Raw genomic sequence first — 55215 nt, 5'->3', positions numbered from 1 at the left:
GCGTGGCCGACGGCTACCGGCCCGGCGACACGGTCATGGCCGTCACCGTCTCCGGCGGCGAGATCGGCTTCATCGCCCCGGACAAGGGACGCACCCTGGGCCCGCTGTTCGAGATCTTCGGCTTCGAGCCGGCGCTCGAGGTCGACGGCGCCAGCGACGACCACCAGGGCGACGACATCTCGGTCGAGGCGATCGCCGACTCGGACCCCGACTGGATCCTCGTGCTGGACCGGGACGCCGCGATCAGCGCCGACGACCCCGAGTTCACCCCGGCGCAGGAGGTCATCGAGGGCGCCGAGGCCCTGCGGAACGTCACCGCGGTGCAGGAGGGCAACGTCGTCTACATGCCCCGCGACACCTACACCAACGAGGGCATCCAGACCTACACGGAGTTCTTCAACACCCTGGCCGACGCCATGGGCGAGCAGAACTGACCTGTCGGACGGACGGCGGGAGCGGGGCCCTCCGCGACGGGCCCCGCTCCCCTGCCGCCGGACACGAGGCCGAAGGAAGGGCCGATCCATGACAACCATCTCGTCCGGACCCCGCACCGGGGGCAGGACCAGGAGCCCGGGGGCGCTGTTCGACCCCAAGCTCCTCCTCGGGGTGCTCGGGGTCCTGGCCCTGCTGGCCGTCTCCCTGCTCACCGGCGTCTACGACGTCTTCGGCGCCGCCGACGGCGACGAGATGTTCGCCATCACGCGGATCCCCCGCACCATCGCCCTGGTGCTCGCCGGCGCGGCCATGGCCATGTCCGGGCTGGTGATGCAGCTGCTCACGCAGAACCGCTTCGTGGAGCCCACCACGACGGGCACCACCGAGTGGGCGGGGCTGGGGCTGCTGCTCGTCATGCTCCTCGTGCCCGGCGCCACGATCCTCACCCGGATGCTCGGCGCCGTGACCGCGGCCTTCCTCGGGACCATGATCTTCTTCCTCTTCCTGCGCCGCGTCTCCCTGCGCTCCTCCCTCGTCGTCCCCATCGTCGGCATCATGCTGGGCGCGGTGGTCGGCTCCGTCTCGACGTTCCTGGTGCTGCAGACGGACATGCTGCAGAACCTGGGGGTCTGGTTCGCCGGCAGCTTCACCTCGGTCCTGCGCGGCCAGTACGAGGTGCTGTGGCTCGTCCTGCTGGTCGGGATCGCGGTGTTCCTCGTGGCGGACCGGCTCACCGTCGCCGGGCTCGGCGAGGACGTCGCCACCAACGTCGGCCTGGACTACCACCGGACCGTCCTGCTCGGGACGGGCCTGATCGCGGTGGCCACCGGGGTCGTCACCGTCGTCGTCGGCAACCTGCCGTTCCTGGGCCTGATCGTGCCCAACATCGTCTCGATGGTCCGCGGCGACGACCTGCGCAGCAACCTGCCCTGGGTGTGCCTGCTCGGCGTCGCCATCGTGACGGTGTGCGACCTGATCGGGAGGATCGTCATCATGCCGTTCGAGATCCCGGTGTCCGTGATCCTCGGGATCGTCGGCGCCGTGGTGTTCGTCCACCTGCTCCTCAGGCAGCGTCGACGTGTCTGAGGCCGTGCTCGGGACACCCGCGACGACACCGGCACCGGCCGCGACCCCGGCGGCGGGGGCCCGCCCCGCGCGGGGCGGCACCGGCGCGTTCCCCACGCCGCGGGCCCGGCGGCGGTACTGGACGGTCGTCGCCGTGCTGGCCCTCGCCTCGGCCGGCTTCGCCTTCGGCCTGCTGGCGTGGGACAACCCGATGCCGGTCGGCTCGGACGGGTTCTGGCGGATCGCGGACCGGCGGGTGACGGGCGTCGTCATCATGGCGGTCGTGGCCTTCTGCCAGGCCGTGGCCACGGTGAGCTTCCAGACGGCCACGAACAACCGCATCATCACCCCGTCGATCATGGGCTTCGAGTCCCTCTACGTGGCGATCCAGACGTCCACGGTCTACTTCCTGGGCGCCGCGGGGATCCTCGTCCTCCAGGGCGTGCCGCAGTTCCTCCTGCAGGTCGCGCTCATGGTGGCCCTCTCCCTCGCCCTCTACGGCTGGCTGCTCTCCGGCCGGTACGGGAACCTGCAGGTGATGCTGCTCGTGGGCATCGTCATCGGCGGGGGGCTGGGCTCCGTCTCCACCTTCATGCAGCGCCTGCTGTCCCCCAGCGAGTTCGACGTGCTCTCCGCCCGGCTGTTCGGCTCCGTGACGAACGCGCACGCCGACTACCTCCCCGTGGCCGTCCCCCTGTGCGTGCTGGCCGGGGGTGCGCTGTGGCTGCGCTCCGCCCGCCTGAACGTGGTCGCCCTCGGGCGGGACGTGAGCGTGAACCTCGGCGTGCGGCACCGGGCCGAGATCATGCGCACGCTCTTCTTCGTCTCCGTGCTCATGGCCGTCTCCACCGCCCTGGTGGGCCCGATGACGTTCCTCGGCTTCCTGGTCGCGACGCTCGCGTACCAGTTCGCCGGCACGCACGACCACCGCTGTGTCTTCCCCGTCGCGGTGCTCACCGGCTTCCTCGTCCTCACGGGCGCCTACTTCGTGCTGAACCACGTCTTCTACGCCCAGGGCGTCGTCTCGATCATCATCGAGCTCGTCGGCGGCTCCGTCTTCCTGTACGTCATCCTCCGAAAGGGCCGGCTGTGATCACCCTCACCAACGTGCGCAAGGACTACGGCGGGGAGGTGACGATCGGGCCCGTCGACCTCGAGATCCCGTCGGGCGGGATGACCGCCCTGGTCGGCCCCAACGGGGCGGGCAAGTCCACGCTCCTGACGATGATCGGCCGGCTGCTGGGCCTCGACGACGGCAGCATCGACATCGCCGGCTACGACGTGGCCACGACGCGGTCCAAGGACCTGGCCCGGATCGTGTCCGTCCTGCGCCAGGAGAACCACTACGTCACCCGGCTCACGGTGCGGCAGCTGGTCGGCTTCGGCCGCTTCCCGCACAGCCGCGGCCGGCTCAACGCCGCGGACGAGGAGATCATCGGCCGGTACATCGACTTCCTCGGGCTGCGACCGCTGGAGCACCGCTACCTCGACCAGCTCTCGGGCGGGCAGCGCCAGCGCGCGTACGTGGCCATGGTGCTGGCCCAGGAGACCGACCACGTGCTCCTGGACGAGCCCCTCAACAACCTGGACATGCGCCACGCCGTGTCGATGATGCAGCACCTGCGGCGGGCGTGCGACGAGATGGGCCGCACCATCGTCATCGTGCTCCACGACATCAACTTCGCCAGCCACTACGCGGACCGGATCTGCGCCGTGAAGGACGGCCGGATCGCCGAGTTCGGCGTTCCGCACGAGATCATGGACGGCGCGGTCCTCACCCGGGTCTTCGAGACGCCGGTGCAGGTCATCGACGGCCCCCGGGGCCGTCTGGCCGCCTTCTACTGACCGGCGCCCGCCCCGGCGGGCGGACCCGGATAGGGTGGACCGATGCAGAACGAGGCGGCCGACATCGCACCCCTGCTCACGGCCGAGGGGCAGCGCCTGCTCGAGGCGGTCGGCCCCTACGACGCCGAGGACGCGCTGGGCACGGCGACCCGCCTGCGCGCCGAGGGGCACGAGGCGCAGCTCGTCGCCGCGGTGCTCACCCAGGCCAGGCTCCGCGCCCGGGCCCGGGAGAAGTTCGGCGGATTCGCCGACCGCATGCTCTTCACCCGGGCCGGTCTCGAGCAGGCCACCCGGCTGCGGGTGGCCGCCCTGCACGCGCGGCGCTTCGCCGGCGCGGGCGCCGAGCACGTGGCCGACCTCGGCTGCGGCATCGGCGCGGACGCGCTCGCGCTGGCCTCCCTCGACCGCAGGGTCACCGCCGTGGAGCTCGACGAGACCACGGCCGCGGTCGCCACCCTCAACCTCCTGCCGTTCCCCGAGGTCACGGTCCTGCACGCCGACGCCGAGTCGCTGGACCTCGCCGGCCTGCCCGCCGGGCCGCCGGACGGGGTGTGGCTGGACCCCGCGCGGCGCACGACGTCGTCGTCGGGCACCCGGCGGATCTTCGACCCCGAGGCGTTCTCCCCGCCCCTGTCCTTCGTGGCGGCGCTGGCCGGGCGCGGCCTGCCCGTCGGGGTGAAGCTGGGGCCGGGGATCCCGCACGAGGCCGTCCCCGCCGGGTGCGAGGCGCAGTGGGTCTCCGACCGGGGCGACGTGGTCGAGGCCGTGCTGTGGTTCAACGCGGTGGCCCGCCCCGGCGTGCGGCGGGCGGCGCTCGTGCTCTCCGAGCACGGGTCCGCGGAGATCGTCAGCCCGGAGGACCACGACCCCGCCCACGCCGACGCGGTGGTCGGGCCCGTGGGCGCCTACCTCTACGAACCGGACGGCGCGGTGATCCGCGCGGGCCTCGTCACGGACCTCGCCCGGCAGCTGGGGGCGCGGCTGATCCACCCCCGGATCGCCTACCTCACCTCCGACGAGCTCGTGCGCACCCCGCTGGCCCGCGCGTACCGCGTGCGGGAGGTGCTGCCGCACACCGTCAAGGTGCTCAGGCGGTGGGTGCGGGAGCACGAGGTCGGCACGCTCGAGATCAAGAAGCGCGGCACGGACGTGACCCCGGAGGAGCTGCGCCGCCGGCTCGCGCCGAAGGGCCCCGGACGGGCCACGCTCGTGGTCACCAGGACGGCCGCGGACCCCGCCCCGGGCGGCCCCGGACGGACCGGGGCGGGCCCCGCGGAGAAGCGCGTCGTGATCGTCGTGGAAACCGTAGACTGAGGGCTCCGCGGGCCGTCCGGCCCGCCCCCGACCGGGCGCCCGCCCTCAAGAGCACGGAGGACCTGCCGCGTGGAGATCTCGTTCGCCCGCTCCCAGCAGTCGACGCTCGGCGTCGAGTGGGAGATCGCCCTCGTGGACGGCAGCACGGGGGATCTCGTGCCCCGCGGCCGGGAGACGTTCGAGGCCGTCCTGGACGCCCATCCCGACTGGGGCACCGACGGCGACCACCCTCACCTCACCGGGGAGTTCCTGCTCAACACCATCGAGCTGGTCACCGGGGTGTGCCGGGACGTGGCCCACTCCACCGAGCAGCTGTCCACCATGATGGACGAGATCCGCCGGGTCACCGACCCGCAGGGCCTCGAGGTCTTCGCCGCGGGCACCCACCCCTTCGCGCGCTGGCAGGACCAGCAGGTCACCGACAAGCAGCGCTACCACAAGCTCGTGGACCGCGCCCAGTACTGGGGCCGGCAGATGGTCATCTACGGGGTGCACGTCCACGTGGGCCTCGACTCGCGGGCGAAGGCCCTCCCGGTGCTCGACGGGCTGCTGACCTACTACCCCCACCTGCTCGCGCTGTCCGCGAACTCGCCCTTCTGGGCCGGTGAGGACACCGGCTACGCGTCGCAGCGCTCCATGATCTTCCAGCAGCTCTCCACGGCGGGGCTGCCGTACCACTTCCCGTCCTGGACGGCGTACGAGCAGTGCATCACCGACATGATCGCCACCGGCATCATCGAGGAGATGAGCGAGGCCCGCTGGGACGTGCGCCCCGTGCCCCGGCTGGGCACCGACGAGGTCCGCTTCTGCGACGGGCTCTCGACCCTCTGGGAGGTCGGGGCGCTCACGGCGCTGACCCAGTGCCTCGCGGAGTCCCTCTCCCGGGACGTGGAGGCGGGACGCGCTCCGGTGCGGCTCAAGCCGTGGCACATCCAGGAGAACAAGTGGCGGGCGGCCCGCTACGGCCTGGACGCCGAGGTCATCACCGACCCCCGCAACGTCGAGCGGGACCTGCGCGAGGACCTGAGCGCGCTGCTCGACCGGCTGGAGCCCGTGGCCGCGGAGCTCGGCTGCTCGCGGGAGCTCGCCGACGTGGAGCGGATCATGCAGGAGGGCGCCGGCTACCAGCGCCAGCGCGCGGTCGCCCGGGCCCACGACGGGGACCTGCACGCGGTCGCCCTCGACATCGTCCGCCGCACCCGCGAGAACGACTGACCGGGCGGGTGCGCCCGCCCGGCGCGCCCGCTCACACGGACACGGTGGTGACCGGCAGGGACGAGTCCGCGGCGAAGTCCAGCCCGGAGGGCGCCCGGCCGTCGGCCACGACCCGGGCGGCGAGCGCCGCGACCATGACCCCGTTGTCGGTGCACAGCGGGAGCCGGGGGATCACCAGCTCGATCCCGTGCTCGGCGCAGCGCTCGGCCGTGAGCTCCCGCAGCCGGGAGTTCGCGGCCACTCCCCCGCCCAGCAGCAGCGTCCCGAGCCCCTGCTCGGTGCAGGCGAGCACGGCCTTGCGGGTGACGACGTCGGCCACCGACTCCTGGAAGGACGCCGCGACGTCGGCCACCGGCACCGTCTCGCCCCGGGCCTCGCAGCCCTCCACGACCCGGGCGACGGCGGTCTTGAGCCCGGAGAAGGAGAAGTCGTAGCGGTGCGGCCCGGGCCGCTCGGCGGAGCCCATGTACTTGCCCGCGGTGAGCCCGCGCGGCAGGCGGAAGGCGGTGGGGTCCCCGTCCCGGGCGGCGGCGTCGATGGCCGGGCCGCCGGGGTAGTCCAGGCCCAGGACCCGGGCCACCTTGTCGTAGGCCTCGCCGGCCGCGTCGTCGATCGTGGCCCCGAGCAGGCGCACGTCCCGGCCGAGGTCCTCGACGGCGAGGATCTCGGTGTGCCCGCCGGAGACCAGCAGCGCCCCGAGGTCGCGGGGCAGGCCGTCGTCGAAGGCGCCCTGGAAGCCCTCGACCCCGGCGTCCTCGAGCAGGCCCACGCTGACGTGCGCCACGAGGTGGTTGACGGCGTAGAGGGGCTTGCCCGTGGCCACGGCGAGGGCCTTGGCGGCGGCCACGCCCACCATGAGGGCCCCGGCCAGTCCGGGGCCGGAGGTCACCGCGAGGGCGTCGAGGTCCTCGAGGTCCACGCCCGCCCGGTCCAGGGCCTCGCGGAGGGCGGGCACGATCGCGTCGAGGTGGGCGCGGGAGGCGATCTCGGGGATCACGCCGCCGAAGCGCGCGTGCTCGTCCATGGAGGAGGACACGACGTTGGCGAGCAGGGTGCGCCCCCGCACGATCCCCACGCCGGTCTCGTCGCACGAGGACTCGATGCCCAGCACGAGCGGTCCGTCGGTCATGGGGTCTCCTCCGTGGGGGTGTCCGGTTCCGTGGGGGCGTCCGGTGCGCCCGGGGTGCCGGGGGCGCTCGGCGCGGCGAGGTCGAGCCGCATGATCAGCGCGTCGGCGCCGTCCCGGTAGTAGCGGGGGCGGACGTGGATCTGCTCGTAGCCGAAGCGGCGGTAGAGCCGCTGGGCGCGCGGGTTGTCGGCGCGGACCTCGAGCAGCACCTCGGTGGCGCCGAGCTCCCGGGCCTGCGCGTGCAGGGTGCGCAGCAGGGCGGAGCCGATCCCGCGGCCCTCGTGCTCGGGGACCACGGCGATGGTCTGCACGTCGCCCACGGGGCGGATGCACATCAGTCCTGCGTAGCCGACGATCTCGCCGTCCTGCTCCGCCACCCAGTACCAGCACACGGGTTGGGCCAGCTCCGCGGAGAACATCTCCAGCGGCCAGGCGTCCACGGGGAAGAGCCGCCGCTCGAGCGCGTGCACCGCCGCGAGGTCCGCGGGCACCATTCGGCGCAGCGTCCAGGGGCCGCGCCCGGGCGCGGCGCTCACGCGCCCGCCCGCTTCCGGGGGCCGGGCACCTTCGCGTCGGACTCGCGCAGGTACAGCGGGGTCGTGTCCGGGGACGGCGCCTCCCCGCGGGCCGCGCGGCGCGCGGCGGCGAGGCCCAGGGACGACGCCGTGGGCTGCGCCGCGGCGAACTCCGGGACGGGACGGGCCAGGCGGTCCGCGTAGATCCCCGCGCCGCGGCCGTAGGCGGGCAGCGCGGGCAGCTGCTCGGCGGCGGCCACGCCGGGGCCCCCGGCCGGCCGCGGTCCGTCCTCGGCCAGGGCGTAGCGCGCCCAGTAGACCTCCTTGCGCCGGGCGTCGGTGAGCACGAGGAACTCCTCGTGCCCGGCCGTCCGGGCGTGCGCGGCCGCGTCCTGGGCGAGGGCCTCGAGGCTCATGAGCCCGTGCAGCGGGACGTCCCAGGCGAAGGCGAGGGCCCGCGCCGTCGCGATCCCCGCACGCAGGCCGGTGAACGGCCCGGGACCGGTGCCCACGAGGATCCCGTCGAGGTCGCCGCCCGGAACGCCGTGGCCGGCCAGCAGGTCCCGGACCGCGGGGGCCAGGACCTCGGCGTGGGAGCGGGTGTCCGGGCTCGCGAAGGAGCCGAGCACCTCGCCCGCACCGGTCACGAGGGCGGCGGAGGCGACGGCGGAGGAGTCCAGGCACAGGAGGAGCACCCGACCAGTGTAGTGCCCGCCCCGCCCTGCCCCGCCCGGCCCGCCCGGTCCGCCGCCGGGCCGGACGGGCCGGCCGGGGCGATCAGTCGAGCCGCGGCGGCCCGCCCGCCCAGCGCGGGCCGATCCCGGTGAGCGTGATGCGGCGGGGCTCATCGCCCGGGTCCCCGTCCGGGTCGCCCGGGTCCCCGTCCGGGTCGCTCGGGCCCTCGTCCGGGTCGCTCGGGTCCCCGTCCGGGTCGCTCGGGTCCTCGTCCGTGCGGCCCGGGTCCTCCGGGCCCGCCCCCGTCCCGGACGGGGCGCCGGGGCCGAGCGGGTCGGCGCCCACGGCGCGCTCCAGCACGATCTCGAGGCGGGACTCCGCCAGGTGCTCCACCTTCCCGGCGCCCCACTCGACCACGGTGACGGCCGTGTCCACGGTGTCCTCCAGGTCGATGTCGTCGACCTCCGCCGCGGAGCCCAGCCGGTAGGCGTCGACGTGCACCAGGTCCGGGCCGCCGGGCCGGGGCCCGTCCGGGACGCTGGGGTGGCGGCGCACCAGCACGAACGTGGGCGAGATGATCCCCTCGCGCACCCCCAGGCCCCGTCCCAGGCCCTGGGTGAACGTGGTCTTGCCCGCGCCGAGCTCGCCGGTGAGGACCAGCAGGTCCCCGGCGCGCAGCTGCCCGCCCAGCCGCTCGGCCAGGGCCTGGGTCCGCCCGGGCCCGTCCACCGTCACGGTCCGCGTCCACTCGCTCATGCCTGTTCTCCCTCCGGGCCCGCGCCGCCCCGGTCCTCCGCGGCGTGCAGGTGCACCCGCGGCACGCGGGGCGAGACGCGGGTGACGATCTCGTAGTTGATGGTGCCGGCGGCGTCCGCCCACGCGCTCGCCGAGGGGTTCTCCCCCGCCCCGAACAGCACGGCCTCCGCCCCGAGCAGTCCGTGCTCGGGGGCGGACAGGCCCGGCGCGCCGAGGTCCACGACGATCTGGTCCATCGCGACCCGGCCGACCTCCGGGTAGGTGCGGCCCTGGATCCGCACCGGCCCGCCGGTGCCGGAGCGCGGGACGCCGTCGGCGTAGCCCAGCGGGACGAGCGCCAGGGTGGTGGGCCGGTCGGTGACGTAGCTCAGCCCGTAGGACACGCCCTGTCCCGCCGGGACCTCCTTGACCGCGCTGACCGTGCTGCGCAGGGTCATGGCGGGCACGAGGCCGAGCTGCTCCGGGGTGCGGTCGGCGAACGGGGAGAGCCCGTAGAGGCAGACGCCCACCCGGACCATGTCCAGGAGCATGTCCCCGGGGCGTTCGAGCCCGGGGGCGCCGAACAGGCCGGGCGAGTTCGCCGCGTGCCGCAGGGCGGGCCGGAGCCCGGCGGCACGGGCCGTGGCCACGGCCGCGCGGAAGCGCTCGAGCTGCTCCCGGGTCTCGGGCCGGGCGGGCTCGTCGGCGACGGCCAGGTGGGTGAAGACGCCCACGACCTGCACGAGGCCCTCGGCCTCGGCCTGCGCGGCGGCCCGCACGAGCGCGGGCCAGAGGGCCTCCGGCGCGCCGTTGCGGCCCAGGCCCGTGTCGATCTTGAGGTGGATGCGGGCGGTGCCGCCGCGCGCGCGGGCGGCCTCCGTGATCGGGGCGAGCTCCCACCCGCTGACGCCCAGCTCGACGTCGGCGGCGAGCGCCGCCGCGAAGTCCGTGTCCACGGTGTGCAGCCACGCGAGCACGGGAGCGCCGATCCCCGCGGCCCGCAGCGCGAGGGCCTCGCCGACGTGGGCGACGCCCAGGGCGTCCGCGCCGGCCTCGAGCGCCGCGCGGGCCACGGGGACCGCGCCGTGGCCGTAGGCGTCCGCCTTGACCACGGCCATCAGCCGGGCGGGAGCGGCGAGGGCCCGCAGCCGGCGCACGTTGGCGCGGACCGCGGCGAGGTCGACCACGGCGCTGCGCTCGGGGCGGGGCGGGGGGCGGAGGACGCCGCCGGACGGGTCGGCCGGGACGGGTTCAGCACGGTTCACGGGTCCCATTCTCGCACCGGCGCCGTCGCGCCCGGCGCAGGGACGGGCCGATGCAGGGGCGGACCGGTGCAGGGGCGGGCCCGGTGCAGGGGCGGACCCGGTCCGGGGCCGGGCCGCCGGTGTCCCGGCGGCCGGACGCTAGAGTTGAGCCGTGTCCGCCGCGCCCCGCCACGTCCTGCTGATCAGCCTGCACACCTGTCCCCTCGAGCAACCGGGGTCGGGGGATGCGGGCGGGATGAACGTCTACGTCCGCCACCTCGCCGATGCCCTCGTGGACGCCGGCCACACCGTGGACATGGCCACCCTCGACCGCGGCGCCGGCGCCCCCGCCGCCGCGGGCGTGCGCACCACCCCCATCCGCCGCGGGCTGCGGCTGCTCACCGTGGCCCTGCCCGGGGCCGCCGGGGCGAGCAAGGAGGACCTGCCGGGGTTCACCTCCGCCTTCGCGGACGTGCTCCGCGCGGAGGCCGACCGGCCCGACGTGGTGCACGCCCACTACTGGCTCTCCGGCGCCGCGGGCCGGGAGCTCGCCGACGGGTGGGGGGTCCCGCTCGTGCTGACCCTGCACACCACGGCGCTCGGGAAGAACCTGCGCACCCGGACCGGGGAGGGCCTCGAGCCCGCCTCCCGGGCCGAGGCCGAGGCCGGGCTGATCGCCCGGGCCGAGGCCACGGTGGTGAACACCCGGACCGAGGCGCTGCAGATGATCGAGCTCTACGACGCCGACCCGGCACGCCTGACCGTGATCACCCCGGGCGTCGACCTCTCGGCCTTCACCCCGGACGCCGCTCCCGGGGAGCCCCGCCGCACCGGCGGGGCGCCCCCCGGTGCGCCCGGACGCCCGCTGCGGATCCTGTTCGCCGGCCGCCTGCAGGCGCTCAAGGGCCCGCACGTGCTCGTCGACGCGCTCGCACGGATCCGGCAGACCGCCCCGGACGTGGCCGTGGAGCTGGAGGTCGTGGGGGTCGGCACCCGGGGCTTCACGGCCGCGCTGCGGGAGCGCGTGCGGGAGCTGGGCCTGGCGGACGCCGTGCGCTTCGGGCCCGCCCTGCCCGCCCCGCAGCTCGCGGCCCGGATGCGCCGGGCCGACGTCGTGGCCGTCCCGTCCTCGTCCGAGACGTTCGGGCTCGTGGCGCTGGAGGCCCAGGCGTGCGGCACGCCGGTGCTCGCCACGGACGTCGACGGTCTGCGCACCGCGGTGCTCGACGGGCTCACCGGCCGGCTCGTGCCCGACCGAGACCCCGGTTCGTGGGCCCGCGCCGTGCTGGCGCTCGCCGCCGACCCCGCCGCGCTGGAGCGCATGGGTGCGGCGGCCGCCCGGCGCGCCCAGGGCCACTCCTGGGAGCGCACCGCCCGGTCCACGGCGGAGGTCTACGCCCGCACGCGGGCCCGGGCGGGGGTACGCCACGGTAGGGGCCGGCGGCTGAATACACTCGAACGGTGACGACTCCCCCCCTCTCCCCCGCAGACCTCGCCCGCCACCTCGATCACCACCGCATCACCGGAGCGGTGGCCACGCCCCGTGAGGCGAACCTGCGCAACATCCAGGGCTTCCTCGACGGCGACCAGCACCAGCACATGGGGGTGCTGCGCACCCGGGAGTGGACCTTCGAGGACGTGTTCGCGCTCATGCGGGACCGGGTCGGCATCTCCCCCGACCGGGCGCACCGCGAGGGCCAGGACACGATCTCCGCGGAGCTCTGCGTCGCCGCGCTGGAGCGCTACGCGGCGGTCCTGGGCGAGGTGGTCGCCGGCGGGGGCCGCGTGCTCTTCGCCACCGGGCACCCGGCCGGCCTGTTCCCGGTCTACGCGCAGCTGGCCCGGGTGGTCCGCCGCGCGGGCGCGCACGTGGTGCACGTCCCGGACGGCTTCCCCTTCGAGGACGGCGACGTCCGGCAGATCGAGAGCGTGGTGATGGTGGAGCAGTACGGCGGGCTGCGGCACACCCACTTCCCCGGTCCCATGTCCCTGACCCTCGAGAAGCTGCGCCGCGACGGGCAGAACCCGCCCGACCTCGTGGTCGCCGACCACGGCCTCGCCGGGGCGGCCGGCTCGCGGGGGCTGCGGACCGTCGCGGTCGCGGACTGCAACGACCCCGGAGTGTTCGTGGCGGAGGCGCAGGGCCAGGTCGAGGTCGCCGTGCCGCTCGACGACAACCTCCCGCCGCGCGTCTACGAGCCCGTCACCGCGTTCGTGCTCCACCGCGCCGGCCTGGCGGACTACGTCTGAGGGCCCCGGACGGCGCCGGCCCCCGCACCGGGGACGGTGCGAGGGCCGACGACGGGCGGCCGGGGTTCAGCGTTCGCGCTCGCCGCGGATGAAGGCCTCCAGGTCCGCCCGCGCCACGTCGTCGGGCAGCTGCACGTGCGGGGACTTCATGAAGTACGCCGAGGCCGAGGTCAACGGACCCCCGACCCCGCGATCGGCCCCGATCTTCGCCGCCCGGATCGCGTCGATGATCACCCCGGCCGAGTTCGGCGAGTCCCACACCTCCAGCTTGTACTCCAGGCTGATCGGCGCGTTGCCGAAGCCGTGGCCCTCCAGGCGCACGAAGGCGAACTTCCGGTCCTCCAACCACGGCACGTGATCCGAGGGCCCGATGTGCACGTCCTTCGTGCCGAACTCCCGCTCCACGTTGGAGGTCACCGCCTGGGTCTTGGAGATCTTCTTCGACTCCAGCCGGGTCCGCTCCAGCATGTTCATGAAGTCCATGTTCCCGCCCACGTTGAGCTGGTACGTCCGGTCCAGCACGTAGCCGCGGTCCTCCATGAGCTTCGCCAGCACCCGGTGGGTGATCGTCGCCCCGATCTGGGACTTGATGTCGTCCCCGACGATCGGCACCCCCGCCTCGGTGAACTTCTGCGCCCACCCCGGGTCGGAGGCGATGAACACCGGCAGCGCGTTGACGAAGGCCACCCCGGCCTCCAGGGCCGCCTGGGCGTAGTACCGGTCGGCCTCCTCCGAGCCCACCGGCAGATAGGACACCAGCACGTCCACCTGCGCCTGGCGCAGGGCGGCGGCCACGTCCACCGGGGGCTCCGCCGACTCCTGGACCGCCTCCCGGTAGTAGGCCCCCAGCCCGTCCAGGGTGGGCCCGCGCTGCACCGTCACCCCGGTGTGCGGGACGGTCGCGAAGACCAGGGTGTTGTTCTCGCCGGCGCCGATCGCCTCGCACAGGTCGGTCCCGACCTTGGCGGCGTCGACGTCGAAGGCGGCCACGAACTCGATGTCGGACACATGGTAGTCACCGAAGACCACGTGCATCAGACCCGGCACGGAAGCCGTGGGATCGGCGTCGGCGTAGAAGTGCACGCCCTGGATCAGCGAGGAGGCGCAGTTGCCGACACCGGCGACGGCCACGCGAATGGGATGGTGGGACACGGGACTCCTTTGTCTGGTCGTCTGGGTTCCGCCCCCGGCACGGGCCGGGCGAACACCCGCACGGGCTCCCGGCACGTCGCCGGGCAGGACCCAGCGGTCCAGTCTAGTGCCCGCCGGGGGCCGGGACGGCCGGGCTGCGGGCCGGGCCCGCCGCCGGGCTCACACCGCGCTGAGGAGCAGGCCGAGGGCGAGCACCAGGAACAGCACGCCGGCGGCGAGCTCCACGGCGGCGCCGTGCCGCCGGAAGCCCGCGGCCAGCCGCTGGACCGAGCCGACCCACGCGACCGCGGTGAACCACGCGAGGCCCACCGCCACGAGCAGCGCGAAGACCAGGGCCGTCTCCCACCACAGCGCGCCCGCCGGGACCACGTTGGCGAAGAGCGCCACAAAGAAGATGATGGCCTTCGCGTTCGAGAGGTTCGTGACGAGACCGAGCACGAAGCCCCGCCCCGGGGTGACGGTGCGGCCCGGCGGCACCTGCGGCTCCTCCGGGACCGTCCCGCGTCCGCCGGCCCCGGCGCTCGGCACCCGCTCGGGAACGGCCCGCGCGGCGAGCCCCGCCCGGATCCCGCTCACGCCCAGCCAGCCGAGGAACAGCGCCCCGGCCACCTGGATGATCCGCTGGACGGTGTCCGCCTGGCCGATCAGGACGGTCACCCCGGTGAGGGAGAGCGTGATCCACACGAGGTTGCCGGTCATCACCCCCACGGCGGTGAGCACCCCGGCCGCCCGGGAGCCCAGGGACGCGTTGCGCAGGATGACCAGGACGTCCGGGCCGGGGGCGACGATCCCGGCGATCCACAGCCCGAGGAGGGCGAGGTACTGCGAGGCCTCCACGGCTACCGCGCCCTGCCGCTCACGCGGTCTTGGAGTCGCGGGCGCCCGCCCAGATGTTGATGTCGGAGTCCGTGGCCAGCCGGTCGATGGCCTCCAGCTCCTCCGGCGTGAACGAGAGCCGGTGCACGGCGCCCACGCTGTCCTCGAGCTGCTGCGGCGAGGAGGCCCCCACGAGCGCGGTGCTGACCTGACCGTCCGCCTGCTCCCGCAGCACCCACGCGATCGCCATCTGGGCCAGGCTCTGCCCGCGCGCCTCGGCGATCTCGTGCAGGCCCCGGACCTTCTCGAGGGTCGTGCCGGTCAGCCACTCCGGGTCCAGGGACTTCTCCGCCGCGGCCCGGGAGCCCTCCGGGATGCCCTGGAGGTACCGGTCCGTGAGCATGCCCTGGGCCAGGGGGGAGAACACGATCGAGCCCATCCCCGTCTCCGTCAGGGCGCCCAGCAGGGAGGTCCCGGACGGGCCGGGCGACTCGATCCACCGGTTGAGCATCGAGTAGGACGGCTGGTGGATGAGCAGCGGCGTGCCGAGCTCCCGCATGATCTGCTGGGCGCGCAGGGTCAGCTCGGCGTTGTAGGAGGAGATCCCCACGTACAGGGCCCGCCCCGAGCGCACGATATGGTCGAGGGCCCGCATGGTCTCCTCGAGCGGGGTGTCCGGGTCGGGGCGGTGGTGGTAGAAGATGTCCACGTGGTCCAGGCCCATCCGCTGCAGGGACTGGTCGAGGGAGGACACCAGGTACTTCCGGGAGCCGCCGAAGCCGTACGGGCCCGGGCCCATGGTCCACCCGGCCTTCGAGGAGATGATGAGCTCGTCCCGGTACGGGGCGAGGTCCTGCGCCAGGATCCTGCCGAAGTTCAGCTCCGCGGCGCCGGCCGGCGGGCCGTAGTTGTTGGCGAGGTCGAAGTGGGTCACGCCCAGGTCGAAGGCCCGGCGCAGCGTGGCGCGCTGGGTGCCGAGCGGCTTGTCGTCGCCGAAGTTGTGCCACAGCCCCAGCGAGATGACGGGCAGCTTGAGCCCGGACTCGCCCACGCGGCGGTACGGCATGGTCTCGTAGCGGTCCTCGGCGGGGAGGTAGGGGACATCGGGTCCGTAGGTGCGCACGGTGGCCTTTCGGGATTGGGGGGCGTCGTGGGGTGGGAGGCCGCGGTGGCTCAGTGGCGGACCACGGCGGCGCCGTGGGCGGGCAGCTCGGCGACGCCGTCGTCCGTCAGCGACACGTCCCCGGAGCGGAAGAGCAGCTCCGCGCCCCGGCGGCCGGGGAACGGGACCCGGGCGGGCTCGTCGCCGAAGTTCAGCAGCACCGCGACCCCGTGGCCGGAGCCGGGAGCCGTGGCCCGGCGCAGCACGAACCAGCGGGCGTCCTCGTCGAGGTCGGTGCCGATCGTGTCGAAGCGCGGGTCGGTGAGCTCGGGCACCCGGCGCCGCAGGGCGATGAGCTCGCGGTAGGCGGCCAGCACCCGGGCGTGGTCCTCCCGGCCGGGCTCGTCCCAGTCGAGCTTCGAGTCCGTGAACGTGCTGGGCGCCTGCGGGTCCGGGACCGTGGCCTCGTCCCAGCCCATGGACGCGAACTCCGCCTTGCGGCCCTTCGCCACGGCCTCGCCGAGCTCGCGCTCGGGGTGGGCGGTGAAGAACTGCCACGGGGTGGACGCACCCCACTCCTCCCCCATGAACAGCATGGGGGTGAACGGCTGGGTGAGCAGCAGGACGGCGCCCAGCACCAGCTGGTCGGGTGTGAGGCTCGCGCTGATCCGGTCCCCCGCGGCGCGGTTGCCGATCTGGTCGTGGTTCTGGATGCACGTGACGAACTGCCACGGGCGCACCCGCTGCTTGTCGACCGGCCGGCCGTGGTGGCGGCCGCGGAACACGGACATGGTGCCGTCGTGGTAGAACGCGTCCCGCATCACCTTGTCGAGGGTCCCGAGGGCGGCGAAGTCGGCGTAGTAGCCCTGCGTCTCCCCGGTCAGCGCCACGTGCGCCGCGTGGTGGAAGTCGTCGAGCCACTGTGCGGTCATGCCGAGGCCGTGGGCCGTGGTCGGCGTGATCATCCGGTGGTCGTTGAGGTCGGACTCCGCGACGGTGAACAGGGGCTTGCCGGTCTCCACGCCCACGCGCTCCACGAGCTCGGCGATCTCCTCGAGGATGTGCACGGCCCGGTGGTCCTGCAGCGCGTGCACGGCGTCGAGGCGGAACCCGTCCACGTGGTAGTCGCGCAGCCACATCTCCACGTTGTCCAGGATGTAGTCCCGGACGCCGTCGGAGCCCCAGCCGTCGAGGTTGATGAGGTCCCCCCACGTGCTGGAGCCGGGCTTGAAGTAGTCGGCGAACAGGGGCAGGTAGTTCCCGGACGGGCCCAGGTGGTTGTAGACCACGTCCTGGATGACGCCGATCCCCTTCTGGTGGCACGCGTCCACGAAGCGCTGGTAGGCCGCGGGCCCGCCGTAGGACTCGTCCACGGTGTACCAGAGGACGCCGTCGTAGCCCCAGTTGTGCTCGCCGTTGAAGCCGTTGACGGGCAGCAGCTCCACGAAGTCCACGCCGAGGTCCACGAGGTGGTCGAGCCGCTCGACCGCGGAGTCGAGGGTGCCCTCCGGGGTGAACGTGCCCACGTGCAGCTCGTAGACCACCGAGCCGGCCAGGGTGCGCCCGGTCCACGCGGTGTCGCCCCACCGGTGCGCGGAGGGCTCGAAGGTGCAGGAGAGGTCGTGCACCCCCTGGGGCTGGCGGCGGGAGCGGGGGTCCGGCAGGACCTCGGAGACCTGGGAGCGCTCCTCCGCCGTGCCCTCGTCGAAGGTCTTGCCCAGGAGGTAGCCGTAGCGCACGGTGCCCTCGGGGACGTCCGCGCCGTCGGGCAGGGTCCACCAGCCGTCGCGGCGTGCCGCGGTGCCGGCGGGCGAGTCCTCGGGCAGGGCCGCGGCGGGCAGCATCTCGTGGTCCTCGCCCTCGATCCGCACGGTCACCGCCTTGGCGTGCGGGGCCCAGACGTCGAAGCGGTTGAGGTGGTCGCGGGTGTTCATGGAGGTTCAGGAGTCCTTCCGGCGCAGCAGCGCCACGGGGTAGTCGGCCAGCAGCCGGGACACCGGCACGGTGCCCGTGTGCCGGCGGCGGGTGAGCACGTCCTCGAAGTCGCCCGCGGGCAGCTCGAGGGTCTCGGCGTCGAAGCCGCCGGCGGACGCGAGGCCCAGGGGCAGGCGGGTGGCCACGGTCACGGCGCCGCCGCGGTCGAACGCGAAGACGTGCCCGGCCCGGGGGCCGGACGCGGTGAGCGGGGTGTAGCCGGTGAACAGCTCGGGGTGGTCCCGGCGCAGCCGCAGGGCGCGGCTGGTGACGAGCAGCTTGGCGGCGGCGTCCGGTCCCACGGCCGGGATCCCGTCCGCGGTGCCGCCCACGGGCACGTCGAGGCGGGCGAGCTTGGCGGCCCGCTCCCGGAAGTCGACGGGGCGGCGGTTGTCGGGGTCCACGAGGGACTCGGCCCACAGCTCGGACCCCTGGTAGACGTCCGGGACGCCGGGCATCGTCAGCTGCACGAGCTTGGCGGCGAGCCCGTTCGCCCAGCCGGCCGGGGTGACGTGCTGGGCGAAGCCCTCGACCACGGCCCGCATCTGCGGGTCGTGGAAGACCAGCTCGACGAACCGGGTGAGCCGCTCCTCGAAGCCGGCGTCCCCGTCGACCCACGCGGTGGAGTTGCCGGCCTCGCGGGCGGCCTTGAGCGCGTAGTCCAGCACCCGCTCCTGCGAGACGGGCCAGGCGCCCACCACGGCCTGGAGCACGAGGTTCACGAGCGGGCCGTCGCCCACCAGGGCCCCCGCCTCCCCGGCGAGCTTCTTGACGGTGCCGACCACGCCGGCCCACTGCTCCCCGGACTCGGCGAGCACGGTGATCCGCGCCCGCACCGCCTCGGAGCGCTTGGTGTCGTGCGTGGACAGCGCCGTCATGGCCAGGGGCTCCTCGGCCGCGCGACGGGCGAGCTCGGCGTGGGCCTCCTCGGGCGTCAGCGCGAAGTGCGACGGGTCGCCGCCCACCTCGGTCAGGGAGGTCAGCCGGGTGAAGCGGTAGAACGCGGTGTCCTCGACGCCCTTGGCCATCACCATCCCGGAGGTCTGCTGGAAGCGGCGGGCGAGCTCCCCGAGCTCGGCCTCGTCCGTCGCGTCGACCCCGAGCAGCCCGCCCAGGGTCCCGATCGCGTCGGAGAGGTCCGGGCGCTGCTCCCGGGCCGCCTCGAGGGCCGCCCGCAGGTGCTCGGCGCCCTGGGGCAGGTAGCTGCGGTAGACGGGGAAGTTCGCGAGGATCTCCGCCAGCGCGTCCTCGGCCGCGGTCCGACCGAGGCCGGCGTCCTCGGGCACGAGGCGGGCGAGGCGCCGGACCTCGGCCAGCAGCGCGCCGTCGGCCATGGCGCGCTTGGTGCCGTGGATCATCTCGTCCCAGTGCACGGGCTCGCCGTCCCGGAGCCGGGCGTCCAGGCTCGTGAGGGCGTACTCCCCGGCCGGGTCGGTCAGCAGCCGGTCGATCGTGCCCAGGGCGTCGTAGCCGGTGGTGCCCGCGGTGGCCCAGTCGCGGGGCAGCCGCTCGCCGGGCTCGAGGATCTTCTCGACGACGACGTAGGCGCCGCCGGTGAGCTCCCGCAGCCGCTCGAGGTACTGCCGCGGGTCCCGCAGCCCGTCGGGGTGGTCAATGCGCAGCCCGTCGACGAGGCCCTCGTCGATCCACCGCTTGATCTCGGCGTGCGACTCGGCGAAGACCTCCGGGTCCTCGACGCGCACGCCCGCGAGCGTGGCGACGGTGAAGAACCGGCGGTAGTTGAGCTCGGCGTCGCCGCGGCGCCAGTGCACCAGCTCGTAGTGCTGCCGGTCGTGGACGTCCCGCGGGTCGTCGCCCTCCGCCCACGTGCCCTCGGCCAGCGGGTAGACGTTGTCGTAGTAGCGCAGCGTGCCGTCCTCGACCTGCAGCTGCGCGAGCTCGTCGTCGCCGTCGCCCAGCACGGGGATCAGCACCCTGCCGCCGCCGGCCGCCCACTCGACGTCGAAGGCCCTGGCGTACGGCGAGTCCTGTCCCTGCGCCAGCAGCGACCACCACCAGGGGTTCTGCTCCGGGGCGGCGACGCCCTGGTGGTTGGGGACGATGTCCACCAGCACCCCCATGCCGCGGGCGTGGGCGGCGTCGGCGAGCGCCTTCAGCCCGGCGACGCCGCCCCGGACCGGGTCCACCTCGGCGGGGGACGCGACGTCGTAGCCGTGGTCGGAGCCGTCGACGGCCCGCAGGATCGGCGAGAGGTAGACCCAGTCGGCGCCGAGGTCGTGGAGGTAGTCCACGAGCCCCGCCGCGCGGTCGAGCGTCAGGTCGGAGGTGATCTGGAGTCGGTAGGTCGATGTCGGTGTGCGCACCGCTCCAGTCTGTCGGCCCGGCCCCGGAAACACCAGCAGGCTGTCGACCCGTGTCCGGGTCGACAGCCTGCCGGGGCCGTCAGGTCACTGGTCCTGCGGCGTCTTCGCGTACGCGGCCACGGACGCGGCGACGGACGCGTCGGGCTCCTCCTCGGGGGCCTCGTAGGCGCGCAGCACGACCATGGACTTGCCCTCGAGGACGATCGAGGAGCGGGCCTTGCGGATCTGTCCGTCGGCGTACTTGCCCGCGGTGTCGATGACCTCCTCCCACAGCCGGCCGTAGCGCACCGGCGGGAGCTTGCACTTCACGGCCTCCGGGTTGGAGTTGAAGTACACGATGAAGTTCACGTCCGTGATGGGCCGCCCGCGCATGTCCACGCCGGCGATGCCGTTGCCGTTGAGCCACATCCCGAAGGACCGGGACAGGGGCTCGTCCCAGTCGGCGGGCTTGAGCGGCGCACCGTCCGTGGTCAGCCACGCGATGTCGGGCATCGGGCGGCCGGTGTCGTCCGCGTCCATCTCGACCGGCCGGCCGTCGAAGAACTCCGAGCGCCGGAACGACGGGTGGTCGTGGCGCAGGTGGGTCACGGCGGCCACGAACTCGGTGAGCGGGCCGTCCATGGTCTCCCAGTTGATCCACGACAGCTCGTTGTCCTGGCAGTACGTGTTGTTGTTGCCGTCCTGGGTGCGTCCCAGCTCGTCGCCGTGCAGCACCATGGGCGTGCCCTGGGACAGCAGCAGCGTCGCGAGGTAGTTGCGCTGCTGGCGGGAGCGCAGGGCGAGCACCTCCGGGTCGTCGGTGGGGCCCTCCACACCGCAGTTCCAGGAGCGGTTGTGGGACTCGCCGTCGTTGTTGCCCTCGCCGTTGGCCTCGTTGTGCTTCTCGTTGTAGGAGACGAGGTCCCGCAGCGTGAAGCCGTCGTGGGCGGTGACGAAGTTGATCGAGGCGAACGGACGGCGGCCGCTGTGCTCGTAGAGGTCCGCCGAGCCCGTGATCCGGGAGGCGAACTCGCCGAGGGTCGCGGGCTCCCCGCGCCAGAAGTCGCGCACCGTGTCCCGGTACTTCCCGTTCCACTCCGTCCACTGGGGCGGGAAGTTGCCGACCTGGTAGCCGCCGGGGCCCACGTCCCACGGCTCGGCGATGAGCTTCACCTGGGAGACGACCGGGTCCTGCTGGACGAGCTCGAAGAAGGTCGCCAGCTTGTCCACGTCGTAGAACTCGCGCGCCAGGGCGGAGGCGAGGTCGAAGCGGAAGCCGTCCACGTGCATCTCGGTCACCCAGTAGCGCAGGGAGTCCATGATGAGCTGCAGGGAGTGCGGGTGGCGGACGTTGAGGGTGTTGCCGGTGCCCGTGTAGTCCATGTAGTACTTCTGGTCGCCCTCCACCGTCCGGTAGTAGGCCTGGTTGTCGATGCCCTTCATGGACAGGGTGGGGCCCATGTGGTTGCCCTCGGCCGTGTGGTTGTACACCACGTCGAGGATGACCTCGATGTCGGCCTGGTGCAGGGCGCGCACCATGGCCTTGAACTCCTGGACCTGGCCGCCGAGGTCGTTGGTGGAGTGGTACTCGTTGTGGGGGGCGAAGAAGCCGATGGTGTTGTAGCCCCAGTAGTTGCGCAGTCCCTGCTCCAGCAGGGTGCTGTCCTGCACGAACTGGTGCACGGGCATGAGCTCGATGGCGGTGACGCCGAGCTTCTGCAGGTGGGCGATCACCGAGGGGTGGGCCACGCCGGCGTAGGTGCCGCGCTGCTCCTCCGGGACGTCGGGGTGCTGCTGGGTGAGGCCCTTGACGTGGGCCTCGTAGATCACCGACTTGTGGTACGGCGTGCGCGGGGTGCGGTCGCCCTCCCAGTTGAAGAACGGGTTGATCACCACGCCCATCATCATGTGGGGGGCGGAGTCCTCGTCGTTGAACGAGTCCTCGTCGCCGAAGTCGTACGAGAACAGCGCCTGGTCCCAGTCGATCTGGCCGGAGACGGCCTTGGCGTAGGGGTCGAGCAGCAGCTTGGCCGCGTTGAAGCGCTGGCCCTCGGCGGGGTTCCACGGTCCGTGCACCCGGTAGCCGTAGCGCTGCCCGGGCTGGACGGCCGGGAGGTAGCAGTGCCAGACGTAGCTGTCCTGGGCCGTGACCTCGATGCGGGTCTCCGTGCCGTCCTCCTCGAACAAGCACAGCTCGACCTTCTCGGCGGCCTCGCTGAAGAGGGCGAAGTTCGTGCCGGTCCCGTCGAAGGTGGCTCCGAGGGGATAGGGCTGACCTGGCCAGACTTCCATAGGGGATCTCCTGTCGTACCGCCGGGCAGGGGTCACCGTCAGCGGGCTGGGTATGGGGCAAGTGGGTACAACCTTAGCGGGGCCGGGAGCCGTCCGGGTCCCGCGGGCGGTCCGCCGGGGCCGGGACCCGCCCTCAGGGGCCCAGGCGCAGGACCGTGCGCACGTTCGCGGACAGCGCCGTGGGCGGGACCGGGCCGAGCCCCTCGAGCCGGGACGCCCGGCCGTGCACGGCGACCGCGAGGGCGGCGGCCACCGCGAGCCGGGTCTCCCCGCGCGCCCACTCCCCCGCGGCGGCGAAGGCGTCCGGGTCCTCCGCGCAGCCCGCGAGCGCTGCGCCCATGATCCCCGCGAGGGTGTCCCCGCTGCCGGCGGTGGCCAGCCACGGGCTGCCGTCGGCCTGGGAGAGCAGCGTCCCGTCCGGGGCCGCGACGAGGGTGGTGGCGCCCTTGAGGACGACGACGGCGCCGGTGGCCTCCGCGGCCGCGCGCGCCCACCGGGCGGGCTCGGCCTCGATCGCCGCCCGGTCGGGGGCCTCCCCGCCGCCGCCCAGGGCGGCGAGCCAGGCGAGCACCTGTTCGAGCTCCCCGGCGTGCGGGGTCAGGACCTTCCCGGGGCCGAGGATCCCGTCGGCGGCGGCCCGGGCCGCCGCGTCGAGCGCGCCGGCGTCGACGACCGCCGGCAGCCCGCCCGCGAGCACGGCGCCGATCCGCGACTCCTGGGCGGCGTCGCCCACGGCGCCGGGGCCGACGACCCACGCCTGGACGTGGACGTCGTCGGGGTGGTCCTCGGAGGCCACGACCTCGGGGCTGGTGAGGGTCACGAGGGAGCGGATCGCGGCGTCGCCGAGGTGGCGGACCATGCCGGCGCCGGCGTCCACGGCGGCGCGCGTGCACATCAGCGCCGCCCCGGGATAGGTCGGGGATCCGGCGACGACGCCCACCACGCCCCGGGAGTACTTGTGGGAGGCGGCTCCCGGCCGCGGCCACAGGGCCGCGACGTCGTCGGGCTCCAGGCGGCGCAGGGCGGGGGCGGGCAGGGCGTCCTCGATCCCGAGGGGCACGGTCCGCACCTGCCCGCACCAGCGGTCCCCGGGGGGCAGGAACAGCCCGGCCTTGGCCCCGGCGAACGTCACGGTGAGGTCCGCGGGCAGGACCGGCCCGGCCACCGCCCCCGTGTCGGCGGAGACGCCCGAGGGGACGTCGCACGCCACGACCGCCGGTCCCCCCTCGCGGGGCCACCGCTCCAGGACCGTGCGGACGAGCTCCGCCGCCGGCCCGCGCAGCCCGCCCCGGGCGCCGGTGCCCAGCACGGCGTCGAGCACGAGGTCGGCGCCGAGCACGTGCTCGGCCGCCGGCCCGAGGGCGGGGCCGCCGTCCCCGGCGCGCAGCACCCGGCCCCCCGCGGCCGCCAGGGCCGCGGCGCCCTCGGGGTGCAGCCGGTCGCCGACCGCCACGGCGAGCACGGAGGCGCCGCGGCGGGCGAGCTCCGCCCCGGCCCACAGCCCGTCCCCGCCGTTGTTGCCGGTCCCGGCGAGCACGAGCACGCGGGCCCCGGCGACCCGTCCCCGGCGCCCGCGCAGATGCTGCGCGCAGGCCAGGGCCAGGCCGTGGGCGGCCCGCCGCATCAGGGCGGGGCCGTGCCCCCGGTCGAGGAAGGGCGTCTCGGCCGCCCGCACCTGCTCCCCGGTCCACGCCGCGATCACGCCGGTCCCCCGCCCCCGGCGCGCTCGGCGATGACCATGGCCATCGCGATCCCGCCGTCGTGCGTCATGGTGAGGTGCCACCGGTCGATGCCCTGCCGGCGGGCCTCCTCGGCCACCGTCCCCTCGGTGCACAGCACCGGGGCGCCGGAGGGGTCCTTCTCGATCCAGCAGTGCTGCCAGATCATGCCGGGCGGGGCCTTGAGCGCCTTGGCCGCCGCCTCCTTGGCCGCGAAGCGCGCCGCGAGCGACCGGACGTGCAGGTCCCGCTCGAGCGGGGTGAACAGCCGGGCCACGAGGCCGGGGGTGCGGGCGATCTGCTCCTCGAAGCGGGCGATGTCCACCACGTCGATGCCGGTGCCGATGATCATGGTCCCAGCCTAACGACCGCCGGCCCGCCGCCCGGGAGGATCCGGGGCGGCGGGCCGGCGGCGGAACGGTCGCGGACCGCTCGAGGGGCGCGGACTACTCGACGGTCACGGACTTCGCGAGGTTGCGGGGCTGGTCCACGTCGTAGCCCTTGGCCGAGGCCAGCTCGCACGCGAAGATCTGCAGCGGGACGGTGGTCAGCAGCGGCTGGAGCAGCACCGGGGACTGCGGCACGCGGAAGATGTGGTTGGCGTAGTCGGCGACGGCCTCGTCCCCCTCCTCCGCGATGACGATCGTCACGGCCCCGCGGGCGCGGATCTCCTGGATGTTGGAGACGACCTTCGCGTGCAGGGAGTCCCGCCCGCGCGGGGAGGGGACGATGACGAACACGGGCTGCCCCTCCTCGATGAGGGCGATCGGCCCGTGCTTGAGCTCGCCGGCGGCGAAGCCCTCGGCGTGGATGTACGCGATCTCCTTGAGCTTGAGCGCTCCCTCGAGGGCGACCGGGAAGCCGACGTGGCGGCCCAGGAAGAGCACCGACGCGGCGTCCTTCATCGACTGGGCGAGCGCCTTGATCCCGGCCTGGGTGTCGATGACCTGCTGGATCTTGGCCGGCATGGCCTCGAGCTCGGCGAGGATCTGCCCGATCTCGTCCTTGTACTTGTTGCCGCGCAGCTGGGCCAGGTACAGGCCCAGCAGGTAGGCGGCGGTGATCTGGGCCAGGAACGCCTTGGTCGAGGCCACCGCGATCTCGGGGCCGGCGTGGGTGTAGAGCGCGGCGTCGGCCTCGCGCGGGATCGTGGAGCCGTTGGTGTTGCAGATGGCCACGACCTTGGCCCCCTGCTCCTGGGCGTGCCGGACCGCCATGAGGGTGTCCATGGTCTCGCCCGACTGGGAGAGGGCGACCACCAGGGTCCGCTCGTTGACGATCGGGTCCCGGTAGCGGAACTCGTGCGCGAGCTCGACCTCGGTGGGGATCCGGCACCAGTGCTCGATCGCGTAGCGGGCGACCTGCCCCGCGTAGGCGGCGGTCCCGCAGGCGACGACGACGATCTTGTCCACGGCGCGGAGCACCGCCTCGTCGATCTTCAGCTCGTCGAGGACCAGGTTGCCGTCGGGGTCGGTGCGGCCCATGAGCGTCTGCTCCACGGCGGAGGGCTGCTCGTTGATCTCCTTCTCCATGAAGGACGGGAAGCCGCCCTTCTCGGCGGCGGCCGCGTCCCACAGCACCCGGAACGGCTTGCCGTCGGCGCGGTTGCCGTGGAAGTCGGTGATCTCGTAGTCGTCGGCCGTGATGGACACGACCTGGTCCTGGCCCAGCTCCACGGCATCGCGCGTGTAGTCGATGAACCCGGAGACGTCGGAGCCGAGGAAGTTCTCGCCCTCGCCGAGCCCGAGCACCAGCGGGGAGTTGCGCCGGGCCGCGACGACGCGCCCGGGGTGGTCGACGTGCACGGCCAGGAGCGTGAACGCCCCCTCCAGCCGGCGGCACGCGACCTGCATGGCGGCGGTGAGGTCCTGGTCGCCGAGGTCGTTGTAGGTGTCGGCCAGGAGCACGGCCGCGACCTCGGTGTCGGTCTCCGAGACGAACGCGTGGCCCTTCTCGACCAGCTCGCGCTTGATCTCGGCGAAGTTCTCGATGATGCCGTTGTGGATCACGGCGAGCCGGCCGCCGTCCACGACGTGCGGGTGGGCGTTGACGTCCGAGGGCCCGCCGTGGGTGGCCCAGCGGGTGTGCCCGATGCCGGTCGTGGCGCGGGGCAGCGGGCTGTCGAGCAGCTCCTGCTCGAGGTTCAGCAGCTTGCCGGCCTTCTTGCGGAAGCCGACGGTGCCGTCCGAGACCACGGCCACTCCCGCGGAGTCGTAGCCGCGGTACTCGAGGCGCCGCAGGCCCTCCACGAGCACGTCCAGGGCGTCGTGCCCGGAGCCGGTGCCGCGCTCGTCCGTCCGCTGGGAGGAGGGGCCCACATATCCAACAATTCCACACATGCGCTTCACAGTACCGCATGGATTCCGCCCGGCCGGGCGTGCGGGACCGGGCGGGCCGCGCCGTGTTCCCGTCTCTTCTGGGGACAGGGCCCGGCCCGCCTGTGGGCCCTTCCGTGGGGCTCGGTCAGCCCCGGCGCTCCCGGGCCGCGTCGGCCACCAGGTCCTCGAGCGGCGGGAAGAGCGGGTGCCCGGGATCCAGCCCCGTGATCTCCCGGACGGCGTCGGCCGGGGCCAGCGTGCCGAGGATCTCGCCGAGCCGGACGGCCTCCGGGTCGTCGGCCGGGTCGAAGCGCAGGGCGGCGGCCACGGCCGCGCGCAGCCCGTCGGTGCCCAGGCCGCGTTCGGCCAGCTCGGCGGCCGGGCCCACGAAGCGCTCGTGCCGGCCGAGCTTGCGCAGCGGGGCGCGGCCCACGCGCTCGACGGTGTCCGGGAGGTGCTCGTTGGCGAAGCGGTCGAGGATCTTCGCGACGTACCGGGCGTGCTCCTGCTCGTCGAACCCGTGCTTGGCGACGAGCAGTGCCTGCGTCTCCGCGAGCGCCGCGGCGACCCGTTCCCGGATCCCGGGGTCGGCGATCGCCTCCGCGATGCGGTGCCGGCCGGCGCGGTAGCCGAAGTACGCGCACGCGGCGTGGCCGGTGTTGACGGTGAACAGCTTGCGCTCGATGTAGGGCACGAGGTCGTCGACGTACGTCGCCCCCTCGATGACCGGTTCCCGCCCCGCGAAGGGGGTGCGGTCGATGACCCACTCGTGGAACTGCTCCACCACCACGTCGAGCCCGCCGCCGTCCTGCTGGGGCACGATCCGGTCCACGGCGGTGTTCGCGAACACCGCCCGCCGGTCGAGGTCCTCGCCGTCGTACTCGGCGCGGACGGCCTCCGCGAGCAGGTCCGTGGCGGACAGGGCGTTCTCGCACGCCATGACCGCCACGGGCGCGGCGCCGTCCGGGCGCGCGGCGATGCCGCGCGCCACGAGGGGCGCCACGAACCTCAGGATGTGCGCGCCCACCGCGGTGGTGACCACGTCCGCCGTGGCGATCTCCGCGACCACGGCCTCCGGGTCGTCCGCCGAGTTGACCGCCCGGTACCCCTCGACGACCGTGTCGCGGGAGCCGGCGCCGACCTCGTGCACCGTGTAGCTGGGGGTCGACGCCAGCGCGTCGATCAGGGGGGCCGCCACGTCGGCGAACACGACCTCGTAGCCCGAACGATGCATGAGCAGGCCGACGAAGCCCCGGCCGATGTTGCCGGCCCCGAAGTGCACGCACTTCATCAGTCGTTCACCTTCCCCAGCAGGTCGAGCACTTCGTCGGAGGTCCTCGCCTCGTCGAGCTGCCGCACCTTCTCCTTGTTGCCGAAGATCTTCGCGACCCGGGACAGGATCGCGAGGTGCTCGTTGTCCTTGCCGGCGATGCCGATCACCCAGGTGACGGGCTTGCCGTTCCAGTCCAGCCCCTCGGGGTACTTCACGACCGACAGGGCCGAGGCGCGGATGCTGTCCTTCGCCTGGTTGGTGCCGTGCGGGATGGCGAGGCCGTTGCCCATGAACGTGGACACCGACTCCTCGCGCTCGTGCATGGAGGTCACGTACTCGTCGGTCACGGCGCCGGCGGCCACGAGCAGGCCTCCGGCCTCGTCGATGGCCTGCCCGGCGTTCTGCGCGCCGCCGTCCATCACGATCCGGTCCTTGGTGAGGATCGGGGCCCCGGACGCGCCGGCGTCCTCGTCCGGCTCCGCCACGGCGTCACCGCCGGCGGGCTCGCTCCCGGCGGCGGCCGGCGCCGCCGCGCCGCCCGCTCCCGCCGGGACGGTGGCGCCGTTGCGCTGCTGCACGGCCTCGACGATCTCGTCGTAGCGGGGGCTGCCCATGAAGTTGTCGACGGTCACCACCGAGGCGCTGGGCACCTTGGGCCGGGCGCGGGTGGCCAGGTCCTGGTGGGTGACCACGATGTCGAAGTCGTCGGTGAGGTTGGCGATCGCCGCGTTGGTGACCTTGACGTCGCCGAAGCCGGCCGCCTTGACCTTGTTCCGCAGCACCGAGGCGCCCATCGCGGAGGAGCCCATGCCGGCGTCGCACGCGAACACGATGCGCTGCACCGGTCCGCCCTCGGCCAGCTCGCGGGCACTGTCCCCGCCGGTGTCCGCGCCGCCGCTGGTGCCGACCACCGAGGAGGCCACGGAGGACTTCTTGCCCTTCATGGTCTCCATCCGGGAGGTGGCCTCCGTGAGGTCCCCCTCGCCCTTGTCCTTGGAGGCCTTGAGGATGATCGAGGCCACGAAGAAGGACACCGCGGTGGCGGCCGTCACCGCGATCGCCACCCCCACGTAGCTGTCGGTGGTGGCCTGTGCGAAGACGGCGATGATCGAGCCCGGGGCGGCCGGGGCGCGCAGGCCGGCGTCGAAGAGGGTCAGGGTGAAGACCCCGGTCATGCCGCCGGCGATCGCCGCCAGGATCAGCGCCGGCTTCATCAGCACGTACGGGAAGTAGATCTCGTGGATCCCGCCCACGAAGTGGATCAGCGCCGCGCCGGGGGCCGAGGCCCGCGCCGCGCCGCGGCCGAAGACCGTGTAGGCCAGCAGGATGCCCAGACCGGGACCGGGGTTGGCCTCGAGCAGGAAGAGGATGGACTTGCCCTGCTCCAGGGCCTGGGCGGTGCCGAGCGGGGTGAGGATGCCGTGGTTAATGGCGTTGTTCAGGAACAGGACCTTCGCGGGCTCGATCAGGATCGAGGTCAGCGGCAGCAGCCCCCGGGTCACCAGGAAGTCCACCGCGGCCGCGGCCGCGTTGGAGAAGGCCAGCACGGCGGGGCCCACCAGGAAGAAGCCGAAGATGGCCATGAGCGCGGCCAGGATGCCGGCCGAGAAGTTGTTCACCAGCATCTCGAAGCCGGGCTTGATCTTGCCGTCCCAGATGCTGTCGACCTTCTTCATCAGCCACGCGGTGAGCGGGCCCATGAGCATCGCGCCGATGAACATGGGGATGTCGGTGCCCACGATCACGCCCATCGTGGCGATCGCCCCGACCACGCCGCCGCGGACGTCGTAGACCATCCGCCCGCCCGTGTAGGCGATGAGCAGCGGCAGCAGGTAGGTGATCATCGGGCCCACCAGGCCCGTGTACGGCTCGCCCTCGGCGTTCTCGCCGAACCCGCCCAGCGGGCCGAACGGGGTGAAGCCCGCCTCGATGAAGAACGCGGTGATCAGGCCCCAGGCGATGAACGCCCCGATGTTGGGCATGATCATCCCCGACAGGAACGTGCCGAACCGCTGGACGTGCGCGCGGGCGGCCGTCGACCGCCCTCCCGCCGGTGCTGTGGTGTCTGAGGTCGTTGCCGTCGCCATGGTGCTGTCCTGACTCTCGAACGAGGTGGTGCTCCTCCGGCGGAGCGCCCGCACAGCGTGCCACTGTGAGGCAGATCACAGCCGGTGCCCGGTCGAGACCAAATCTACACCCGGGTACCGCGCCTGTCTGCCGTTCGCCGCACGCGTCCGGGCTCGGTCTAGACTGTGGTCGATGACCGCATCTACGCTGAGCGACCGCACCTCGCCCTTCGTGGAGCTCGACCGGCAGACCTGGTCGCGGCTCTCCCACGAGATCGACGTCCCGCTCACCTCCCGGGAGATCGAGAACCTGCGCGGCCTCGGCGACCGGCTCGACGTCGAGGAGGTGCGCGAGGTGTACCTCCCCCTCTCGCGGCTGCTGACCCTCTACGACGAGTCCTCGAACCGGCTCAACGCCTCGACCAACGCCTTCCTGGGCGAGGAGCACGCCCGGACGCCGTTCGTGATCGGCATCGCCGGGTCCGTGGCCGCCGGCAAGTCCACCACCGCCCGGCTCCTGCGCGAGCTGCTGTCCCGGTGGCCGTCCACCCCCAACGTGCAGCTCATCACCACGGACGGGTTCCTGTACCCCAACGCGGAGCTCCAGCGCCGCGGGCTCATGGACCGCAAGGGGTTCCCGGAGTCCTACGACCGGCGCGCCCTGCTGCGCTTCGTCGCGAAGATCAAGTCGGGCGCCCCCGAGGTGCGGGCCCCCCGGTACTCGCACCACAGCTACGACATCCTGCCCGGCGAGGAGATCGTGGTGACCCGCCCGGACGTGGTCATCATCGAGGGGCTCAACGTCCTCGCCCCCGCCAAGGTGGGCCCCGGGGACCGGGCGGCGCTGGCGCTGAGCGACTTCTTCGACTTCTCGATCTACGTGGACGCCCGGCCCGGGGACATCGAGCGGTGGTACGTGGAGCGCTTCCAGGCCCTGCGCTACTCGGCCTTCGCCGACCCCGGGTCCTACTTCCACCGCTACGCCGACCTCTCCGACGACGGGGCCGTGGCCACCGCCACCGGCATCTGGCGGCGGATCAACGAGCCGAACCTGATCGAGAACGTGCAGCCGACGCGCGGCCGCGCCCGGCTGATCCTCTCCAAGGACTCCGACCACTCCATCCGGCGCGTGCTCCTGCGCAAGAACTGATGGGCGCCCCGCGCACCGGCGCCCTCCTGCTGGCCGCCGTGCTGCTCGTGACCGGGTGCGCGCCGGATCCCGGGGGCGCTCCCCCGGAGCCCGCCGGGACCCCACCGGCCGCCGCCGCGCCCTCCGTCCCGGCGTCCTCCGGCCCGGCTCATTCCGGCCCGGCGTCCTCCGGCCCCGCCCCCTCCGGTTCGGCCCCCTCCGCCGCGGCGCCTCCGCCCGGTGCGGCGACGACAGCACCGGGCACCGGTCCCGCCGCGGAGCCGGGTGCGGGTCCCGACCTCGACGACCCCGCCTCGCTCGCCGTGGTGGTCAACAAGCGGCGGCCCCTGGACCCGCCGGACTGGGCCCCCGCCGCGCTCGAGGACGTCGAGGGGCACCTCCTGCGCCCCGAGGCGGCCGCCGCGGCGCGGGGGCTGCTCGCCGCGGCCCGGGCGGACGGCGTGCCGATCCGGATCGTGTCGGGCTACCGCTCCTTCGCCGAGCAGTCCGGCACGTACGCCGGGTGGGTCGCGCGGAAGGGCCGCGCGGCCGCCGACACGGCGTCCGCCCGGCCGGGCCACTCGGAGCACCAGACGGGCCTGGCCGTGGACGTCGGCGACGGCTCCGGGTGCGACCTGCAGGTGTGCTTCGACGGCACGGCCGCCGCCGCGTGGGTGGCCGAGCACGGGCCGGAGCACGGCTTCGTGGTCCGCTACCCGTGGGGCGAGCACGGCACCACCGGCTACTGGTACGAGCCGTGGCACCTGCGCTACCTGGGCCCGGAGCGGGCCCGGGAGCTGGTGCGCTCGGGCGCGGCCACGCTCGAGGAGTTCTCGGGCCTGCCGCCGGCCCCGGACTACGGGCCCGCCGCCGGCTGACCCCGGCCAGGGACCGGCCCCGCGTGCGCGGCCGTCGCCCGCGTCCCGGCGCCCCGGCCCGGCGGTCACCCTCTACGCTGTGAGCATGCTCAAGGGGTTCAAGGAATTCATCATGAAGGGCAACGTGCTGGACCTGGCCGTGGCCGTGATCATCGGCGCGGCCTTCGCCCAGGTGGTCAACGCCATGGTCGAGGCGGTGCTGATGCCGCTCATCTCCGCGCTGGTCGGCTCGCCGAACTTCGACTCCTTCGCGGTGCTCACCGTCAACGGCAACGACGTCCGGTTCGGCGTCCTGCTCACCGCGCTCGTGAACTTCCTGCTCGTGGCCGCCGCCGTGTACTTCGCGATCGTGCTGCCCATGAACAGGATGATCGAGGCCCGCAACCGCCGCCTCGGCGTCGACCCGGCCGAGGAGGAGGCCGACGCCCAGGTGCAGCTGCTCACCGAGATCCGCGACGCCCTGCACCGGCGCACCTGACCCCGTCCCCGGACGCGCCGGAGGCCCGCACCGTGATCACGGTGCGGGCCTCCCTCGCGTCCCGGGGCGGGACGGGCGGCTCAGACGGTCAGGGCCAGCTCGCGCTCCACCACGGCGGCGAGGAACTCCGTCTCGGCCCGGGCGACGTCCTCGGACGCCGCCTCGACCATCACGCGGACCACGGGCTCGGTCCCCGAGGGCCGCAGCAGCACGCGGCCCGTCTCGCCGAGGCGCTGCTCGACCTCCGCGACGGCGGCCTGCACCCCGGGGTTGGAGCCCACCGCGGCGCGGTCCACGCCGCGCACGTTGAGCAGCACCTGCGGCAGCCGCGTCATGACCCGGGCCAGGTCCGCGAGCGGCGCACGGGTCTGGGCCACGCGCGAGGCCAGCATCAGCCCGGTCAGCAGCCCGTCGCCGGTGGTGGCGAAGTCGGACATGATGACGTGGCCGGACTGCTCGCCGCCCAGGTTGTACCCGTGCTCGGTCATCGTCTCGAGGACGTAGCGGTCCCCCACGGCGGTCTCGCGCACGTCGATCCCGGCCTCGCGCAGGGCGAGCTTGAGCCCGAGGTTGCTCATCACGGTGGCCACGAGCGTGTCGTCCACGAGCCGGCCCGCGTCCTTGAGCGCCAGGGCCAGGATCGCCATGATCTGGTCCCCGTCCACCTCCCGGCCCGTGGCGTCCACGGCGAGGCAGCGGTCGGCGTCGCCGTCGTGCGCGATCCCGAGGTCGGCGCCGAGCTCGACGACGGCCCGCCGGAGGGGCTCCAGGTGGGTCGAGCCGCAGCCGTCGTTGATGTTCAGGCCGTCGGGCTCCGCGCCGATGACGTGCACCTCGGCGCCCGCGCCGCGGAACGCGTCCGGGGACACCCCGCTGGCCGCGCCGTTGGCGCAGTCCAGGACCACGCGCAGCCCCTCCAGCCGGTGCGGGATGGCGCCCACGAGGTGCAGGACGTAGCGGTCCTCCGCGTCCGTGAGCAGGTGGATGCGCCCGACGCCGGCGCCGGTGGGGCGCCGGAAGTCCCCGGACTCGTAGACCTGCTGGATCTCGTCCTCCACCCGGTCGGGCAGCTTCCGCCCGCCGTGGGCCAGGAACTTGATCCCGTTGTCGGGGGCCGGGTTGTGCGAGGCGGAGATCATCACGCCGAAGTCGGCGTCGACGTCCGCCACGAGGTAGGCCAGCGCGGGGGTCGGCAGGACGCCGGCGTCGTGGACGTCCACGCCCGACCCGGCCAGGCCCGCGGTGACGGCCGCGCTGAGGAACTCGCCGCTGGCGCGGCCGTCCCGCGCGACGACCGCCGTGGGGCGCCGCCCCTCGCGTGCGTGGCCGTGGCCGAGCACGATCGCGGCCGCCTGGGCCAGGTCCAGGGTCATGTTGGCTGTGAGGAGGTCGTTCGCGAGCCCGCGCACGCCGTCCGTTCCGAATAATCTAGACATCGCCCCCCATCCTACGTTCCCCGCGCCCCGGACGGCGGCAGGCGGGCGTTAACGAACGGACCCCGTCCGACCCGGGGTGCACCGGGTCGGACGGGGTCCGTGGGGCCGAGGGCGGGCCGGGCCGGCCCTCCGATCAGCGCTTCGAGTACTGCGGGGCCTTGCGGGCCTTCTTGAGCCCGGCCTTCTTGCGCTCGATGACGCGCGGGTCGCGCGTCAGGAAGCCGGCCTTCTTGAGGGTCGGGCGGTTGTTCTCCACGTCGATCTCGTTCAGCGCGCGCGCCACGCCGTGGCGCAGGGCGCCGGCCTGGCCGGAGGGGCCGCCGCCGTGGATGCGGGCGATGACGTCGTAGGCGCCCTCGAGCTCGAGCACCTTGAAGGGGTCGTTGACCTCCTGCTGGTGCAGCTTGTTCGGGAAGTAGTTCTCCAGGGTGCGGCCGTTCACGGTCCACTGGCCGGAGCCGGGGACGACGCGCACGCGGGCCACGGCCTCCTTGCGGCGGCCGACGGCCTGGCCGGAGACGGTCAGGGCCGGGCGCTCGGCGGCGACCTCGGTCTCCTCGGCGGGGGCGGACTCGGAGGTGTAGCTGCTCAGCTGCTCCTCGCCGTCCACGATGTTCTGCTCTTCAGTATTCTGAGCCACGATGTTCCTCGCTAGTTTCTGTCGTAGGCCCGGTTACTGGGCGACCTGGGTGAACTCGAAGGTCTGCGGCTGCTGGGCACCGTGCGGGTGCTCCGGGCCGGCGTAGACCTTGAGCTTGGACATCTGCTGGGCGGCCAGCTTGTTCTTCGGGAGCATGCCACGGATGGCCTTCTCCACGGCGCGGACCGGGTGCTTCTCCAGCAGCTCGGCGTAGGAGCTGGACTTGAGCCCGCCCGGGTAGCCGGAGTGGCGGTAGGCCCGCTTCTTCTCGAGCTTGGAGCCGGTCAGGGCCACCTTCTCGGCGTTGATGATGATGACGAAATCACCGGCGTCCACGTGGGGAGCAAAGGTCGGCTTGTGCTTTCCGCGCAGCAGCGTTGCGGTCTGGCTGGCAAGACGACCCAGGACGACGTCGGTGGCATCGATGACGTGCCACTGGCGCTGGATGTCACCGGGCTTCGGGGTGTACGTACGCACGTTAGTTTGCCTTCGTTCGGGTTATCTCGGTGGCGCTAGTTGGGATCACGCCGTTTCTCGGTGTGCCGTCCGGGGCTCGGGTGAGGGCCGAGCTGCATCCGGTGCCCGAGACCCCGGTGCACCGGACCGCCATGCGTCCTGCAACTGGACGGCGGATCCGGGTACACGTGAACCGAGGCGGGACACGCACAACAGCACCCCACGTTACCGGATGGAGCGGCCGTTGACCACTCGGGCCATACACCCGGAGGATCCGGCGGTCAATCTCCCCGCGGGCGGCCGGGACCGCCGGCGCCCGCCGGCCCGTCCCCGTCCCGGGGCGGCCGGCGGGGACCCACGGGATCGCGCAGCGCCCGGGTGCGCTCGGCCCGCTCCCCCAGGGCGGCGTCCCCCGGGTAGCGGACCTCCTCGAGCACGAGGGCGTGCGCCGGGGCCATCAGCACCCGGGCGTCCCGGACCCGCTCCGCGAGCCGCCGGCCGAGCCAGTCGGGGTCCTCGCGGCCCGCGCCCACGCGCGCGGCCGCGCCGACGACGGAGCGGACCATGTGGTGGCAGAAGGCGTCCGCCTCGATCTCCAGCACCACCAGCCCGCCGGGGTCCCGGGCGACGGACACGTCCAGGACCTCCCGCACCGTGGTGGCGCCCTCGCGCGGGCGGCAGAAGGACAGGAAGTCGTGCAGGCCCACCAGCTCCCGCACCGCCCCGGCCATCACGGGGACGTCGAGCACGTCCTTCGACCACCACGTCAGGTGCCGGGTCAGCGGGTCCCGGCCCGCCGCGCCGTCGTCGATCCGGTAGCTGTACCGGCGGGAGACGGCGGAGAAGCGGGCGTCGAAGCCGGCCGGGGCGGCGCTCGCGCGGCGGACGACCACCGCCCCCGGGCACTCCGGCAGCCCCCGCTCCCGGCGGCCGCGGCCCAGGACGTGCGCCAGCGCCCCGGTCAGGCGGCGCTCGAGGGCGAGCGCCGGGTCCTCGTCCCGGCCGCGGGCCAGCGCGGCCCACTCCGCCGGCGCGAGGTCCAGGTGCACCACCTGGCCGCGCGCGTGCACGCCCGTGTCCGTCCGCCCGGCCACCGCGACCCGCACGTCCCGGCGGACCAGCACGGCGAGGGCGTCCTCCAGGGCTCCCTGGACGGTGGGCAGCCCCGGCTGCCGGGCCCACCCGGAGAACGGCGCGCCGTCGTAGGCGAGGTCGATCCTCACGCGCACGGCGGGGACGGACGGGCTCATGCTCAGCTCCTGGGGGTGCTCCTGGGGTGTGGTCAGGGGGTCGGCGGGCACGACGACGCCGCCGGGGACCAGGTCCCCGGCGGCGTCACGGTGTCTGTCCGAGCGGGCCCGGTCAGCGCATCTTCTGCGCGGCGGCGCCACCGGCCGGCTGGAAGCCGGCGGCCTCGGCGTTGGCCGGGGAGTCGAACCAGATCTCGGCGGTGGTCCCCGTGTACCAGCGCGAGCCGGGCACGTGGTACTTCATCGAGTTCTTGTTGCCCTTGACCTCGAAGCCCTCGGGGGCCTCGCCGGACTCGAGCGGGGCGTGCGAGCCGGGGAACTCCGCGTCGGTGTTCTCGGCGGCGACCTCGGCGGCCTGCTCGGAGCCGACCTCGGGGGCCTGCTCGTCGGCGGGGATCTCCTCGGCGGCGACCTCACCGGCGGTGGAGTCGGCCGGGGTGTCGACCGGGGCGGCGGGGGCCGGGGCGGCCTTCTCGGTGGCGCGCTCGGCCTCGGCGACGGTGGCCTTGGTCGCGACGGGCTCCATCACGAGCTCGATCACGGCCATGGGGGCGTTGTCGCCCTTGCGGTTGCCGATCTTCGTGATCCGGGTGTAGCCGCCGTTGCGGTCCTCCATCGCCGAGGCGATGGTCGTGAACAGCTCGTGCACCACGGACTTGTCGCTCAGTTGCGCCAGCACGCGACGGCGGGCGGCCAGGTCACCGCGCTTGGCGAAGGTGATCAGGCGCTCGGCGTAGGGACGCATCCGCTTCGCCTTCGTCACGGTGGTGGTGATGCGCTTGTGCTCGAACAGCTGCTGCGACAGGTTCGCCAGCATCAGGCGCTCGTGCGCGGGTCCGCCTCCGAGGCGGGGTCCCTTGGTGGGAGTAGGCATGGTTGTTGATCTCCTGGAAGTTCGTCCCGTCCGTGCCGGGCGGCCGGTGGGACTTCAGCGGGAAGGACTAGTGGTCGTCGTCGTCGAACGGGTTCTCGTCGTCGATCGCGGCGGCGCGAGCGGCGAGGTCGAAGCCGGGGGGCGAGTCCTTGAGGGACAGCCCGAGGTCGACGAGCTTGGCCTTGACCTCGTCGATCGACTTGGCGCCGAAGTTGCGGATGTCCATCAGGTCCGCCTCGGAACGGCCCACGAGCTCACCCACGGTGTGGATGCCCTCGCGCTTGAGGCAGTTGTAGGACCGCACGGTGAGCTCGAGGTCCTCGATGGGCAGCGCCATGTCGGCGGCCATCGCGGCATCGGTCGGCGAGGGCCCGATCTCGATGCCCTCGGCGGCCGTGTTGAGCTCCCGGGCGAGACCGAACAGCTCGACCAGGGTGGTGCCGGCGGAGGCCACGGCGTCACGCGGGGTGATGGCCTCCTTGGTCTCCACGTCCAGGACCAGCTTGTCGAAGTCGGTGCGCTGCTCCACACGGGTGGCCTCCACGCGGAAGGTCACCTTCAGGACGGGCGAGTAGATCGAGTCGACCGGGATGCGCCCGATCTCCGCGTCCCCGGCCTTGTTCTGGGCGGCGGAGACGTAGCCGCGCCCGCGCTCGATGGTCAGCTCGAGCTCGAGCTGGCCCTTCGCGTTGAGGGTCGCGATGTGCAGGTCCGGGTTGTGGATCTCCACGCCGGCGGGGGCCGTGATGTCCGCCGCGGTGACGACGCCGGGGCCCTGCTTGCGCAGGTAGGCGACGACGGGCTCGTCCTGCTCCGAGGAGACGGCGAGCTTCTTGATGTTGAGGATGACCTCGGAGACGTCCTCCTTGACGCCCTCCACGGTGGAGAACTCGTGGAGCACCCCGTCGAGCCGGATGCTGGTCACGGCAGCACCGGGGATCGAGGACAGGAGGGTGCGGCGGAGGGAGTTGCCGAGGGTGTAGCCGAAGCCGGGCTCGAGCGGTTCGATCACGAAGCGGGACCGGTTGTCGGCCACGACCTCTTCAGAGAGGGTGGGGCGCTGTGCGATGAGCACTGATGTTTCCTTTCAGCGGGCATCCGCTATATGACGCGCGCAAATGGTGGAAAACAGTTGATGGGTGCGGACCGGTGCCCGGTCCGTTGTCGGCACGCGCACCGGGACCCCGCGGGGTCCCGGTGCGCGTGCTCACATCAGACGCGGCGGCGCTTCGGCGGGCGGCAACCGTTGTGCGCGCTCGGGGTGACGTCCGAGATGGAGCCGACCTCGAGGCCGGTGGCCTGCAGGGAGCGGATGGCGGTCTCGCGCCCGGAGCCCGGGCCCTTGACGAACACGTCGACCTTGCGCATGCCGTGCTCCTGCGCGCGCTTGGCGGCGGCCTCGGCGGCCATCTGGGCCGCGAAGGGGGTGGACTTGCGAGAGCCCTTGAAACCCATCTCGCCGGCGGAGGACCAGGACAGGACGGCGCCGGAGGGATCGGTGATGGTGACGATGGTGTTGTTGAACGTCGACTTGATGTGGGCCTGGCCCTGGGTGACGTTCTTCTTGTCCTTGCGACGCGGCTTGCGGGCAGCCGTCGCGCGAGTCTTCGGGGGCATGGAAATCTCCTACAAAGTTTTGAAGAGCGGTGAAGAGTGGTGGTGGGCCGCCCGGGGGACCGTGGGGTCCCGGCGCGCGGGCGGCAGCGGGCTACTTCTTCTTGCCGGCGACCGTGCGCTTCGGACCCTTGCGGGTGCGGGCGTTGGTCTTGGTGCGCTGACCGTGCACCGGCAGGCCGCGGCGGTGCCGGATGCCCTGGTAGCTGCCGATCTCGACCTTGCGGCGGATGTCGGCGGCCACCTCGCGCCGGAGGTCACCCTCAACCTTGTAGTTGTCCTCGATGTAGTCGCGCAGCTCCACGAGCTGGGCGTCGGTGAGTTCGCGCACGCGCAGGTCGCCCGAGATGCCGGTGGCGTCCAGGGTGGCCAGCGCGCGGGTGCGTCCCACGCCGTAGATGTAGGTGAGCGCGATCTCCAACCGCTTCTCACGGGGAAGGTCGACGCCTGCGAGACGAGCCATATCGGCGGTTCTCCTTGTGCTGTTCCAGAGGTCTGGAGCATCGCTGTCCGGTCGGGGACGTCATGTCCGTCCGCCGGTCCCCGGCCTCTGTACCGGGGGCGCCCGCCTGGATCTCTCCGGTCGGGAGCGGTGCCTATGTCGATCCACTTGCGTGGGGTGGTCGGGGCCTCTCAGCCCTGACGCTGTTTGTGGCGCGGGTTCTCGCAGATCACCATGACCCGCCCGTTGCGGCGGATCACCTTGCACTTGTCGCAGATCGGCTTCACGCTCGGTTGGACCTTCATCGCATTCCTTCGCGTCGTTCTCTCGAGTGGTGTGCGGCCCGGACGGCCGCCGGTCCTACTTGTAGCGGTAGACGATACGACCGCGAGTGAGGTCGTACGGGCTGAGCTCCACCACCACGCGGTCCTCGGGGAGGATCCGGATGTAGTGCTGTCGCATCTTCCCGGAGATGTGGGCGAGGACCAGGTGACCGTTGTTCAGCTCAACGCGGAACATCGCGTTGGGCAGAGCCTCGACCACAGTGCCTTCGATCTCGATGACTCCGTCTTTCTTGGCCATATCCTCCGCTAACTTCAGGTGCCCCCCGCCGGGGCGGCGGGCAGGGTTTCGGGTGTACATCGTCGTTAAACGCCGCCGCGGACCCGTGCGCGTGCACCATCACCGTTCGTGGTGCACGGTGAGGGTCGGCGCGGTCCGATGAGTGCGGAATCGCTGGAGCACAGACAACCAACAGGACACTCTACGGGATCGGGGCCGCCTCCCGCAACGCGGGAGGCGGCCCCGGGGGGCCCGGCCGGATCCGGCGGACCGGGGGCGACGGCGCTCAGACGGTCGCGGCGAGCTGCCCGCAGGCCCCGTCGATGTCGGAGCCGCGGGTGTCCCGCACGGTGGTGGGGATGCCGTGGGCGCGCAGCCGCTCCACGAAGTTCTGCTCCACGCCCGGCCGGGACGCGGTCCACTTGGAGCCCGGCGTCGGGTTGAGCGGGATCGGGTTCACGTGCACCCAGCCCCCGCCGCGGGCGTTGAGCTTCTCCCCGAGCAGGTCGGCCCGCCACCCGTGGTCGTTGATGTCCCGGATCAGGGCGTACTCGATCGAGACCCGCCGGCCGGTGGCCTGGTAGTACTCGTAGGCCGCGTCGAGGGCCTCGTCGACCTTCCAGCGGGTGTTGATCGGGATGAGCTCGTCCCGCAGCTCGTCGTCGGGGGCGTGCAGGGACAGCGCCAGGGTGACCGGCAGCTTCTCCTGCGTGAACTTCCGGATGCCGGGCACGAGGCCCACGGTGGACATGGTGATCCCGCGGGCGGAGATCCCGAGGCCCTCCGGGGACGGGTCGATGAGGCGGTGGATCGCCCCGATCGACGCCTTGTAGTTGGCCAGGGCCTCCCCCATGCCCATGAAGACGATGTTCGAGACCCGCAGCGGCTCCTGCTCGGCCCGCCCGACGCGCCCGCCGCGGAGCATCCGGGCCCCCTGCACGACCTGCTCGACCATCTCCGCGGTCGAGAGGTTGCGGGTCAGTCCCGCCTGGCCGGTCGCGCAGAAGGGGCAGTTCATGCCGCACCCGGCCTGCGAGGAGATGCACATGGTGACCCGGTTGGTGTAGCGCATCAGCACGGACTCCACGGTGGCCCCGTCGAAGCACCGGTGCACGTTCTTGACGGTGGCGCCCTGGTCGGCCTCCAGGCTGCGCACGGTCGTCAGCAGCGGCGGCAGGGCCTGGGACACGAGCTCCTCCCGCCCGGCGGCGGGCAGGTCGGTCATGTCCTCCGGCGCGGTGGCGAACCGGTCGAAGTAGTGCCGGGAGAGCTGGCCCGCCCGGAAGGGCTGGTGGCCCAGCTCGGCGAGGAACTGCCGGCGGCCCGCCATGTCGAAGTCGGCGAGGTGGCGCGGGGGCTTCCCGCGGCGCGGCGCGGAGAAGGTCAGCTGGCCGGGCCGCGGCTTCACGGTGAGCTCGACGGGCGTGCGGGTCGTGGTGGTCTGCTGCGGCTGCTGGGCCACGGTGTTCTCCTCGCGGGGTCGCGGGTCCTGGACGGTCGGGGGGCGGGCGCTCACGGCAGGTCCTCCGGGATCGGGACGGGGCGCACGCCGAGGGGCTCGAGCTCCGAGGCCCCGCCGTCCTCGGCCGTGAGCACCCAGACGCCGTCGGCGTGCAGGGCCACGGAGTGCTCCCACTGGCTCGAGCGGGCCCCGTCCGTGGTGACCACGGTCCACTCGTCGTCGAGCACGCGGGTGCCGATCCCGCCGCGCACGAGCATCGGCTCGATGGCCAGCGCCATCCCGGCGCGCAGGCGGGGGCCGCGGTCGGTGCTGCGGAAGTTGAGCACGTCGGGGGCCATGTGCATCTTGGAGCCGATGCCGTGGCCCACGTACTCCTCGAGGATCCCGAAGCGGTGCCCGGAGGCCTTCCGCACGTAGTCCTCCACGGCCGCGCCGATGTCGCCGACGTGGGTGCCGGTCGCCGCCGCGGCGATGCCGTGCCACATGGCGCGGCGGGTGACGTCGGAGAGCTCGGCGTCGGCGGGGTCGGGGCGGCCCAGCAGCACGGTGCGCGCCGAGTCCCCGTGCCAGCCGTCGACGATCGCCCCGCCGTCCACGGAGAGGATGTCCCCCTCCTGCAGCACCTGCTCCCCGGGGATGCCGTGCACCACGACCTCGTTGACGGACACGCACACCGCGGCGGGATAGCCGAAGTAGCCGAGGAAGTTGGAGCTCGCCCCGTGCTCGTCGAGCACCGAGCGGAAGACGTCGTCGAGGGACGCGGTGGTCGCGCCGGGCACGGCGGCCGCCACGGCGGCGTCGAGGGCGCGCGAGGTCACCACCCCGGCGCGCTGCATGGCGCGCAGCTGGGCGTTGGTCTTGTACTCGATCCGGCGGCGGCCGAACATGCGGTCTTCCTTCCGAGCCGCTCCGGGTGGGGAGCTCGCGGCTGTGGTGGGTTAAACGTGAGACCCCCGGGGGTGTCCGGGGGTGTCACGGCGTCGGTGGTGCGGGACGGTGCGTCAGGACAGCGCGCTCATGATCCGCCGGGAGACCTCGTCGACGGTCCCCAGGCCGTCGACCTCGCGGACGATGCCGCGCCGGTCGTAGACGTCGACGACCGCGGCGGTCTCCGCGTCGTACACGTCGAGACGGTGCCGGATGACCGCTTCGGTGTCGTCGGTGCGCCCTTCCTTCTGGGCGCGCCCGAGGAGCCGCTGGACGAGCTCGTCGCGATCGGCGGTCAGCTTCAGCACGACGTCGAGCTCCTGCCCCAGCTCGGCGAGGATGGCGTCGAGCTCCTCCACCTGCGCGGCGTTGCGCGGGTAGCCGTCGAGCAGGAAGCCGTCGGCCGTGTCCGTCTCGGCGAGGCGCTCGCGCACCATCCGGTTGGTCACCGAGTCCGGGACGAGGTCGCCGGCGTCGATGTAGCTCTTGGCCTCCTCGCCCAGCGCGGTCCGGCCCTTGATGTTCGCCCGGAAGATGTCCCCGGTGGAGATCGCCGGGATGCCGAGCTGCTCCGAGATGCGCACGGCCTGCGTGCCCTTGCCTGCGCCGGGGGGGCCGATGATGAGCATGCGGGTCATGAAGTCTCCTTGCGGTCGGTGGTGGCTGCGGTCACAGTCTATCGGGACGTCCCGGGCGCCCCGGCGCGGGGCGCCCGGGGCGCCGGTCAGCGCAGCAGTCCCTCGTAGTTGCGCTGCTGCAGCTGGGCCTCGATCTGCTTCACCGTGTCCAGGCCCACGCCCACCATGATGAGCAGCGACGGCCCGCCGAACGGGAAGTTCTGGTTGGCGTCGATCAGCACGAGCGCCACGAGCGGGATCATCGACACGATGCCCAGGTACAGGGCGCCCGGGAACGTGATCCGGCTGAGCACGTAGGCGAGGTACTTCTCGGTGGGCCGGCCGGCGCGGATCCCCGGGATGAAGCCGCCGTAGCGCTTCATGTTGTTGGAGACCTCCTCCGGGTTGAAGGTGATCGACACGTAGAAGTACGTGAAGAACACGATCATCAGGAAGTACATCACCATGTACACGGGGTGGTCGCCGGTGACGAGGTAGCTGTTGATCCAGTTCACCCAGCCGGGGATGTCCGTGCCGTCGTCCGGCATCCCGAACTGGGCGAGCATGCCGGGCAGCATCAGCATCGAGGAGGCGAAGATGATGGGGATGACGCCGGCCATGTTGACCTTGAGCGGGATGTAGGTGGTGGTGCCGCCGATGGTGCGCCGGCCCACCATCCGCTTGGCGTACTGCACGGGCACGCGGCGCTGGGACTGCTCCACGAAGACCACGCAGGTGATCACCACGAGCCCCACGGCCAGCACCGAGAGGAACACGCCCCAGCCCCGGGTCCGCAGGATCTCGCCGAGGGCGGACGGGAAGGTCGCGGCGATGGAGGTGAAGATGAGCAGCGACATGCCGTTGCCCACGCCCTTCTCCGTGATCCGCTCCCCCAGCCACATGATGATCGCCGTGCCGGCGGTCATGGTGATGATGATGATCAGCACGGTCAGCCAGGTGTCCTCGGGGATGATCGGCAGGGGGCAGTCCCCCAGCAGGGCCCCGGACCGGGCGAGCGAGACCACCGTGGTGGCGTTGAGCAGCGCGAGGCCGATGGTCAGGTAGCGGGTGTACTGGGTCAGCTGCGTCTGTCCCTGCGCGCCCTCCTCGTGCAGCTCCTGGAAGCGCGGGATGACCACGCGCAGCAGCTGCACGATGATGCTCGCGGTGATGTAGGGCATCACGCCCAGGGCGAAGACCGACAGCTGCAGCAGGGCGCCGCCGCTGAAGAGGTTCACCATGTCGTACACGCCGCCCGTGGTGGACCCCAGTTCCAGGCACTGCTGCACGTTGCCGTAGTCGACGCCCGGCGCCGGGATGAACGTGCCCAGGCGGTAGAGCACGATGAGGGCGAGGGTGAACCCCAGCTTGCGTCGCAGGTCGGGGGTTCGCAACGCCCGTCCGAAAGCGCTGAGCACATGTCCTCCTAGAGACTGGGTCCGACCGGCATCCGGCGGCGGGGGGTGGTGGGGCGGAGCTCGGTCCTGGGTCCGCGCACAGGCGTGGGCGCGGAGAACTCCGGCAAGTCTAACGAACGCGCCGCGCCGGGGACTCCCCCGGGGCGCGCGCCGACGCGGCGGGCTGGCCCCGCCGACGGATCAGGCCCCGCCCACGCTGGCGTGGACGGGGCCTGATCCGTGGGTGCCGCGGGGACCGGGCGTGCGCCCGGTCCCCGCGGCCCGCGCTCACAGCGCGGTGGTGCTGCCGCCGGCGGCGGCGATCTTCTCCGCGGCGGAGCCCGAGAAGGCGTGCGCCTTGACGTCGACCGCGACCGCGATCTCGCCGGAGCCCAGCACCTTGACGGGCTGGTTCTTGCGGACGGCGCCGCGGGCCACGAGCGTGTCCACGGTCACCTCGCCGCCCTCCGGGAAGAGCTCGGTGAGCTTGTCCAGGTTGACGACCTGGTACTCCACGCGGAACGGGTTCTTGAACCCGCGCAGCTTGGGCAGGCGCATGTGCAGCGGCAGCTGCCCGCCCGCGAAGCCCGCCTTGACCTGGTACCGGGCACTGGTGCCCTTGGTGCCGCGGCCGGCGGTCTTGCCCTTGGAGCCCTCACCGCGACCCACGCGGGTCTTGGCGGTCTTCGCGCCCGGGGCCGGACGCAGGTGGTGCACCTTGAGCGCGTGCACCTTCTCGTTGCCCTGAGCGGTGCTCGGGGCGGTGTTCTCAGCAGTGTTCTCTGCCATGGTTACTTGGCCTCCTCGACCTTGACCAGGTGGGCGACGGTGTTGACCATGCCCGCGGTCACGCCGTCGGCCTTGCGGACCACGACGTTGCCCGGCCGCTTGAGGCCGAGGGACCGCAGGGTGTTCCGCATGTTCTGCTTCTGGCCGACCACCGACCGGACCTGCGTGATGCGCAGCTCCGTGCCGTCGGGCTGGATACGCTTGCCGGACATCAGGCACCTGCCTTCTGGATCGAGCGCAGCAACGGACCGGGGACGACCTCGTCCATCGGCAGCCCACGACGGGCCGCGACGGCCGCCGGCTCCTCGAGCTGGCGGAGCGCCTCGATGGTTGCGTGCACGATGTTGATCTGGTTCGACGAGCCGAGGGACTTCGACAGCACGTCGTGGATGCCGGCGCACTCGAGCACGGCGCGGACCGGACCACCGGCGATCACACCGGTACCCGGGGTCGCCGGGCGCAGCATGACGACACCGGCGGCGGCCTCGCCCTGCACGCGGTGCGGGATGGTGCGGTCCTCGATGCGCGGGACGCGGAAGAAGTTCTTCTTCGCCTCCTCGACGCCCTTCGAGATCGCGGCCGGCACCTCCTTGGCCTTGCCGTAGCCGACCCCGACCATGCCGTTGCCGTCGCCGACGACGACGAGGGCGGTGAAGCTGAAGCGACGACCGCCCTTGACGACCTTGGAGACGCGGTTGATGGTCACGACGCGCTCGAGGAACTTGTCCTTCTCCTCGTCGCGGCCGCCGCGGCCGCCGCGGCCGCCGCGCTCACCACGGCCCCCGCGCTCACCGCGGCCGCCGCGCTCACCACGGCCCCCGCGGTCGCCGCGGGAGTCCTGGGAACGGGTGGTCTCGGTGGTCTGCTGGGCCCCGGTCGCCTCCGTGGAGGCGGTGCTCGCTTCGGTCACCTGGGTTTCCTTCTCGTTGTTCTGCTCACTCACAGTGCCAGACCTCCTTCGCGGGCGCCGTCGGCGACAGCCGCCACGCGACCGTGGTACTTGTTGCCGCCGCGGTCGAACACGACGGCCTCGACACCGGCGGCCTTGGCGCGCTCGGCCACGAGCTCACCCACGCGCTTGGCCTTCGCGGTCTTGTCCGCGTCGGCACCGCGCAGGTCGGCCTCCATGGTCGAGGCCGAGGCGACGGTGACACCCTGGGTGTCGTCGACGACCTGGACGAACACGTGGCGGGCCGAGCGGTTGACGACCAGGCGCGGGCGCGCGGCCGTGCCGGCCAGGTGCTTGCGCACCCGGGCGTGGCGGCGGCTGCGGGCGGCGGCCTTGGACTTGCCCTTGATCTTCAGAGCCATGATTACTTACCAGCCTTTCCGGCCTTGCGGCGGATCTGCTCGCCGGCGTACCGCACGCCCTTGCCCTTGTAGGGCTCGGGGGCGCGGAGCTTGCGGATCTTCGCGGCGACCTCGCCGACCTGCTGCTTGTCGATGCCGTTGACCGAGAGCTTGTTGACGCCCTCGACGGCGAACGAGATGCCCTCCGGGGCCTTGAAGGTGATCGGGTGGCTGTAGCCGAGGGCGAACTCGAGGTCCTGGCCCTTGGCCTGCACGCGGTACCCGGTGCCCACGATCTCGATGCCCTTGGAGTAGCCCTGGGTGACGCCCTGGATCATGTTGGCGATCAGGGTGCGGGTGAGGCCGTGCAGCGAGCGGGACTCGCGCTCGTCGTCGGGTCGGGTGACGGTGAGGGTGCTGTCCTCGAGCGCGACGGTGATCGGGCTGGCAACGGTGTGCTGCAGCTCGCCCTTGGCGCCCTTGACGGAGACGACGTTGCCGTCGACCTTGATCTCCACACCGGCCGGCACAGAGATGGGGAGACGTCCGATACGTGACATGTTCTCTTCCTTTCTGTTCCGGGTTACCAGACGTACGCGAGGACTTCGCCGCCCACGCCCTTCTTCGCGGCCTGCTTGTCGGTCAGCAGCCCGGAAGAGGTGGACAGGATGGCGATGCCCAGGCCGCCCAGGACCTTCGGGAGGTTGGTGGACTTGGCGTACACGCGCAGGCCCGGCTTGGAGATGCGCCGGACGCCCGCGATGGAGCGCTCGCGGTTGGGGCCGAACTTCAGGGAGAGCGTCAGGGTCTTGCCGACCTCGGCCGCCTCCTCCTTGTAGTCCGCGATGTAGCCCTCGGCCTTGAGGATGTCCGCCACGCGGGCCTTGAGCTTCGAGTACGGCATGCTCACGGAGTCGTGGTAGGCGGAGTTGGCGTTGCGCAGACGCGTCAGCATGTCCGCGACAGGATCTGTCATTGTCATTTTGGGGGCACGTGCCCTTCCTCGTCCCGGTTTCCGCACCTGGCGGCGCCCGTGGGCGCCCGGCCGGACCTGGAACGTAGCGAGATTAGTTGGTCTTGAAGGGGAAACCGAGCGCCTTCAGCAGCGCGCGGCCCTCGTCGTCGGTCTTCGCGGTGGTGACCACCGTGATGTCCATGCCACGGACCCGGTCGATGCGGTCCTGGTCGATCTCGTGGAACATGGACTGCTCGGTGAGGCCGAAGGTGTAGTTGCCGTTGCCGTCGAACTGGCGGTCGGACAGACCGCGGAAGTCGCGGATGCGCGGCAGGGCCAGGGTCACCAGGCGGTCGAGGAACTCCCACATGCGGTCGCCGCGCAGCGTGGTGTGCGCACCGATCGGCATGCCCTCGCGGAGCTTGAACTGCGCGATGGACTTCTTCGCACGGGTCACGAGCGGCTTCTGGCCCGTGATGGCGGTGAGGTCGCGGACGGCGCCGTCGATGAGCTTCGAGTCCTTCGCGGCGTCGCCGACGCCCATGTTCACGACGACCTTGACGACGCGCGGGATCTCCATGACGTTGCCGTAGCCGAACTGCTCCTGCAGCGCGGGGACGACGGTCTCCTGGTACTTGTCCTTGAAGCGCGGGGACACGCTGATCTCGGTGGTTTCGGTCATCACAGGTCCTTGCCGGTGCTCTTGGAGACGCGGACGCGGACGGTCTTCTGGCGTCCGTCGCGCTCCACGGTCTCGGTGCGGTAGCCGACGCGGGTCGGCTTGTTGGTCTCCGGGTCCACGAGCGCCACGTTGGACACGTGGATCGGGGCCTCGACCTTGTCGATGCCGCCGGCCTCGCCCTGCATGGAGGCCTTGCGGTGGCGGGTGATCACGTTGATGCCCTCCACGACCACGCGGGAGGTCTCGGGGATCACGCGCAGGACCTTGCCCTGCTTGCCCTTGTTGTCCTTGCTGCCGGAGATGACCTGCACCAGGTCGCCGGTCTTGATCTTGAACTTCGCCATGGTCAGAGCACCTCCGGGGCCAGCGAGATGATCTTCATGAACTTCTTGTCGCGCAGCTCGCGGCCCACGGGGCCGAAGATGCGGGTACCACGGGGGTCACCGTCGTTCTTCAGGATCACTGCGGCGTTCTCGTCGAACTTGATGTAGGAGCCGTCCGGACGACGGCGCTCCTTCTTGGTGCGGACGATGACGGCCTTGACCACGTCGCCCTTCTTCACGTTGCCGCCCGGGATCGCGTCCTTGACGGTGGCGACGATGATGTCGCCGATGCCTGCGTAGCGACGTCCGGATCCACCGAGAACACGGATGGTGAGGATTTCCTTCGCACCCGTGTTGTCGGCGACCTTCAGTCGCGACTCCTGCTGAATCACTGATTACTCCTGTCGTCACGCCGGTTCCAACACCGATCGAGAGCACGGTGCGGGCCTTGCGGAACAGCTTGTCGGATGATGTGCCCTCCCCCGGCGTCGCACGCCGGACCGGGCCAGCCCTCCATGCCAGGAGCATCTGAACCCGCCACCAGGTGGCACGGGGGCGCCCTGCACGCGGTCATTATGCGCTGGCACGAAGAGCTGTGGGTCGTACGGGCGGACAAATCGGCCCATACAAGCTCACCAGCCTAGCACAGCGGAGAGGCCCTCCGTGCGGGGCGGTGAACGGAGGACGGCCCGCCCCTCGCGCGGAGGGACGGGCCGTCACGGCCGTGGCCGGCTCTAGCGAGCCTGGCTCACTTGGCCTTCTCGAGGATCTCCACGATCCGCCACCGCTTGGTGGCGGACAGCGGGCGGGTCTCGGAGATCAGGACGAGGTCGCCGACGCCGGCGGTGTTCTGCTCGTCGTGGGCCTTGACCTTCGAGGAGCGCCGCATGACCTTGCCGTACAGCGAGTGCTTGACGTTGTCCTGCAGCTGGACCACGACGGTCTTGTCCATCTTGTCGGAGACCACGTAGCCACGACGGCTCTTGCGGTCACCGCGCTCGGCGGCCTGCTCGGCCCCGTTGTTGATCTGCTCGGTCACTTGGCGTCCTCCTCGGAGGTGTTCTCGGCGGTGTTCTCGGCGTCGCCCGCCTGGGGCCGGATGCCGAGCTCGCGCTCGCGCAGCACCGTGTAGATGCGCGCGATGTCGCGCTTGACGGCCTTGAGGCGGCCGTTGTTCTCGAGCTGACCGGTTGCGGACTGGAAGCGGAGGTTGAACAGCTCCTCCTTCGCCTTGCGCAGCGCCTCACCCAGAGAGTCCTTGTCGAGGGCCGCGAGGTTCTCGATGCTCAGATCCTTGGATCCAACAGCCATTCTCATTCACCACCTTCGCGACGCACGATGCGTGCCTTCATCGGGAGCTTGTGGATCGCCAGCCGCAGGGCCTCGCGCGCGACCTCTTCGGAGACACCGGAGAGCTCGAACATCACGCGCCCGGGCTTGACGTTGGCGACCCACCATTCGGGAGAGCCCTTGCCGGAGCCCATGCGGGTCTCGGCGGGCTTCTTGGTCAGGGGGCGGTCCGGGTAGATGTTGATCCAGACCTTGCCGCCACGCTTGATGTGGCGGGTCATGGCGATACGCGCGGCCTCGATCTGACGGTTCGTCACGTAGGCCGGCGTGAGCGCCTGGATGCCCCACTCGCCGAAGGCGACGGTGGTGCCGCCCTTGGCAGCGCCCGACCGCTTCGGGTGGTGCTGCTTGCGGAACTTCACACGACGTGGGATGAGCATTTACTTACCACCCTCTGCGTTGGTCGCCCCCGCGGCCGGGGCCGGGGAGGCGGCGGAGTCGTTGCGCTCACGGCGTCCGCCACGGTCGTTACGGTCGGTGCGACGGCGGTCGCCGCCGCCGCGACGCTCGCCGGGACCGCCACGACGGTCACGGTCGCCGCCGCGGCCGCGCGAGGGAGCGGCGGCCTGCTGGGCCGCCAGTTCCTTCGCGGTCAGGTCGCCCTTGTAGATCCAGACCTTCACGCCGATGCGGCCGAAGGTGGTCTTGGCCTCGAAGAACCCGTAGTCGATGTTCGCCCGCAGGGTGTGCAGGGGCACGCGTCCCTCGCGGTAGAACTCCGAGCGGCTCATCTCGGCGCCGCCGAGGCGGCCGGCGCACTGGATCCGGATGCCCTTCGCGCCGGCGCGCTGCGCCGACTGGATGGCCTTCTTCATGGCGCGGCGGAAGGCCACGCGGGAGGCGAGCTGCTCGGCGACGCCCTGGGCGACCAGCTGGGCGTCCACCTCGGGGTTCTTGACCTCGAGGATGTTCAGCTGGATCTGCTTGCCCGTGAGCTTCTCGAGCTCGCCGCGGATGCGGTCGGCCTCGGCGCCGCGGCGGCCGATGACGATGCCGGGGCGGGCGGTGTGGATGTCCACGCGCACGCGGTCCCGGGTCCGCTCGATCTCGACCTTGGAGATGCCGGCCCGCTCCATGCCCGTGGACATGAGCTTGCGGATCTTGATGTCCTCACGGACGTAGTCCTTGTAGCGCTGGCCCTCCTTGGTGGAGTCCGCGTACCAGTGCGACACGTGGTCGGTGGTGATGCCCAGCCGGAACCCGTGCGGGTTGATCTTCTGTCCCACTTAGCGGACCTCCTCGCTGTCAGGGCTCGCCACGATCACGGTGATGTGGCTCGTGCGCTTGTTGATGCGGTAGGCGCGGCCCTGGGCCCGCGGCTGGAACCGCTTCATGGTCGGCCCCTCGTCGACGAAGGCCTCGCTCACCACGAGCTCCTCCTCCTTGAACGGCAGGCCGTCGCGGTCCGCCAGCTGGCGCGCGTTGGCGACCGCCGACTGGAGGACCTTGAACACCGGCTCCGAAGCACCCTGGGGGGCGAACTTCAGAATCGCCAGAGCCTCATTCGCCTGTTGGCCACGAATCAGGTTGACGACGCGCCGGGCCTTCATAGGCGTCACGCGGATGTAGCGCGCAGATGCCTTGGCTTCCATTGCTTTCCTTCTCTCGTCTTCTCGAAGTGCTCACGCTGCGGGATCCCGGAGGATCAGCGGCGCTTGCCCTTCTTGTCGTCCTTCACATGGCCGCGGAAGGTCCGCGTGGGGGCGAACTCGCCGAGCTTGTGCCCGACCATCGACTCGGTGATGAACACGGGGATGTGCTTGCGTCCGTCGTGCACGGCGATCGTGTGTCCCAGCATGTCGGGGACGATCATCGAGCGGCGGGACCACGTCTTGATGACGTTCTTGGTGCCCTTGTCGTTCTCCTTGGCGACCTTCAGATAAAGGTGCTGATCGACGAAAGGGCCCTTCTTCAGGCTGCGTGGCATGTGTCAGGCTCCTTAGCGCTTGTTCTTGCCGGTACGACGACGGCGGACGATGAGCTTGTCGCTCTCCTTGTTGGGGCGGCGGGTGCGGCCCTCGGGCTTGCCGTTCGGGTTGACCGGGTGCCGGCCACCGGAGGTCTTGCCCTCGCCACCACCGTGCGGGTGGTCGACGGGGTTCATGACCACACCGCGGACGGTCGGGCGGACGCCCTTCCAGCGGTTGCGGCCGGCCTTGCCCCAGTTGATGTTCGACTGCTCGGCGTTGCCGACCTCGCCGACCGTGGCGCGGCAGCGCACGTCGACGTTGCGGATCTCGCCGGAGGGCAGCCGGAGCTGGCCGTACTTGCCCTCCTTGGCCACGAGCTGCACGGACGCGCCGGCGGAGCGGGCGAGCTTGGCGCCCCCGCCCGGACGGAGCTCGACGGCGTGGATCACGGTGCCGACGGGGATGTTGCGCAGCGGCAGGTTGTTGCCGGGCTTGATGTCGGCGCCGGGGCCCGACTCGACGACGTCGCCCTGGGAGAGGCGGTTCGGCGCGATGATGTAGCGCTTGGAGCCGTCCACGAAGTGCAGCAGCGCGATGCGCGCCGTGCGGTTCGGGTCGTACTCGATGTGCGCGACCTTGGCGTCGACGCCGTCCTTGTCGTGGCGACGGAAGTCGATGACGCGGTACTGGCGCTTGTGCCCGCCACCCTTGTGCCGGGTGGTGATGCGGCCGGTGTTGTTCCGCCCGCCCTTCTTGGGCAGCGGCCGGACCAGCGACTTCTCGGGGGTCGTGCGCGTGATTTCTGCGAAGTCGGCAACGGAGGAGCCGCGACGGCCCGGGGTTGTCGGCTTGTGCTTACGGATAGCCATGTGTCAGTTCCTCGTTAAAGTGGTCTCCGCTCAGGCGAGCGGACCGCCGAAGATGTCGATGGTGCCTTCCTTCAGGGTCACAACGGCACGCTTGGTGCCCTTGCGCTGACCCCAGCCGAAGCGCGTGCGCTTCCGCTTCCCGGCACGGTTGATGGTGTTCACGGACTCGACCTTGACGCCGAAGATCTGCTCCACGGCGTACTTGATCTGCGTCTTGTTCGAGTCGGACGCCACGAAGAACGTGTAGCGGCCCTCGTCGATGAGCCCGTAGGACTTCTCCGAGACGACCGGCGCGATGATGACGTCCCGGGGATCCTTGATGGTGGTCGCGCTCACTTGGCGTCCTCCTGCTTCTTCTTGCTGGCGGCCGCCACGAAGGACTCGAACGCGTCCTTGGTGAAGACCACGTCGTCGGAGACCAGCACGTCGTACGTGTTGAGCTGGTCCGCGTAGAGGGTGTGCACGTCGTCGAGGTTGCGCACCGACAGCGCGGACACGTCGTCCGAGCGGTGCAGCACGACCAGCAGGTTCTTGCGGTCGGAGAGTCCGCGCAGCGTCTCCCGGGCGGTCCTCGTGTTGGGCACGGTGCCCTCCACGATCGACTCGACCACGTGGATGCGGTTGTTGCGCGCCCGGTCCGAGAGGGCTCCGCGCAGGGCGGCGGCCTTCATCTTCTTGGGGGTGCGCTGGCTGTAGTCGCGCGGGGTGGGGCCGTGCACCACGCCGCCGCCGGTCATGTGCGGGGCGCGGATCGAGCCCTGGCGCGCGCGGCCGGTGCCCTTCTGCTTGAAGGGCTTGCGGCCGGCGCCGGAGACCTCGGCGCGGTTCTTGGTCTTGTGCGTGCCCTGGCGGGCCGCGGCCAGCTGAGCGACGACGACCTGGTGCAGCAGGGGCACGTTGGTCTGGACGTCGAAGATCTCGGCGGGCAGTTCGACGTTGACGGTCTGAGTTGCCATGGTCTAATCAGGCTCCCTTCACTGCGGTGCGGACGAGGACGACCGAACCCTTGGGGCCCGGCAGGGCACCCTTGATGAGCAGCAGGGAGTTCTCGGCGTCCACGGCGTGAACGGTGAGGTTCTGCGTCGTGTGACGGACGGCGCCCATGCGGCCCGCCATGCGCATGCCCTTGAACACGCGAGCGGGGTAGGACGCGCCGCCGATGGATCCCGGCTTGCGGTGGTTCTTGTGGGCACCGTGGGAGGCGCCGACGCCGGAGAAGCCGTGGCGCTTCATGACACCGGCCGTGCCCTTGCCCTTGGTCTTGCCGATCACGTCGACCTTCTGGCCGGCCTCGAAGAGCTCGACGGAGAGCTCCTGGCCCAGCTCGTAGGTGTCCGCGTCGGCGGTGCGCAGCTCCACGACGTGGCGGCGCGGCGTCACGCCGGCCTTCTCGAAGTGGCCGGCCAGCGGCTGGGTGACCTTGCGGGGGTCGATCGCACCGAATCCGATCTGCACGGCGGAGTAGCCGTCCCGGTCCTGGTTGCGCAGCTGGGTCACGACGTTGGAGTCCGCCTTGACGACGGTCACCGGCACGAACTTCCCGTTCTCGTCCCAGACCTGGGTCATGCCGAGCTTCGTGCCCAGCAGGCCCTTCACCTGGCGTTCGAAAGTGGTAGTCATTGGGATGCGATCCTCTTTACAGCTTGATTTCGATGTTCACGTCAGCCGGCAGGTCGAGGCGCATGAGCGAGTCGACAGCCTTCGGCGTGGGGTCGATGATGTCGATCAGCCGCTTGTGCGTGCGCATCTCGAAGTGCTCACGGCTGTCCTTGTACTTGTGCGGCGAGCGGATGACGCAGTACACGTTCTTCTCCGTGGGCAGCGGCACGGGGCCGACCACCGTGGCGCCTGCGCGCGTCACCGTCTCAACGATCTTCCGGGCCGAGACGTCGATGACCTCGTGGTCATAAGACTTCAGCCGGATGCGGATTTTCTGTCCCGCCATGGCGTCGTGACTCTCTTTCTTGAACGTACTTCCCTGTGACGGAGCCTGGGGACTCCTTGTGCATGGCGCCGCCTGGTGGGCGCCCCTCCACGCAGACTGAATCCGGAAGGATCCGGGTTCCTCACCCTGCTGGAGCTCCGACCCCCGAACTCGGGCGTGTCGCCTCGTGCAGAACACGAGGGCACACCGGGTCCGCTACTCGGGGTGGGCTGTATGTGGTCCGTGCGTGGCAGCTTCCACGAGCTGCTGGCCCCCGGTTCTGCTTCGGGACCCGATGGTGTCCTGGGGTCTGCCGGTTCGAACCGTTGAGAGCACGCGTCGGCGCTTGAACAACGTCCTCCATCCTGCCAGAGATGGCAGACCGGCGCAAACGCGCGGCCGGCCCCGGGCTCGGGGTCGGCCGGCGTCCTGCCGACCCGTCACGGGCGCGCCGGCCGCGGGGCCCCGTCCGCGCCGCCGACGCGGCGCGGACGGGGCTCCGCCGCCACGGTGCGCACCGGCCCGCGGCCCCGGCGGAGCTGTGCCCGGCCCGGGACGCGCGGAACCCCCCGCCGCTCCAGGAGCGACGGGGGGGTTCCGGGCGGATCGAGCAGTCCGGGGACTACTTGTTGATCTTGGTGACGCGACCCGAGCCCACGGTGCGGCCACCCTCACGGATGGCGAAGCCGAGGCCCTCCTCCATGGCGATCGGCTGGATCAGCGCGACCGTCATCTCGGTGTTGTCGCCGGGCATGACCATCTCGGTGCCCTCGGGCAGCGTGATGACGCCGGTGACGTCGGTGGTCCGGAAGTAGAACTGCGGACGGTAGTTGGAGTAGAACGGGTTGTGGCGGCCGCCCTCCTCCTTGGAGAGGATGTAGACGTTGGCCTCGAAGTCGGTGTGCGGGGTGATGGAACCCGGCTTGCACACGACCTGCCCGCGCTCGACGTCGTCACGCTTGAGACCGCGCAGCAGCAGGCCGCAGTTCTCGCCCGCCATGGCCTCGTCCATCTGCTTGTGGAACATCTCGATGCCGGTGACCGTGGTCTTCTGGACCGGACGGATGCCGACGATCTCGACCTCGGAGTTGATGGGCAGCGTGCCGCGCTCGGCGCGGCCCGTCACCACAGTGCCGCGGCCGGTGATGGTGAAGACGTCCTCGATCGGCATGAGGAACGGCTTGTCCATGTCGCGGACGGGGTCGGGGACGTTCTCGTCGACGGCCTCCATGAGCTCCTCGACCTTGGCGACCCACTCGGGGTCGCCCTCGAGGGCCTTCAGCGCCGAGACGCGGACGACCGGCGCGTTGTCGCCGTCGAAGCCCTGGTCGGAGAGGAGCTCGCGCACCTCCATCTCGACGAGGTCCAGCAGCTCCTCGTCCTCGACCATGTCGGACTTGTTCAGGGCCACCAGCAGGTAGGGCACGCCCACCTGGCGGGCGAGCAGGACGTGCTCGCGGGTCTGGGCCATGGGGCCGTCCGTGGCGGCGACCACGAGGATGGCACCGTCCATCTGGGCCGCGCCG

62 protein-coding genes (2 of these 62 running past the window's edge) are annotated in these 55215 nt (G+C 72.2%); 11 read left to right on the top strand and 51 right to left on the bottom strand.

Annotated features, from left to right (window positions below; all coding sequences use genetic code 11):
* The 6 genes from AVL61_RS01490 to AVL61_RS01465 all read left to right on the top strand — a co-directional run.
* On the top strand, positions 1–434 hold the 3' portion of the coding sequence (locus AVL61_RS01490; RefSeq protein ID WP_058872568.1) for a siderophore ABC transporter substrate-binding protein. The gene continues 562 nt to the left of window position 1, outside the view; only the last 434 of its 996 coding nucleotides appear in the window; its start codon lies beyond the left edge, outside the window; the stop codon is at positions 432–434.
* Between the two features lie 88 nt (positions 435–522).
* Positions 523–1521, top strand: coding sequence for an ABC transporter permease (locus tag AVL61_RS01485; protein WP_197412607.1), 999 nt, complete (start codon positions 523–525; stop codon positions 1519–1521).
* Positions 1514–2593, top strand: coding sequence for an iron chelate uptake ABC transporter family permease subunit (locus tag AVL61_RS01480; protein WP_157571241.1), 1080 nt, complete (start codon positions 1514–1516; stop codon positions 2591–2593). The genes AVL61_RS01485 and AVL61_RS01480 overlap by 8 nt, the downstream gene beginning before the upstream one ends.
* Positions 2590–3345 carry an iron ABC transporter ATP-binding protein gene (locus AVL61_RS01475; protein WP_058872566.1) on the top strand — a complete coding sequence of 252 codons (756 nt, stop codon included), beginning with the start codon at positions 2590–2592 and terminating at the stop codon, positions 3343–3345. The genes AVL61_RS01480 and AVL61_RS01475 overlap by 4 nt, the downstream gene beginning before the upstream one ends.
* Before the next feature lie 42 nt (positions 3346–3387).
* Positions 3388–4659, top strand: coding sequence for a THUMP-like domain-containing protein (locus tag AVL61_RS01470; protein WP_058872565.1), 1272 nt, complete (start codon positions 3388–3390; stop codon positions 4657–4659).
* A 69-nt stretch (positions 4660–4728) separates the two neighbouring features.
* Positions 4729–5874, top strand: a complete 1146-nt coding sequence (locus AVL61_RS01465) for a glutamate--cysteine ligase (protein WP_058872564.1) — start codon at positions 4729–4731, stop codon at positions 5872–5874.
* A gap of 31 nt (positions 5875–5905) precedes the next feature.
* On the opposite strand, the gene tsaD is transcribed toward AVL61_RS01465, so the two are convergent.
* The 5 genes from tsaD to alr form a co-directional block, all read right to left on the bottom strand.
* Positions 5906–7003 carry a tRNA (adenosine(37)-N6)-threonylcarbamoyltransferase complex transferase subunit TsaD gene (tsaD, locus tag AVL61_RS01460; protein WP_058872563.1) on the bottom strand — a complete coding sequence of 366 codons (1098 nt, stop codon included), beginning with the start codon at positions 7001–7003 and terminating at the stop codon, positions 5906–5908.
* Positions 7000–7497 carry a ribosomal protein S18-alanine N-acetyltransferase gene (rimI, locus tag AVL61_RS01455; protein WP_058872562.1) on the bottom strand — a complete coding sequence of 166 codons (498 nt, stop codon included), beginning with the start codon at positions 7495–7497 and terminating at the stop codon, positions 7000–7002. Before rimI ends, tsaD begins: the two co-directional genes overlap by 4 nt.
* 38 nt (positions 7498–7535) lie before the next feature.
* Entirely contained in the window at positions 7536–8213 is a 678-nt protein-coding gene (gene tsaB, locus AVL61_RS01450) for a tRNA (adenosine(37)-N6)-threonylcarbamoyltransferase complex dimerization subunit type 1 TsaB (protein ID WP_058872561.1), read from the bottom strand.
* An 82-nt stretch (positions 8214–8295) separates the two neighbouring features.
* On the bottom strand, positions 8296–8949 hold the full coding sequence (gene tsaE / locus AVL61_RS01445; protein ID WP_058872560.1) for a tRNA (adenosine(37)-N6)-threonylcarbamoyltransferase complex ATPase subunit type 1 TsaE: 654 nt from the start codon (positions 8947–8949) through the stop codon (positions 8296–8298).
* Positions 8946–10193: an alanine racemase gene (alr, locus tag AVL61_RS01440; protein ID WP_231738233.1), complete on the bottom strand. Its 1248-nt coding sequence runs from the start codon at positions 10191–10193 to the stop codon at positions 8946–8948. Before alr ends, tsaE begins: the two co-directional genes overlap by 4 nt.
* Before the next feature lie 151 nt (positions 10194–10344).
* Here alr and AVL61_RS01435 point away from each other — a divergent pair, with 151 nt between their 5' ends.
* Both AVL61_RS01435 and AVL61_RS01430 read left to right on the top strand, forming a co-directional pair.
* Entirely contained in the window at positions 10345–11637 is a 1293-nt protein-coding gene (locus tag AVL61_RS01435; RefSeq protein WP_058872559.1) for a glycosyltransferase, read from the top strand.
* Positions 11634–12422: a phosphatase gene (locus AVL61_RS01430; RefSeq protein ID WP_058872558.1), complete on the top strand. Its 789-nt coding sequence runs from the start codon at positions 11634–11636 to the stop codon at positions 12420–12422. The genes AVL61_RS01435 and AVL61_RS01430 overlap by 4 nt, the downstream gene beginning before the upstream one ends.
* A gap of 66 nt (positions 12423–12488) precedes the next feature.
* Here the strand turns inward: AVL61_RS01430 and AVL61_RS01425 are convergent, their stop codons facing one another.
* The 11 genes from AVL61_RS01425 to AVL61_RS01375 all read right to left on the bottom strand — a co-directional run bounded on the left by AVL61_RS01425 (position 12489) and on the right by AVL61_RS01375 (position 29457).
* Positions 12489–13574 (bottom strand): inositol-3-phosphate synthase, encoded by a 1086-nt coding sequence (locus tag AVL61_RS01425; protein ID WP_058872557.1) that lies wholly within the window; start codon positions 13572–13574, stop codon positions 12489–12491.
* A gap of 159 nt (positions 13575–13733) precedes the next feature.
* Positions 13734–14411, bottom strand: coding sequence for a LysE family translocator (locus tag AVL61_RS01420; RefSeq protein WP_058872556.1), 678 nt, complete (start codon positions 14409–14411; stop codon positions 13734–13736).
* A gap of 19 nt (positions 14412–14430) precedes the next feature.
* Positions 14431–15456 (bottom strand): aldo/keto reductase, encoded by a 1026-nt coding sequence (locus AVL61_RS01415; protein ID WP_058872637.1) that lies wholly within the window; start codon positions 15454–15456, stop codon positions 14431–14433.
* Positions 15457–15563: 107 nt separating this feature from the next.
* On the bottom strand, positions 15564–17426 hold the full coding sequence (treZ, locus tag AVL61_RS01410) for a malto-oligosyltrehalose trehalohydrolase (RefSeq protein ID WP_058872555.1): 1863 nt from the start codon (positions 17424–17426) through the stop codon (positions 15564–15566).
* A gap of 6 nt (positions 17427–17432) precedes the next feature.
* Positions 17433–19790, bottom strand: a complete 2358-nt coding sequence (treY, locus tag AVL61_RS01405; protein WP_058872554.1) for a malto-oligosyltrehalose synthase — start codon at positions 19788–19790, stop codon at positions 17433–17435.
* Positions 19791–19874: 84 nt separating this feature from the next.
* On the bottom strand, positions 19875–22061 hold the full coding sequence (glgX, locus tag AVL61_RS01400; RefSeq protein ID WP_058872553.1) for a glycogen debranching protein GlgX: 2187 nt from the start codon (positions 22059–22061) through the stop codon (positions 19875–19877).
* Positions 22062–22194: 133 nt separating this feature from the next.
* Complete coding sequence (locus AVL61_RS01395) at positions 22195–23763, bottom strand: NAD(P)H-hydrate epimerase (RefSeq protein ID WP_058872552.1); 1569 nt, start codon at positions 23761–23763, stop codon at positions 22195–22197.
* Positions 23760–24131 carry a holo-ACP synthase gene (locus tag AVL61_RS01390; protein WP_058872551.1) on the bottom strand — a complete coding sequence of 124 codons (372 nt, stop codon included), beginning with the start codon at positions 24129–24131 and terminating at the stop codon, positions 23760–23762. Before AVL61_RS01390 ends, AVL61_RS01395 begins: the two co-directional genes overlap by 4 nt.
* Before the next feature lie 94 nt (positions 24132–24225).
* Entirely contained in the window at positions 24226–26118 is a 1893-nt protein-coding gene (gene glmS / locus AVL61_RS01385; RefSeq protein WP_058872550.1) for a glutamine--fructose-6-phosphate transaminase (isomerizing), read from the bottom strand.
* 124 nt (positions 26119–26242) lie between these two features.
* Positions 26243–27388, bottom strand: coding sequence for a mannitol-1-phosphate 5-dehydrogenase (locus tag AVL61_RS01380; RefSeq protein WP_058872549.1), 1146 nt, complete (start codon positions 27386–27388; stop codon positions 26243–26245).
* Entirely contained in the window at positions 27388–29457 is a 2070-nt protein-coding gene (locus AVL61_RS01375) for a PTS mannitol transporter subunit IICBA (protein WP_058872548.1), read from the bottom strand. Before AVL61_RS01375 ends, AVL61_RS01380 begins: the two co-directional genes overlap by 1 nt.
* Positions 29458–29629: 172 nt before the next feature.
* Between AVL61_RS01375 and coaA the strand changes: the two genes are divergently transcribed.
* The 3 genes from coaA (at position 29630) to mscL (ending at position 31921) form a co-directional block, all read left to right on the top strand.
* Positions 29630–30586: a type I pantothenate kinase gene (gene coaA / locus AVL61_RS01370; RefSeq protein WP_058872547.1), complete on the top strand. Its 957-nt coding sequence runs from the start codon at positions 29630–29632 to the stop codon at positions 30584–30586.
* Complete coding sequence (locus tag AVL61_RS01365; protein ID WP_058872546.1) at positions 30586–31443, top strand: M15 family metallopeptidase; 858 nt, start codon at positions 30586–30588, stop codon at positions 31441–31443. Before coaA ends, AVL61_RS01365 begins: the two co-directional genes overlap by 1 nt.
* An 85-nt stretch (positions 31444–31528) precedes the next feature.
* Positions 31529–31921, top strand: a complete 393-nt coding sequence (mscL, locus tag AVL61_RS01360) for a large conductance mechanosensitive channel protein MscL (RefSeq protein ID WP_058872545.1) — start codon at positions 31529–31531, stop codon at positions 31919–31921.
* 80 nt (positions 31922–32001) lie between these two features.
* Here the strand turns inward: mscL and glmM are convergent, their stop codons facing one another.
* The 35 genes from glmM to tuf all read right to left on the bottom strand — a co-directional run.
* Complete coding sequence (gene glmM, locus AVL61_RS01355; protein WP_058872544.1) at positions 32002–33357, bottom strand: phosphoglucosamine mutase; 1356 nt, start codon at positions 33355–33357, stop codon at positions 32002–32004.
* Between the two features lie 133 nt (positions 33358–33490).
* Positions 33491–33997, bottom strand: a complete 507-nt coding sequence (gene rpsI, locus AVL61_RS01350; RefSeq protein ID WP_058872543.1) for a 30S ribosomal protein S9 — start codon at positions 33995–33997, stop codon at positions 33491–33493.
* Between the two features lie 33 nt (positions 33998–34030).
* Entirely contained in the window at positions 34031–34474 is a 444-nt protein-coding gene (gene rplM / locus AVL61_RS01345; RefSeq protein WP_017833326.1) for a 50S ribosomal protein L13, read from the bottom strand.
* A 260-nt stretch (positions 34475–34734) separates the two neighbouring features.
* Positions 34735–35703, bottom strand: a complete 969-nt coding sequence (gene truA, locus AVL61_RS01340) for a tRNA pseudouridine(38-40) synthase TruA (RefSeq protein WP_231738231.1) — start codon at positions 35701–35703, stop codon at positions 34735–34737.
* A gap of 112 nt (positions 35704–35815) precedes the next feature.
* Entirely contained in the window at positions 35816–36577 is a 762-nt protein-coding gene (rplQ, locus tag AVL61_RS01335; protein WP_058872542.1) for a 50S ribosomal protein L17, sunset domain variant, read from the bottom strand.
* A 67-nt stretch (positions 36578–36644) separates the two neighbouring features.
* A complete protein-coding gene (locus AVL61_RS01330; RefSeq protein ID WP_017833323.1) occupies positions 36645–37652 on the bottom strand; it encodes a DNA-directed RNA polymerase subunit alpha in 1008 nt (335 codons plus the stop codon).
* A gap of 137 nt (positions 37653–37789) precedes the next feature.
* Positions 37790–38194 carry a 30S ribosomal protein S11 gene (gene rpsK / locus AVL61_RS01325; RefSeq protein ID WP_058872541.1) on the bottom strand — a complete coding sequence of 135 codons (405 nt, stop codon included), beginning with the start codon at positions 38192–38194 and terminating at the stop codon, positions 37790–37792.
* A 91-nt stretch (positions 38195–38285) separates the two neighbouring features.
* Positions 38286–38654 (bottom strand): 30S ribosomal protein S13, encoded by a 369-nt coding sequence (gene rpsM / locus AVL61_RS01320; RefSeq protein ID WP_017833321.1) that lies wholly within the window; start codon positions 38652–38654, stop codon positions 38286–38288.
* A gap of 170 nt (positions 38655–38824) precedes the next feature.
* On the bottom strand, positions 38825–38938 hold the full coding sequence (rpmJ, locus tag AVL61_RS01315; RefSeq protein WP_017833320.1) for a 50S ribosomal protein L36: 114 nt from the start codon (positions 38936–38938) through the stop codon (positions 38825–38827).
* A gap of 55 nt (positions 38939–38993) precedes the next feature.
* Positions 38994–39215: a translation initiation factor IF-1 gene (infA, locus tag AVL61_RS01310; protein ID WP_017833319.1), complete on the bottom strand. Its 222-nt coding sequence runs from the start codon at positions 39213–39215 to the stop codon at positions 38994–38996.
* Positions 39216–39480: 265 nt separating this feature from the next.
* Positions 39481–40656, bottom strand: coding sequence for a dual-specificity RNA methyltransferase RlmN (gene rlmN, locus AVL61_RS01305; RefSeq protein ID WP_058872636.1), 1176 nt, complete (start codon positions 40654–40656; stop codon positions 39481–39483).
* A gap of 50 nt (positions 40657–40706) precedes the next feature.
* Positions 40707–41543, bottom strand: coding sequence for a type I methionyl aminopeptidase (gene map, locus AVL61_RS01300; RefSeq protein ID WP_058872540.1), 837 nt, complete (start codon positions 41541–41543; stop codon positions 40707–40709).
* Positions 41544–41657: 114 nt separating this feature from the next.
* Positions 41658–42221 (bottom strand): adenylate kinase, encoded by a 564-nt coding sequence (locus AVL61_RS01295; protein ID WP_058872539.1) that lies wholly within the window; start codon positions 42219–42221, stop codon positions 41658–41660.
* 86 nt (positions 42222–42307) lie between these two features.
* Positions 42308–43618 carry a preprotein translocase subunit SecY gene (gene secY, locus AVL61_RS01290; protein ID WP_058872538.1) on the bottom strand — a complete coding sequence of 437 codons (1311 nt, stop codon included), beginning with the start codon at positions 43616–43618 and terminating at the stop codon, positions 42308–42310.
* Between the two features lie 267 nt (positions 43619–43885).
* Positions 43886–44386, bottom strand: a complete 501-nt coding sequence (gene rplO / locus AVL61_RS01285; RefSeq protein ID WP_082696880.1) for a 50S ribosomal protein L15 — start codon at positions 44384–44386, stop codon at positions 43886–43888.
* Positions 44387–44388: 2 nt separating this feature from the next.
* A complete protein-coding gene (gene rpmD / locus AVL61_RS01280) occupies positions 44389–44598 on the bottom strand; it encodes a 50S ribosomal protein L30 (RefSeq protein WP_017833313.1) in 210 nt (69 codons plus the stop codon).
* Positions 44598–45329, bottom strand: coding sequence for a 30S ribosomal protein S5 (gene rpsE / locus AVL61_RS01275; protein WP_058872537.1), 732 nt, complete (start codon positions 45327–45329; stop codon positions 44598–44600). The genes rpmD and rpsE overlap by 1 nt, the downstream gene beginning before the upstream one ends.
* Positions 45326–45697, bottom strand: coding sequence for a 50S ribosomal protein L18 (rplR, locus tag AVL61_RS01270; RefSeq protein WP_058872536.1), 372 nt, complete (start codon positions 45695–45697; stop codon positions 45326–45328). The genes rpsE and rplR overlap by 4 nt, the downstream gene beginning before the upstream one ends.
* Before the next feature lie 2 nt (positions 45698–45699).
* On the bottom strand, positions 45700–46236 hold the full coding sequence (gene rplF, locus AVL61_RS01265) for a 50S ribosomal protein L6 (RefSeq protein WP_058872535.1): 537 nt from the start codon (positions 46234–46236) through the stop codon (positions 45700–45702).
* 23 nt (positions 46237–46259) lie between these two features.
* Entirely contained in the window at positions 46260–46658 is a 399-nt protein-coding gene (gene rpsH, locus AVL61_RS01260) for a 30S ribosomal protein S8 (protein ID WP_017833309.1), read from the bottom strand.
* A gap of 85 nt (positions 46659–46743) precedes the next feature.
* Positions 46744–47313: a 50S ribosomal protein L5 gene (gene rplE / locus AVL61_RS01255; protein WP_017833308.1), complete on the bottom strand. Its 570-nt coding sequence runs from the start codon at positions 47311–47313 to the stop codon at positions 46744–46746.
* Positions 47313–47657: a 50S ribosomal protein L24 gene (rplX, locus tag AVL61_RS01250; RefSeq protein ID WP_058872534.1), complete on the bottom strand. Its 345-nt coding sequence runs from the start codon at positions 47655–47657 to the stop codon at positions 47313–47315. Before rplX ends, rplE begins: the two co-directional genes overlap by 1 nt.
* A 2-nt stretch (positions 47658–47659) precedes the next feature.
* Positions 47660–48028: a 50S ribosomal protein L14 gene (gene rplN / locus AVL61_RS01245; protein ID WP_017833306.1), complete on the bottom strand. Its 369-nt coding sequence runs from the start codon at positions 48026–48028 to the stop codon at positions 47660–47662.
* A gap of 356 nt (positions 48029–48384) precedes the next feature.
* A complete protein-coding gene (gene rpsQ / locus AVL61_RS01240) occupies positions 48385–48675 on the bottom strand; it encodes a 30S ribosomal protein S17 (RefSeq protein WP_058872533.1) in 291 nt (96 codons plus the stop codon).
* Positions 48672–48947 (bottom strand): 50S ribosomal protein L29, encoded by a 276-nt coding sequence (gene rpmC, locus AVL61_RS18565; protein WP_058872532.1) that lies wholly within the window; start codon positions 48945–48947, stop codon positions 48672–48674. The genes rpsQ and rpmC overlap by 4 nt, the downstream gene beginning before the upstream one ends.
* Before the next feature lie 2 nt (positions 48948–48949).
* Positions 48950–49366: a 50S ribosomal protein L16 gene (gene rplP / locus AVL61_RS01230; protein ID WP_017833303.1), complete on the bottom strand. Its 417-nt coding sequence runs from the start codon at positions 49364–49366 to the stop codon at positions 48950–48952.
* Positions 49367–50212 carry a 30S ribosomal protein S3 gene (rpsC, locus tag AVL61_RS01225; protein ID WP_058872531.1) on the bottom strand — a complete coding sequence of 282 codons (846 nt, stop codon included), beginning with the start codon at positions 50210–50212 and terminating at the stop codon, positions 49367–49369.
* A complete protein-coding gene (rplV, locus tag AVL61_RS01220; protein ID WP_017833301.1) occupies positions 50213–50578 on the bottom strand; it encodes a 50S ribosomal protein L22 in 366 nt (121 codons plus the stop codon).
* A gap of 53 nt (positions 50579–50631) precedes the next feature.
* Positions 50632–50913, bottom strand: a complete 282-nt coding sequence (gene rpsS, locus AVL61_RS01215) for a 30S ribosomal protein S19 (protein WP_058859361.1) — start codon at positions 50911–50913, stop codon at positions 50632–50634.
* Between the two features lie 12 nt (positions 50914–50925).
* Positions 50926–51765 carry a 50S ribosomal protein L2 gene (rplB, locus tag AVL61_RS01210; RefSeq protein ID WP_058872530.1) on the bottom strand — a complete coding sequence of 280 codons (840 nt, stop codon included), beginning with the start codon at positions 51763–51765 and terminating at the stop codon, positions 50926–50928.
* Positions 51766–51795: 30 nt separating this feature from the next.
* The gene (rplW, locus tag AVL61_RS01205; RefSeq protein ID WP_058872529.1) at positions 51796–52101 is read right to left on the bottom strand and encodes a 50S ribosomal protein L23; all 306 of its coding nucleotides are present in this window, start codon (positions 52099–52101) and stop codon (positions 51796–51798) included.
* The gene (gene rplD, locus AVL61_RS01200) at positions 52098–52721 is read right to left on the bottom strand and encodes a 50S ribosomal protein L4 (RefSeq protein WP_058872528.1); all 624 of its coding nucleotides are present in this window, start codon (positions 52719–52721) and stop codon (positions 52098–52100) included. The genes rplW and rplD overlap by 4 nt, the downstream gene beginning before the upstream one ends.
* Before the next feature lie 7 nt (positions 52722–52728).
* Positions 52729–53385, bottom strand: coding sequence for a 50S ribosomal protein L3 (gene rplC, locus AVL61_RS01195; protein WP_017833296.1), 657 nt, complete (start codon positions 53383–53385; stop codon positions 52729–52731).
* Positions 53386–53401: 16 nt separating this feature from the next.
* A complete protein-coding gene (rpsJ, locus tag AVL61_RS01190; RefSeq protein ID WP_003803825.1) occupies positions 53402–53710 on the bottom strand; it encodes a 30S ribosomal protein S10 in 309 nt (102 codons plus the stop codon).
* Positions 53711–54311: 601 nt separating this feature from the next.
* A protein-coding gene (tuf, locus tag AVL61_RS01185; RefSeq protein ID WP_058872527.1) for an elongation factor Tu crosses the window boundary here: on the bottom strand, positions 54312–55215 show its 3' portion. The gene runs 287 nt beyond the window's last position; the window shows 904 of its 1191 coding nt (coding positions 288–1191); its start codon lies off the right edge, out of view — the gene reads right to left on this strand; it ends in the stop codon at positions 54312–54314.

This window comes from Kocuria rosea subsp. polaris, assembly GCF_001483755.1.
Classification (GTDB): domain Bacteria; phylum Actinomycetota; class Actinomycetes; order Actinomycetales; family Micrococcaceae; genus Kocuria; species Kocuria cellulosilytica.
This window is presented reverse-complemented; position numbering and strand designations above follow the sequence as displayed.

What these genes read in the sequence shown, in the direction of transcription:
- AVL61_RS01485 (WP_197412607.1), top strand. Translation starts at nt 523, where the DNA reads ATGACAACCATCTCGTCCGGACCCCGCACCGGGGGCAGGACCAGGAGC.
- AVL61_RS01470 (WP_058872565.1), top strand. Translation starts at nt 3,388, where the DNA reads ATGCAGAACGAGGCGGCCGACATCGCACCCCTGCTCACGGCCGAGGGG.
- tsaD (WP_058872563.1), bottom strand. Translation starts at nt 7,003, where the DNA reads ATGACCGACGGACCGCTCGTGCTGGGCATCGAGTCCTCGTGCGACGAG.
- rimI (WP_058872562.1), bottom strand. Translation starts at nt 7,497, where the DNA reads ATGGTGCCCGCGGACCTCGCGGCGGTGCACGCGCTCGAGCGGCGGCTC.
- tsaE (WP_058872560.1), bottom strand. Translation starts at nt 8,949, where the DNA reads ATGAGCGAGTGGACGCGGACCGTGACGGTGGACGGGCCCGGGCGGACC.
- AVL61_RS01415 (WP_058872637.1), bottom strand. Translation starts at nt 15,456, where the DNA reads ATGCCGTACCGCCGCGTGGGCGAGTCCGGGCTCAAGCTGCCCGTCATC.
- treZ (WP_058872555.1), bottom strand. Translation starts at nt 17,426, where the DNA reads ATGAACACCCGCGACCACCTCAACCGCTTCGACGTCTGGGCCCCGCAC.
- glgX (WP_058872553.1), bottom strand. Translation starts at nt 22,061, where the DNA reads ATGGAAGTCTGGCCAGGTCAGCCCTATCCCCTCGGAGCCACCTTCGAC.
- AVL61_RS01390 (WP_058872551.1), bottom strand. Translation starts at nt 24,131, where the DNA reads ATGATCATCGGCACCGGCATCGACGTGGTGGACATCGCCCGCTTCGAG.
- glmS (WP_058872550.1), bottom strand. Translation starts at nt 26,118, where the DNA reads ATGTGTGGAATTGTTGGATATGTGGGCCCCTCCTCCCAGCGGACGGAC.
- AVL61_RS01380 (WP_058872549.1), bottom strand. Translation starts at nt 27,388, where the DNA reads ATGAAGTGCGTGCACTTCGGGGCCGGCAACATCGGCCGGGGCTTCGTC.
- AVL61_RS01375 (WP_058872548.1), bottom strand. Translation starts at nt 29,457, where the DNA reads ATGGCGACGGCAACGACCTCAGACACCACAGCACCGGCGGGAGGGCGG.
- coaA (WP_058872547.1), top strand. Translation starts at nt 29,630, where the DNA reads ATGACCGCATCTACGCTGAGCGACCGCACCTCGCCCTTCGTGGAGCTC.
- AVL61_RS01365 (WP_058872546.1), top strand. Translation starts at nt 30,586, where the DNA reads ATGGGCGCCCCGCGCACCGGCGCCCTCCTGCTGGCCGCCGTGCTGCTC.
- mscL (WP_058872545.1), top strand. Translation starts at nt 31,529, where the DNA reads ATGCTCAAGGGGTTCAAGGAATTCATCATGAAGGGCAACGTGCTGGAC.
- glmM (WP_058872544.1), bottom strand. Translation starts at nt 33,357, where the DNA reads ATGTCTAGATTATTCGGAACGGACGGCGTGCGCGGGCTCGCGAACGAC.
- truA (WP_231738231.1), bottom strand. Translation starts at nt 35,703, where the DNA reads ATGAGCCCGTCCGTCCCCGCCGTGCGCGTGAGGATCGACCTCGCCTAC.
- rplQ (WP_058872542.1), bottom strand. Translation starts at nt 36,577, where the DNA reads ATGCCTACTCCCACCAAGGGACCCCGCCTCGGAGGCGGACCCGCGCAC.
- rpsK (WP_058872541.1), bottom strand. Translation starts at nt 38,194, where the DNA reads ATGCCCCCGAAGACTCGCGCGACGGCTGCCCGCAAGCCGCGTCGCAAG.
- rpsM (WP_017833321.1), bottom strand. Translation starts at nt 38,654, where the DNA reads ATGGCTCGTCTCGCAGGCGTCGACCTTCCCCGTGAGAAGCGGTTGGAG.
- rpmJ (WP_017833320.1), bottom strand. Translation starts at nt 38,938, where the DNA reads ATGAAGGTCCAACCGAGCGTGAAGCCGATCTGCGACAAGTGCAAGGTG.
- infA (WP_017833319.1), bottom strand. Translation starts at nt 39,215, where the DNA reads ATGGCCAAGAAAGACGGAGTCATCGAGATCGAAGGCACTGTGGTCGAG.
- map (WP_058872540.1), bottom strand. Translation starts at nt 41,543, where the DNA reads ATGTTCGGCCGCCGCCGGATCGAGTACAAGACCAACGCCCAGCTGCGC.
- AVL61_RS01295 (WP_058872539.1), bottom strand. Translation starts at nt 42,221, where the DNA reads ATGACCCGCATGCTCATCATCGGCCCCCCCGGCGCAGGCAAGGGCACG.
- rplO (WP_082696880.1), bottom strand. Translation starts at nt 44,386, where the DNA reads ATGGCAGAGAACACTGCTGAGAACACCGCCCCGAGCACCGCTCAGGGC.
- rpmD (WP_017833313.1), bottom strand. Translation starts at nt 44,598, where the DNA reads ATGTCCGGCAAGCGTATCCAGCCCGACGGCACGGAGCTGCGCATCACG.
- rplR (WP_058872536.1), bottom strand. Translation starts at nt 45,697, where the DNA reads ATGGCTCTGAAGATCAAGGGCAAGTCCAAGGCCGCCGCCCGCAGCCGC.
- rplF (WP_058872535.1), bottom strand. Translation starts at nt 46,236, where the DNA reads ATGTCACGTATCGGACGTCTCCCCATCTCTGTGCCGGCCGGTGTGGAG.
- rpsH (WP_017833309.1), bottom strand. Translation starts at nt 46,658, where the DNA reads ATGACAATGACAGATCCTGTCGCGGACATGCTGACGCGTCTGCGCAAC.
- rplE (WP_017833308.1), bottom strand. Translation starts at nt 47,313, where the DNA reads ATGACCGAAACCACCGAGATCAGCGTGTCCCCGCGCTTCAAGGACAAG.
- rplX (WP_058872534.1), bottom strand. Translation starts at nt 47,657, where the DNA reads ATGGCGAAGTTCAAGATCAAGACCGGCGACCTGGTGCAGGTCATCTCC.
- rpmC (WP_058872532.1), bottom strand. Translation starts at nt 48,947, where the DNA reads ATGGCTGTTGGATCCAAGGATCTGAGCATCGAGAACCTCGCGGCCCTC.
- rplP (WP_017833303.1), bottom strand. Translation starts at nt 49,366, where the DNA reads ATGCTCATCCCACGTCGTGTGAAGTTCCGCAAGCAGCACCACCCGAAG.
- rplV (WP_017833301.1), bottom strand. Translation starts at nt 50,578, where the DNA reads ATGGAAGCCAAGGCATCTGCGCGCTACATCCGCGTGACGCCTATGAAG.
- rpsS (WP_058859361.1), bottom strand. Translation starts at nt 50,913, where the DNA reads ATGCCACGCAGCCTGAAGAAGGGCCCTTTCGTCGATCAGCACCTTTAT.
- rplB (WP_058872530.1), bottom strand. Translation starts at nt 51,765, where the DNA reads ATGGCTATCCGTAAGCACAAGCCGACAACCCCGGGCCGTCGCGGCTCC.
- rplD (WP_058872528.1), bottom strand. Translation starts at nt 52,721, where the DNA reads ATGGCAACTCAGACCGTCAACGTCGAACTGCCCGCCGAGATCTTCGAC.
- rplC (WP_017833296.1), bottom strand. Translation starts at nt 53,385, where the DNA reads ATGACTACCACTTTCGAACGCCAGGTGAAGGGCCTGCTGGGCACGAAG.
- rpsJ (WP_003803825.1), bottom strand. Translation starts at nt 53,710, where the DNA reads ATGGCGGGACAGAAAATCCGCATCCGGCTGAAGTCTTATGACCACGAG.